This is a genomic window from Pseudomonas sp. NFIX28, from assembly GCF_900107395.1.
GTDB lineage: Bacteria > Pseudomonadota > Gammaproteobacteria > Pseudomonadales > Pseudomonadaceae > Aquipseudomonas.
Map to the genome: position 1 here is coordinate 517091 of NZ_FNPW01000001.1, position 56735 is coordinate 573825.

General features: G+C 66.3%; 52 protein-coding genes and 1 pseudogene (2 of these 53 running past the window's edge). 32 read left to right on the forward strand and 21 right to left on the reverse strand.

The window, feature by feature from the left end; translation table 11 throughout:
• The 18 genes from BLV20_RS02285 to BLV20_RS02370 all read left to right on the forward strand — a co-directional run.
• On the forward strand, positions 1-703 hold the 3' portion of the coding sequence (locus BLV20_RS02285) for a FecR domain-containing protein (RefSeq protein WP_092296399.1). It extends 272 nt beyond the left edge of the window; only the last 703 of its 975 coding nucleotides appear in the window; its start codon lies beyond the left edge, outside the window; the stop codon is at positions 701-703.
• 68 nt (positions 704-771) lie between these two features.
• Positions 772-3186 carry a TonB-dependent receptor gene (locus BLV20_RS02290; RefSeq protein ID WP_092296402.1) on the forward strand — a complete coding sequence of 805 codons (2415 nt, stop codon included), beginning with the start codon at positions 772-774 and terminating at the stop codon, positions 3184-3186.
• Positions 3187-3541: 355 nt separating this feature from the next.
• A complete protein-coding gene (locus BLV20_RS02295) occupies positions 3542-4918 on the forward strand; it encodes a diaminobutyrate--2-oxoglutarate transaminase (RefSeq protein WP_092296993.1) in 1377 nt (458 codons plus the stop codon).
• A gap of 236 nt (positions 4919-5154) precedes the next feature.
• On the forward strand, positions 5155-6954 hold the full coding sequence (locus BLV20_RS02300; RefSeq protein WP_092296405.1) for an IucA/IucC family protein: 1800 nt from the start codon (positions 5155-5157) through the stop codon (positions 6952-6954).
• Entirely contained in the window at positions 6947-8167 is a 1221-nt protein-coding gene (locus tag BLV20_RS02305) for a type III PLP-dependent enzyme (RefSeq protein ID WP_092296408.1), read from the forward strand. Before BLV20_RS02300 ends, BLV20_RS02305 begins: the two co-directional genes overlap by 8 nt.
• A 2-nt stretch (positions 8168-8169) precedes the next feature.
• Positions 8170-9585: a DHA2 family efflux MFS transporter permease subunit gene (locus tag BLV20_RS02310; RefSeq protein WP_092296996.1), complete on the forward strand. Its 1416-nt coding sequence runs from the start codon at positions 8170-8172 to the stop codon at positions 9583-9585.
• Positions 9586-9609: 24 nt separating this feature from the next.
• Entirely contained in the window at positions 9610-11493 is a 1884-nt protein-coding gene (locus BLV20_RS02315; protein WP_092296999.1) for an IucA/IucC family protein, read from the forward strand.
• The gene (locus BLV20_RS02320) at positions 11487-12260 is read left to right on the forward strand and encodes an HpcH/HpaI aldolase family protein (RefSeq protein WP_175540125.1); all 774 of its coding nucleotides are present in this window, start codon (positions 11487-11489) and stop codon (positions 12258-12260) included. The genes BLV20_RS02315 and BLV20_RS02320 overlap by 7 nt, the downstream gene beginning before the upstream one ends.
• Positions 12261-12264: 4 nt before the next feature.
• Positions 12265-14127, forward strand: coding sequence for an IucA/IucC family protein (locus BLV20_RS02325; protein ID WP_092296414.1), 1863 nt, complete (start codon positions 12265-12267; stop codon positions 14125-14127).
• The gene (locus BLV20_RS02330; protein ID WP_092296417.1) at positions 14124-15014 is read left to right on the forward strand and encodes an ABC transporter substrate-binding protein; all 891 of its coding nucleotides are present in this window, start codon (positions 14124-14126) and stop codon (positions 15012-15014) included. The genes BLV20_RS02325 and BLV20_RS02330 overlap by 4 nt, the downstream gene beginning before the upstream one ends.
• Entirely contained in the window at positions 15011-16000 is a 990-nt protein-coding gene (locus BLV20_RS02335; protein WP_092296420.1) for a FecCD family ABC transporter permease, read from the forward strand. Before BLV20_RS02330 ends, BLV20_RS02335 begins: the two co-directional genes overlap by 4 nt.
• Positions 15993-17024, forward strand: coding sequence for a FecCD family ABC transporter permease (locus BLV20_RS02340; protein WP_092296423.1), 1032 nt, complete (start codon positions 15993-15995; stop codon positions 17022-17024). The genes BLV20_RS02335 and BLV20_RS02340 overlap by 8 nt, the downstream gene beginning before the upstream one ends.
• 10 nt (positions 17025-17034) lie before the next feature.
• Positions 17035-17826: an ABC transporter ATP-binding protein gene (locus tag BLV20_RS02345; protein ID WP_092296426.1), complete on the forward strand. Its 792-nt coding sequence runs from the start codon at positions 17035-17037 to the stop codon at positions 17824-17826.
• Entirely contained in the window at positions 17823-18602 is a 780-nt protein-coding gene (locus BLV20_RS02350) for an IucA/IucC family C-terminal-domain containing protein (RefSeq protein WP_092296429.1), read from the forward strand. The genes BLV20_RS02345 and BLV20_RS02350 overlap by 4 nt, the downstream gene beginning before the upstream one ends.
• Positions 18599-19213 (forward strand): RraA family protein, encoded by a 615-nt coding sequence (locus BLV20_RS02355; RefSeq protein ID WP_092296432.1) that lies wholly within the window; start codon positions 18599-18601, stop codon positions 19211-19213. Before BLV20_RS02350 ends, BLV20_RS02355 begins: the two co-directional genes overlap by 4 nt.
• Positions 19214-19626: 413 nt before the next feature.
• Positions 19627-22188: a nitrite reductase large subunit NirB gene (nirB, locus tag BLV20_RS02360; protein WP_092296435.1), complete on the forward strand. Its 2562-nt coding sequence runs from the start codon at positions 19627-19629 to the stop codon at positions 22186-22188.
• Positions 22188-22577 (forward strand): nitrite reductase small subunit NirD, encoded by a 390-nt coding sequence (nirD, locus tag BLV20_RS02365; RefSeq protein WP_092296438.1) that lies wholly within the window; start codon positions 22188-22190, stop codon positions 22575-22577. The genes nirB and nirD overlap by 1 nt, the downstream gene beginning before the upstream one ends.
• 96 nt (positions 22578-22673) lie before the next feature.
• Complete coding sequence (locus BLV20_RS02370; protein ID WP_092296441.1) at positions 22674-23114, forward strand: CBS domain-containing protein; 441 nt, start codon at positions 22674-22676, stop codon at positions 23112-23114.
• 55 nt (positions 23115-23169) lie between these two features.
• Here the strand turns inward: BLV20_RS02370 and BLV20_RS02375 are convergent, their stop codons facing one another.
• The 3 genes from BLV20_RS02375 to BLV20_RS02390 form a co-directional block, all read right to left on the reverse strand.
• A complete protein-coding gene (locus BLV20_RS02375; protein WP_092297002.1) occupies positions 23170-23640 on the reverse strand; it encodes a DUF6392 family protein in 471 nt (156 codons plus the stop codon).
• Positions 23641-23878: 238 nt separating this feature from the next.
• A complete protein-coding gene (locus BLV20_RS02385) occupies positions 23879-24352 on the reverse strand; it encodes a DUF6392 family protein (protein ID WP_256577636.1) in 474 nt (157 codons plus the stop codon).
• Between the two features lies 1 nt (position 24353).
• On the reverse strand, positions 24354-25745 hold the full coding sequence (locus BLV20_RS02390; RefSeq protein ID WP_092296447.1) for an S-type pyocin domain-containing protein: 1392 nt from the start codon (positions 25743-25745) through the stop codon (positions 24354-24356).
• A gap of 269 nt (positions 25746-26014) precedes the next feature.
• Here BLV20_RS02390 and BLV20_RS02395 point away from each other — a divergent pair, with 269 nt between their 5' ends.
• Positions 26015-26245, forward strand: a complete 231-nt coding sequence (locus BLV20_RS02395; protein WP_092296450.1) for an SPDY domain-containing protein — start codon at positions 26015-26017, stop codon at positions 26243-26245.
• Positions 26246-26250: 5 nt separating this feature from the next.
• Entirely contained in the window at positions 26251-27021 is a 771-nt protein-coding gene (locus BLV20_RS02400; RefSeq protein ID WP_092296453.1) for a phytanoyl-CoA dioxygenase family protein, read from the forward strand.
• 15 nt (positions 27022-27036) lie between these two features.
• Here BLV20_RS02400 and BLV20_RS02405 read toward each other — a convergent pair whose 3' ends face one another.
• Positions 27037-27939 (reverse strand): LysR substrate-binding domain-containing protein, encoded by a 903-nt coding sequence (locus tag BLV20_RS02405; RefSeq protein WP_092296456.1) that lies wholly within the window; start codon positions 27937-27939, stop codon positions 27037-27039.
• Positions 27940-28099: 160 nt separating this feature from the next.
• On the opposite strand from BLV20_RS02405, the gene BLV20_RS02410 reads away from it, so the two are divergent.
• Entirely contained in the window at positions 28100-31168 is a 3069-nt protein-coding gene (locus BLV20_RS02410; RefSeq protein WP_092296459.1) for a D-2-hydroxyglutarate dehydrogenase YdiJ, read from the forward strand.
• 180 nt (positions 31169-31348) lie between these two features.
• Here BLV20_RS02410 and BLV20_RS02415 read toward each other — a convergent pair whose 3' ends face one another.
• The 5 genes from BLV20_RS02415 to BLV20_RS30815 form a co-directional block, all read right to left on the reverse strand.
• A complete protein-coding gene (locus BLV20_RS02415; RefSeq protein WP_092296462.1) occupies positions 31349-31573 on the reverse strand; it encodes a hypothetical protein in 225 nt (74 codons plus the stop codon).
• A 49-nt stretch (positions 31574-31622) separates the two neighbouring features.
• Complete coding sequence (locus BLV20_RS02420; RefSeq protein ID WP_092296465.1) at positions 31623-32054, reverse strand: hypothetical protein; 432 nt, start codon at positions 32052-32054, stop codon at positions 31623-31625.
• Between the two features lie 162 nt (positions 32055-32216).
• Positions 32217-33752: an FAD-dependent oxidoreductase gene (locus BLV20_RS02425; protein WP_092296468.1), complete on the reverse strand. Its 1536-nt coding sequence runs from the start codon at positions 33750-33752 to the stop codon at positions 32217-32219.
• 225 nt (positions 33753-33977) lie between these two features.
• Positions 33978-34436, reverse strand: a complete 459-nt coding sequence (locus tag BLV20_RS02430) for a metallophosphoesterase family protein (protein WP_092296471.1) — start codon at positions 34434-34436, stop codon at positions 33978-33980.
• A gap of 149 nt (positions 34437-34585) precedes the next feature.
• Positions 34586-34831 carry a general stress protein gene (locus BLV20_RS30815; RefSeq protein WP_371914284.1) on the reverse strand — a complete coding sequence of 82 codons (246 nt, stop codon included), beginning with the start codon at positions 34829-34831 and terminating at the stop codon, positions 34586-34588.
• A gap of 265 nt (positions 34832-35096) precedes the next feature.
• Here BLV20_RS30815 and BLV20_RS02435 point away from each other — a divergent pair, with 265 nt between their 5' ends.
• Both BLV20_RS02435 and BLV20_RS02440 read left to right on the forward strand, forming a co-directional pair.
• Entirely contained in the window at positions 35097-37073 is a 1977-nt protein-coding gene (locus BLV20_RS02435) for a hybrid sensor histidine kinase/response regulator (protein ID WP_092296474.1), read from the forward strand.
• Between the two features lie 20 nt (positions 37074-37093).
• A complete protein-coding gene (locus BLV20_RS02440) occupies positions 37094-37891 on the forward strand; it encodes an exodeoxyribonuclease III (RefSeq protein WP_092296477.1) in 798 nt (265 codons plus the stop codon).
• An 86-nt stretch (positions 37892-37977) separates the two neighbouring features.
• On the opposite strand, the pseudogene BLV20_RS02445 reads toward BLV20_RS02440, so the two are convergent.
• Positions 37978-38208: pseudogene (locus BLV20_RS02445) on the reverse strand (hemerythrin domain-containing protein); the annotation flags it as partial.
• A gap of 239 nt (positions 38209-38447) precedes the next feature.
• Complete coding sequence (locus BLV20_RS02450) at positions 38448-39815, reverse strand: cation:proton antiporter (RefSeq protein WP_092296480.1); 1368 nt, start codon at positions 39813-39815, stop codon at positions 38448-38450.
• A 317-nt stretch (positions 39816-40132) separates the two neighbouring features.
• Here BLV20_RS02450 and BLV20_RS02455 point away from each other — a divergent pair, with 317 nt between their 5' ends.
• The gene (locus BLV20_RS02455; RefSeq protein ID WP_092296483.1) at positions 40133-40375 is read left to right on the forward strand and encodes a hypothetical protein; all 243 of its coding nucleotides are present in this window, start codon (positions 40133-40135) and stop codon (positions 40373-40375) included.
• A gap of 50 nt (positions 40376-40425) precedes the next feature.
• Here the strand turns inward: BLV20_RS02455 and BLV20_RS02460 are convergent, their stop codons facing one another.
• Together BLV20_RS02460 and BLV20_RS02465 are read right to left on the reverse strand one after the other, a co-directional pair.
• The gene (locus tag BLV20_RS02460; RefSeq protein WP_092296486.1) at positions 40426-40983 is read right to left on the reverse strand and encodes an ATP-dependent Clp protease proteolytic subunit; all 558 of its coding nucleotides are present in this window, start codon (positions 40981-40983) and stop codon (positions 40426-40428) included.
• Positions 40984-41133: 150 nt separating this feature from the next.
• Positions 41134-41430: a hypothetical protein gene (locus BLV20_RS02465; RefSeq protein ID WP_092296489.1), complete on the reverse strand. Its 297-nt coding sequence runs from the start codon at positions 41428-41430 to the stop codon at positions 41134-41136.
• Between the two features lie 315 nt (positions 41431-41745).
• On the opposite strand from BLV20_RS02465, the gene BLV20_RS02470 reads away from it, so the two are divergent.
• The 4 genes from BLV20_RS02470 to BLV20_RS02485 all read left to right on the forward strand — a co-directional run bounded on the left by BLV20_RS02470 (position 41746) and on the right by BLV20_RS02485 (position 43559).
• Positions 41746-41949, forward strand: coding sequence for a hypothetical protein (locus BLV20_RS02470; protein ID WP_092296492.1), 204 nt, complete (start codon positions 41746-41748; stop codon positions 41947-41949).
• Positions 41950-42081: 132 nt separating this feature from the next.
• Positions 42082-42582 (forward strand): CinA family protein, encoded by a 501-nt coding sequence (locus BLV20_RS02475; protein WP_092296495.1) that lies wholly within the window; start codon positions 42082-42084, stop codon positions 42580-42582.
• Between the two features lie 9 nt (positions 42583-42591).
• Positions 42592-43107: a hypothetical protein gene (locus BLV20_RS02480; protein WP_256577637.1), complete on the forward strand. Its 516-nt coding sequence runs from the start codon at positions 42592-42594 to the stop codon at positions 43105-43107.
• A gap of 8 nt (positions 43108-43115) precedes the next feature.
• Positions 43116-43559 (forward strand): DUF421 domain-containing protein, encoded by a 444-nt coding sequence (locus tag BLV20_RS02485; protein ID WP_092296498.1) that lies wholly within the window; start codon positions 43116-43118, stop codon positions 43557-43559.
• Between the two features lie 83 nt (positions 43560-43642).
• Here BLV20_RS02485 and BLV20_RS02490 read toward each other — a convergent pair whose 3' ends face one another.
• A complete protein-coding gene (locus BLV20_RS02490) occupies positions 43643-44500 on the reverse strand; it encodes an SDR family oxidoreductase (RefSeq protein ID WP_092296500.1) in 858 nt (285 codons plus the stop codon).
• A 249-nt stretch (positions 44501-44749) separates the two neighbouring features.
• Positions 44750-46141, reverse strand: coding sequence for an aldehyde dehydrogenase family protein (locus BLV20_RS02495; RefSeq protein WP_092296503.1), 1392 nt, complete (start codon positions 46139-46141; stop codon positions 44750-44752).
• A gap of 101 nt (positions 46142-46242) precedes the next feature.
• On the opposite strand from BLV20_RS02495, the gene BLV20_RS02500 reads away from it, so the two are divergent.
• Positions 46243-47121 (forward strand): putrescine utilization regulator PtrR, encoded by an 879-nt coding sequence (locus BLV20_RS02500; RefSeq protein ID WP_092296506.1) that lies wholly within the window; start codon positions 46243-46245, stop codon positions 47119-47121.
• Here BLV20_RS02500 and BLV20_RS02505 read toward each other — a convergent pair.
• The 3 genes from BLV20_RS02505 to BLV20_RS02515 form a co-directional block, all read right to left on the reverse strand.
• The gene (locus tag BLV20_RS02505; RefSeq protein ID WP_092296509.1) at positions 47118-48641 is read right to left on the reverse strand and encodes a sensor domain-containing diguanylate cyclase; all 1524 of its coding nucleotides are present in this window, start codon (positions 48639-48641) and stop codon (positions 47118-47120) included. The genes BLV20_RS02500 and BLV20_RS02505 overlap by 4 nt on opposite strands.
• A 217-nt stretch (positions 48642-48858) precedes the next feature.
• Positions 48859-51276 (reverse strand): DUF3772 domain-containing protein, encoded by a 2418-nt coding sequence (locus BLV20_RS02510; protein WP_092296512.1) that lies wholly within the window; start codon positions 51274-51276, stop codon positions 48859-48861.
• A 219-nt stretch (positions 51277-51495) separates the two neighbouring features.
• A complete protein-coding gene (locus BLV20_RS02515; protein WP_092296515.1) occupies positions 51496-52515 on the reverse strand; it encodes a helix-turn-helix domain-containing protein in 1020 nt (339 codons plus the stop codon).
• Between the two features lie 79 nt (positions 52516-52594).
• Here BLV20_RS02515 and BLV20_RS02520 point away from each other — a divergent pair, with 79 nt between their 5' ends.
• A complete protein-coding gene (locus tag BLV20_RS02520) occupies positions 52595-53461 on the forward strand; it encodes a phytanoyl-CoA dioxygenase family protein (protein ID WP_092296518.1) in 867 nt (288 codons plus the stop codon).
• Here BLV20_RS02520 and BLV20_RS02525 read toward each other — a convergent pair whose 3' ends face one another.
• The 3 genes from BLV20_RS02525 to BLV20_RS02535 all read right to left on the reverse strand — a co-directional run bounded on the left by BLV20_RS02525 (position 53462) and on the right by BLV20_RS02535 (position 55896).
• On the reverse strand, positions 53462-53725 hold the full coding sequence (locus tag BLV20_RS02525; RefSeq protein ID WP_092296521.1) for a hypothetical protein: 264 nt from the start codon (positions 53723-53725) through the stop codon (positions 53462-53464). It abuts the gene before it with no gap.
• A gap of 42 nt (positions 53726-53767) precedes the next feature.
• Positions 53768-55114 (reverse strand): erythromycin esterase family protein, encoded by a 1347-nt coding sequence (locus tag BLV20_RS02530; protein ID WP_092296524.1) that lies wholly within the window; start codon positions 55112-55114, stop codon positions 53768-53770.
• A 104-nt stretch (positions 55115-55218) separates the two neighbouring features.
• Positions 55219-55896: a DUF2238 domain-containing protein gene (locus tag BLV20_RS02535; protein ID WP_092296527.1), complete on the reverse strand. Its 678-nt coding sequence runs from the start codon at positions 55894-55896 to the stop codon at positions 55219-55221.
• A gap of 288 nt (positions 55897-56184) precedes the next feature.
• Between BLV20_RS02535 and BLV20_RS02540 the strand changes: the two genes are divergently transcribed.
• Positions 56185-56418, forward strand: a complete 234-nt coding sequence (locus BLV20_RS02540) for a PLD nuclease N-terminal domain-containing protein (RefSeq protein WP_092296529.1) — start codon at positions 56185-56187, stop codon at positions 56416-56418.
• 116 nt (positions 56419-56534) lie between these two features.
• Positions 56535-56735: the 5' end (the start) of an iron-containing redox enzyme family protein gene (locus BLV20_RS02545; protein ID WP_092296532.1), read on the forward strand. It continues 1119 nt past the right edge of the window; 201 of the gene's 1320 nt are visible here — the first part of the coding sequence; the start codon lies at positions 56535-56537; the stop codon falls past the right edge of the window.

Below are 56735 nucleotides of genomic sequence, written 5' to 3' on the forward strand. Positions count from 1 at the left end.
GGCGCTGGTGCCGACCGCCTGGCTGCTGGGGCGCCAGCTGCCGCTGGACGTGTGGCGCGCCGACCTGCAGACCAGTACCGGCGAACACCGCACCTTGTCCCTGGCCGATGGCAGCTCCTTGCAGCTCAATACCGCCAGCGCGGTCAACGTCGACCTGGGCACCCGGCAAGTGAGCCTGGTGCGCGGGGAAATGGCGCTCAAGGTCACGGGCAGCGCGCCGCTGACCATCCAGGCGCCTTATGGGCGCATCGTCGTCAGTCGCAGCGAAGTCTGCGTGCGCCTCAACGAGCGCGATTGCCGGGTGTCGGTGGTCAGCGGCTCGGTGCAACTGCAACCATTGCACGGCCCGCGGCTGCTGTTGGGCGAAGGCCAGCGGGTGCGTCTGCGGGTGGACGGCGCCGGGCAGATCGATGCCTTCGACGCGCAGCTGCCAGGCTGGCGCGACGGCGTGCTGATGGCGCAGAACCTGCCGCTGGGGGATTTTTTGCGTGAACTCGGCCGTTATCGTCCGGGCCTGTTGCGCTGGGAGCCGGAACTGGAAGCCTTGCGCGTCACCGGCAGTTTCCGTCTCGACAACACCGACCGCGTGCTGTCGCTGCTGGCCGCCAGCCTGCCGCTGGAAGTGCATTCGCGCACGCGTTACTGGGTGACCCTGGTTGCGCAAACTGCGCAGAAAAACGCCGGGCAAAAAAATATTGGCTGAAGCTGTCCCTTTTTTTTTCCTCGCCGGTCATTCCAGGTAAGTGAACAAAAAAACGAGAGCTTCCTCCCATGCCCGTAGTATTGCCATACCGTTTGCGTCCGGTTTCCCCCGGACTGTTGCAGTTGGGCCTCATCCTGACCCTCAGTTCCAGCCCGTTATTCATCCAGGCCAGCTGGGCCGATGACGCCGCACGGCGCAGCTACCAGGTGCCGGCCGGTCCGCTGAGTGCCGCGTTGACCCGTTTCGCCGGCCTGGCGGGCGTCAACCTGTCGGTGGACCCGCAACTGGTCAGCGGCCGCAACAGCAGCGGCCTGTCCGGCGAGTATGGCGTGGAAGAGGGCTTCGCCCGCTTGCTGCAAGGTTCCGGCCTGCAGCTGCAACCGGTGGGCGAACAGGCTTATATCCTGACCCCGGCGCCGCAAGGCAGCAGCCTGCAACTGGCCCCGACCTCGATTCTCGGCGCCAACGGCGCGACCGAGAGCGACGTGTTTGCCGGCGGCCAGGTCGCGCGCCGCGGCTCGCAAGGCCTGCTGGGCTCGAAAGACTTCATGGAAACCCCGTTCAGCATGACCACCTACACCAGCGAGGTGGTGAAGAACCAGCAGGCGCGCACCCTGGGCGACCTGATTGCCAGCGACCCTTCGGTGCGGGCCACCAACCCGGCGGGCGGGCGCTACGAGCAGTTCACCATCCGCGGTTTCAGCCTGTTCAACAGCGATGTCGCCTACAACGGCCTGTACGGCGTGCTGCCGACCTACACCATCGACATGGAAATGGCCGACCGCGTGGACATCCTCAAGGGCCCGACCCAGTTGATCAACGGCATCTCGCCGCGGGGCAGCGTCGGCGGCGGCATCAACGTGGTGCCCAAGCGCGCGACCGACAAGCCCATCACCGAATTCACCGGCAGCTATGCCTCCGACAGCCAGGTCGGCGGCGCGGTGGACATCGGCCGGCGCTTCGGCGAAGACGACAAGTTCGGCGTGCGCCTGAACGCCGTGAAGCAGTCCGGCGACACCGAATGGGACAACCAGAGCGTCGATCGCGAAATGGCCGTGCTGGGCCTGGACTTCCGCGGCGAACGCCTGCGCCTGTCCACCGACATTGGCCACACCGAGCGCGATACCGACGCGCCGCAGGAGCGGGTGCAGGTCGGCCCGAACGCCAAGGTGCCGGACGCCGACGATGTGCGAGACAACTACGCGCAGTCCTGGAGCAAGGCGCGGACCAAGGACACCTTCGGCACGGTGAACGCCGAATACGACGTCAGCGACTCGGTGATGCTGTATGGCGGCGTCGGTGCGCGCAAAAGCAACCACGACTTCCTGCGCCATGCGGTGTCGGTCACCAATGACGCCGGCGACTTCAGCGTGCAGCCGCGCGACTTCACCCGTGACGAAAATGTCCGCACCACCACTGCGGGCGCGCGCAGCTGGTTCCGCACCGGCCCGGTGAGCCATGAGGTCAACCTGGCGGCCAGCTACTTCTACATGGACTTCGAAAATGGCGGCGCGCGCTATGCCGCGTCCCGCAGCAACCTCTACGACCCGGTGCAGACGCCGACGCCGTCCAGGCCGACGCGCATCGACCCCAAGGTCTACACCGAGAACCGCTTCAGCGGCGTGGCGTTGTCCGACACCCTGGGCTTCTTCGATGACCGCCTGCTGCTGACCCTCGGCGCGCGCTGGCAGCGGGTCAAGGTCGACGACTGGAGCGATGGCGTCAAAGGCGACACCGGCTACGACGAGGAAAAGGTCTCGCCTTCGGGCGGCCTGCTGTTCAAGGCCACCGACCAGCTGTCGCTGTACGTCAACTACATGGAAGGCCTGAGCCAGGGCAAGATCGCGCCGTCGACCTCGATCAACGAAGACGAAATCTTCCCGCCGTTCATCAGCCGCCAGATCGAGGCCGGCGCCAAGTATGACGCCGGGGCCTTCGCCCTGACCGCCGCGGTGTTCCGGATCAAGCAGCCGGCCTACGAGACCAACGCCACCACCCGGGTTTTCGGCCCGAACGGCAAGCGCGAAAACACCGGTGTCGAGCTGAGCGTGTTCGGCGAACCGCTCAAAGGCTTCCGCCTGCTGGGCGGCGTCATGTACATCGACAGCGAACTGAAAGACACCACCAACGGCACCTTCGACGGCAACCGGGCACCGGCCACGCCGAAGTACAACGTCAACCTGGGCGCCGAATGGGATGTGCCGCACGTGCAGGGCCTGACCCTGACCAGCCGCGGCATCTATTCCAGCTCGCAGTACCTCGACCAGGCCAACAGCAAGGAAATCGATTCCTGGGAGCGTTTCGACCTCGGGGCGCGCTACGCCTTCAAGGTCGACGAGAAGGACATCACCTTGCGCGCCAACGTCGAGAACATACTGGACAAGCGCTACTGGAGTTCGGCCGGGGCCTCGGACGACAGCGAGCCGGGGTTGACCCTGTCGACCCCTCGGACCCTGTTGCTCTCGGCAACCGTGGGTTTCTAAGAAGCAAAGCGGACAGGCGCCACAGGGAAGGGCGCACCGCCGTGTCATGACCGGTTGCTGGGTCGAGGTAGAAAGTATGTCCGTTATCAGCTAATCAACTTCCGTGCCTCTTGAAAGAGGTGTTGGCCATTTAATGGCAACTAACTAAGTTGTCAGAAAGATGGCAATAACATGGCAGTTTCTTGCGTCATAAATGACGATTTACCAAGTTTATTAACTTGGTTTTTGGCGTGCGCGCGATAATTAACTTATATCCGCAAGTGCTATGTGACTATTCCAAATAAGTTTGAATAAGTAGTTGCGTGCTTTTATTAATGATAATAATTTGCATGTCGAATTTAACGAGGGTGATCAGATGTTGAATGATGGCATATTGCGCACTAGTCCTCTGCAAAAAACCAATGCCGATTATCTGGCCAGACAGAGCAAGTTCGAATCCAATGTGCGCAGTTATCCGCGCAAGTTGCCACTGGCCATCGCCAAGGCGCATGGAGTGTGGGTCACCGACGTCGAAGGCAAGACTTACCTGGACTGCCTGGCCGGCGCCGGCACCCTGGCCCTGGGGCACAACCACCCGGCGATCATGGCCAGCCTCGACAGCTTCCTGGCCTCGGGCCTGCCGATGCATACCCTGGACCTGACCACCGTGGTCAAGGACGCCTTCAGCGAAACCCTGCTCAGCCTGTTGCCGGGCCAGGGCCGCGACTATTGCCTGCAGTTCTGCGGGCCGTCCGGGGCGGACGCGGTGGAGGCGGCGCTGAAGCTGGCCAAGACCTATACCGGCCGGCACAACGTCATCAGTTTTTCCGGCGCCTACCACGGCATGACCCACGGCGCCCTGGCGCTGACCGGCAACACCGCGCCGAAGAATGCGATCGCCGGCCTGATGCCGGGGGTGCAGTTCATGCCGTACCCCCACGAATACCGCTGCCCGCTGGGCATCGGCGGCGAGGCCGGGGTCGAGGCGCTGAGCCATTACTTCACCCAGTTCATCGAAGATGTCGAAAGCGGCGTGTCGCTGCCGGCGGCGGTGATCCTCGAGGCGGTGCAGGGCGAGGGCGGGGTCAACTGCGCGCCGGCCAGCTGGCTGCAGGCGATCCGCGAGGTGACCCGCAAGCACGGCATCGTGCTGATCCTCGACGAAGTGCAGGCCGGCTTTGCCCGCACCGGCAAGATGTTCGCCTTCGAACACGCCGGCATCGAGCCGGACATGATCGTCATGTCCAAGGCGGTGGGCGGCGGCCTGCCCATGGCGGTGCTGGGCATCAAGCGCGAGTTCGATGCCTGGGAGCCGGGCAACCACGCCGGCACCTTCCGCGGCAACCAGATGGCCATGGCCGCGGGCCTGGCGACCCTGCAAGTGCTGCGCGACCAGAACATCGCGGGCCTGGCCGAGCGCCGCGGCCAGTGGCTCAAGGAGCAATTGAACGCGCTGAGCGTGGATTACCCGGCCCTGGGCCAGGTGCGCGGGCGCGGCCTGATGCTGGGCATCGAGATTGTCGACGAGCGCCAGCCGGCCGACCGCCACGGGCATTTCCCGGCGGACCCGACCCTGGCCGTGGCCATCCAGCAGCACTGTTTCAAACAAGGCCTGCTGCTCGAGCGTGGCGGGCGCCGGGGCAATGTGATCCGGCTGCTGCCGCCCCTGGTGATCGACGACGAACAATGCCAGCAAGTGGTCCTGCGTTTCAGCCGCGCCGTGGCGGACGCCTTGTTGCAGTTACGTTCTTGAAGTGCCACTTCGGGAGCGGGTTTGAAGTAATAAGAGTGTGTCGGGCTTCACACTTTTAAGTCTTGATCGAACAACTGCCTGGCGACAGGTTTCGCTGTTTCAAAGTTGCAGGAAAGTGCAAGCGGACGATGGCGTTCGACGGGTGCCTGTCGGCTTTTCAGTGTGGCCGAAGAGCAACTAACTATTTGCCGCGACAGTACGTAACCCGTGACCGCGCGGGCTACTGTGGAGCATGTATGAATTATTCAGATCGCGATGTTTTATCAAAGCATGTTTTATCGAATATGGTCAGTGAGTTGGCGACCACGCGCGCCTTGCTCAATTGCCTGATCAAAGAGTTCGCTTTGCCGGAAAACTGCCTCAGTTACAACTGGCCGGCACAGATGCAAGGCATACCGCCCGGCAGTTACCTGGATGGCCTGGAATGGAAGGGCATCCCGCTGACCATCGACCTGCCCAACCAGCAACAGTTTTTCGTCATGGTCGACCGCCGTGACCGCCTGGGCAGCCACCGTTACCTATCGGATGTGTATGCCCGGCGCGAGGGCGGGAGCTGGCGTTGCCTGGCGTTTGCCGAGTTCGTCGAGCAGTTGCTCGGCGCCTGCGAGCACATGACCCGGGCCAGCAACGACGAGCTGCTGGAGCAGGTGCTGCAAAGCCAGCTGCTGACCGCCGCCATCGTCGCCCATAACATGGATGGCCAGGGCCCGGCGCCGCTGAGCGGCTACCTGGCCAGCGAGCAGGGGCTGTGGTTCGGCCACCCCAACCATCCGGCGCCCAAGGCGCGGCTGTGGCCCGCGCACCTGGCGCAGGAAACCTACGCCCCGGAATTTCAGGCCGAGACCGCGCTGCACCTGTTCGAAGTGCCACGCCAGGGCTTGCGCGTGACCGCGAGCGGCCTCAGCGAAGAGCAGGTCATGGCCGGTTTTGCCGACCAGGGCCGGGCACGCCCCGGGCACGCGATGATCTGCATGCACCCGGTGCAGGCCGAGCTGTTCATGCAGGACCGCCGCGTGCAGCGCCTGCTGGAGCTGGGCGAGGTGGTCGACCATGGGGCCACCGGGCCCGTTGCCAGCCCGACGGCGTCGATGCGCACCTGGTACATCGAGGACCACGACTTTTTCATCAAGGGTTCGCTGAACGTGCGCATCACCAATTGCGTGCGCAAGAACGCCTGGTACGAACTGGAAAGCACGCTGATCATCGACCAGCTGTTCCAGCGCCTGCAGCAGACCCAGCCAGAAACCCTCGGCGGGCTGTCGGCGGTGGCCGAGCCAGGCTCCATGAGCTGGGCCCCGGCCCAGGCCAGCGAGGCCGATGCCCATTGGTTCCGCGAACAGACCGGGGCGATCCTGCGGGAGAACTTCTGCCGCCGCGCCGGTGCCGAGCGCAGCGTGATGGCCGGCACGTTGTTTGCCCGCGACATTCATTCGCGGCCGCTGGTGCATGACTTCCTGCAAGGCTTCAACGCCGGCGAACTGGAGGACGAGCAACTGGTGGACTGGTTCGACCAGTACCAGACGCTGCTGCTGCGGCCGGTGCTGGCGCTGTTCTTCAACCACGGCGTGGTGATGGAGCCGCACCTGCAGAACAGCGTGCTGATCCACGACCAGGGCCGCCCGCAGCAATTGCTGCTGCGGGATTTCGAAGGGGTCAAGCTCACCGACGAGCTGGGCATGGCGCAGATCGAGGTCGGCCTGCACCCGCGGGTGCGCCAGTCGCTGCTGTATTCCCGCGAGCAGGGCTGGAGCCGCATCACCTATTGCCTGCTGATCAACAACCTGTCGGAAGCGGTGCTGGCCCTGAGCTGGGAACGCCCGCACCTGGCGCCGCTGATGTGGCAACGGGTCGAGCAGCAGCTGCGGCGCATCCGCGACGAGCTGGTCCGCCCGGCGCCCGAGCTGGACGCGCTGATCGCCGGCCAGCCGATTGCCTGCAAGACCAACCTCAAGGTGCGCCTGGCCGCCAAGGCCGACCGCCAGGCCGGCTACGTCAGCCTGGGTTCGCCGTGGAGCGAGGAGGCCCGTTATGGCTGAGTTGTCCCAAGCGGTGCTGCGCGCCATCGACCAGGCCCGGGCCGGCAGTGCCGACCCGCTGGCGGCCTTTATCTACGACCTGGACGCCTTGCAGGCCCATGTACGCCAGGTAATGGCGGCGTTGCCGGCCGGGGTCGAGCTGTATTACGCGATCAAGGCCAACAGCGAGGCGCCGGTGCTGGAGGCGCTGGCCCCGCTGGTCAGCGGCTTCGAGATTTCCTCGGGGGGCGAGATCGAGCGCGTGGTGGCCTGTCCGACCCGCAAGCCTTATGTGTTTTCCGGTCCCGGCAAACTCGACTCCGACCTGCGCGCGGCCCTGGCCCACCAGGTGGAAGCGGTGCACCTGGAAAGCCTCAACGAGATCGAGCGCCTGCAACGCCTGGCGGCCGAAGCCGGGCGGGTGCAGCCGGTGTTTATCCGCATCAACCCGCAGTTGCCGCAGAACCAGTCGAGCCGGCTGGCCATGGCCGGCACCGCCACGCCGTTCGGCATCGACGAGGCGGAACTGGCCGAGGCGGTGCAGCGGGTCGACCGCGCCAACCATTTGCGCCTCAAGGGTTTCCATGTGCATGCCATGTCGCACCAGCAGTCGGTGGAGCGCCATGAGCAGTTGCTGGACTTCTACCTGCAGCGCTGGTCGCACTGGAGGGCCCTGGCGGCGCACCCCGAGCAACTGACCCACCTGAATGTCGGCGGCGGCATCGGCGTCGACTACCTCAGCGGCCGGCAGTTCGACTGGCAGCGCCTGTGTCGCCACCTGGAACGCCGGCTGGCGGAGCAGGGCAGCGCGGCGCCGGTGCTGCGCTTCGAGCCCGGGCGGTTTATCAGCGCCTTCTGCGGTTACTACGTGATCGAGGTGCTGGACACCAAGACCAGCCATGGCGAGCACTTCCTGGTGTGCCGCGGCGGCACCCACCAGTTCCGCCTGCCCGCGGCGCAGAGCCATGACCACCCGCTGATTCACCTGCCGCGCGTGCCGCAGCCGGTGCACGCGCCGGAACAGGCCTGGACCGTGGTCGGCCAGCTGTGCACGCCCAAGGACGTGCTCAGCCGGGCCCAGCCGCTCAAGGGCGTGAGCGTCGGCGACCTGCTGGTGCTGCCGATGGCTGGGGCCTATGGCTACAACATTTCCCACGCCGACTTCCTTTGCCATCCACGGCCGGCGCAGCACTTTGTGCGCCAGGGCGAGTTGCTCGAAGGAGCCGGCTTGTGAGTGTGAGCTTCAAGGCGCCGCGCAGCTGGGTGGTGGTCAACGTGCTGCTCGGCACTATAACCGTCAGCCTCAACAACAGCTCGCTGAACCCGGCGCTGCCGGCGTTCATGCAGGCGTTCGCCATCGGCCCGCTGATGGCCACCTGGATAGTCGCGGCGTTCATGACCAGCATGGGCATGACCATGCCGCTGACCAGCTTCCTCAGCCAGCGCCTGGGCCGGCGGCGCCTGTACCTGTGGGGCGTGGCGCTGTTCATCGGCGGCTCGTTGCTCGGCGCCCTGGCCGATTCCATCGCCCTGGTGATCGCCGCGCGGGTGGTCCAGGGGATCGCCAGCGGGCTGATGATCCCGCTGTCCCTGGCGATCATTTTCGCGGTGTACGCCAAGGACGAGCGCGGCCGGGTCACCGGCCTGTGGGGCGCGGCGGTGATGCTCGCGCCGGCGGCGGGCCCGCTGTGCGGCAGCCTGCTGCTGGAGTGGTTCAGCTGGCGTTCGCTGTTTTTGATGAACGTGCCGATCGGTCTCGTCGCGCTGCTGATGGGCCTCGCGGTCCTGCCGGCCTCCGAGCCGGCCGAGCGCAAGCCATTCGACCTGGCCGGCTACCTGCTGATCGCCTCGGGCATCGGCCTGCTGATGGTCGCCATCAGCCGCCTGCACCATGCCGCCGGGTTGCTGGACCCGTTGAACCTGGGGATGCTGCTGGTGGCGGTGCTGTGCCTGGTGGCCTTTGTCCGCCTGGAACTGCGCCGCGAGGCGCCGCTGCTCAACCTGCGGATCTTCGCCCTGCGCGGTTATCGCCTGAGCGTGATCATCGCCGTGGTGCAATCGGTGGGCATGTTCGAGTGCCTGGTGCTGCTGCCGTTGCTGGTGCAGACGGTGCTCGGCTACAGCGCCATCTGGACCGGCCTGGCGCTGCTGTGCACGGCGGTGTTCGCCAGCCTGTTCGGACGCATGGGCGGCAGCGCCCTGGATCGCCACGGGCCGCGCCGGGTGGTGTCCATCGGCCTGCTGCTGACCGGGCTCTCGACCCTGGCCCTGGGCCTGCTCCCGGCCAATGCGGCGATCGGCCTGGTGTTCGCGCTGATGATGCTGCGCGGCGCCGGCCTGGGCCTGTCGTACATGCCGGTGACCACCGCCGGGCTGAACGCCTTGCCCGAGCCGATGGTCACCCAGGGCGCGGCGATGAACAACATTTCGCGGCGCCTGGTGTCGTCCCTGGGCATTGTCATCGCCTCGCTGTGGCTGGAGTTCCGCCTGGTCGAAGGCGGCGTGCAGGCCCAGGCGGGCATGTCATCGGCCATCAGCGAAGTGTTCGTGGCCACCGGCCTGCTGATCCTTTTGGCACTGCCCTGCGCCTGGCGTTTTCCCCTTTCCGACGAGACCGCCGAGGCTGTGCCCGGCGCGCTCGAACACCGTTAACCCTTCTTTGCACAAGGTATGAACATGGCGACTGCAATCTCGACAACCTCAAGCCAGCCCACCGGCCCCGGCGCCTGGCTGGCCACGGTGGATGCGCGTATCGACGAAAAAGTGCAGCAGCGGGTGGTCGGCCAGCTGTTGCAGACCCTGCTGTACGAAGGCGTGCTGGCGTTCGACAGCCAGCCGCTGGACGGCGCCTCGCAGGGCCATGACAGCGGCCAGCGACGTTTCGTGGTGGCCGGCATCGATGGCCAGCAGGCGCGGGTGGAATACCACTGCAACGGCCTGCTCAGCGCCAGCTTCGAGCTGATCCGCCTCGATTCCGCCAGCCTCGAACGCCTCGACAGCCGTGGCCAGCGCAGCGTGCCGGACCTGCACCAGGCCCTGGCCGAGCTGCTCGGCGACTATCAGGACAGCCCGCACCTGGGGCGTTTCACCCAGGAGCTGGAGCAGACCCAGCTCAAGGATCTGCAAGCGCGCAGCCAGGGCTACCAGGCCGAAAAGCCGGCCCACGAGCTGGACGTGGACGCCCTGGAGCAGCACTTCATGGACGCCCACAGCTACCACCCGTGCTACAAGTCGCGCATCGGCTTTTCCCTGGCGGACAACCAGGCCTACGGCCCGGAGTTCGCCACGCCGATCGCCGTGGTGTGGCTGGCGATCGCCCGCGACCGGGCCTCGCTCAACCATTCGCGCAAACTCGACTTCCCGGCCTTTATCCAGCAGGAACTGGGCGCCGCGCGCTGGCAGCAGATCGAGCAGCAACTGGCCAGCCAGGGCAGGGCGCTGGACGATTACCAACTGCTGCCGGTGCACCCGTGGCAGTGGGAAAACGTGATTGTCTCGACCTTCTACTCGGAGCTGCTCAGCGGCGAGCTGATCTACCTCGGCATTTCGGATGACCGCTACAAGGCCCAGCAGTCGATCCGCACCCTGGCCAACGCCACGGCCAAGGAACGGCCTTACGTCAAGCTGGCCATGAGCATGACCAACACCTCCAGCACGCGCATCCTGGCGCGGCACACGGTGCTGAACGGGCCGATCATCACCGACTGGCTGCAACAGCTGATCGCCAGCGACAGCACCGCGCGCCAGCTGGATTTCGTGATCCTCGGCGAGGTGGCCGGGGTCAGCTTCGACTACCAGCACCTGCCGCAATCCCGCGGGCCCCAGGCCTACGGCACGCTGGGGGCGATCTGGCGCGAAAGCATCCATTCCTACCTCAAGGCCGACGAGCAGGCGGTGCCGTTCAACGGCCTGAGCCATGTCGAGAACCGCTACGGTACCGGGTCGCAGCAGCCGTTCATCGACGCCTGGTTCCGCCAGTACGGCCTGCAGGCCTGGACCCGCCAGCTGTTGCAGGTCACGGTGCCGCCGATCATCCACATGCTCTACGCCGAAGGCATCGGCATGGAATCCCACGGCCAGAACATCGTGCTGATCGTCAAGCAGGGCTGGCCGCAGCGCATCGCCCTGAAGGACTTCCACGACGGCGTGCGCTATTCGCCGGCGCACCTGGCGCGCCCCGAACTGTGCCCGGAACTGGTGCCGCTGCCGGCCAGCCACGCCAAGCTCAACCGCAACTCCTTCATCCTTACCGATGACGTCAACGCGGTGCGCGATTTCTCCTGCGACTGTTTCTTCTTCATCTGCCTGGCGGAAATGGCGATCTTCCTGCGCCAGCACTACCAGCTCGACGAAGGCCAGTTCTGGCAGATGACCGCCGAAGTGATCCTCGGCTACCAGGACGCCCATCCGCAGCACCGCGACCGCTTTGGCCTGTTCGACGTGTTCGCGCCGAGCTACGAGGTGGAGGAGCTGACCAAGCGCCGCCTGCTGGGCGACGGCGAGCGGCGCTTCAAGTCGGTGCCCAACCCGCTGCATGCCTACAGGCCGCAATCATGCTGAGAACCAACCAGCTCAAACGCAAACTCGCGGCCGGGCAAACGGTGTACGGGCTGATCAGTTCGATCCCGGCGCCGGCGGCCATCGAGCTGATCGCCGAGGCCGGGTTCGACTTCGTGATCATCGACATGGAACACGTGCTGATCAACCCGGAAACCGTCGAGCACATGATCCGCACGGCCGAGGCCTACGAGCTGACGCCGCTGGTGCGGGTCGCCGACCTCAACCCCAAGACCCTGCTGCGCCTGCTCGACGGCGGCGCCCAGGGCATCGTGCTGCCGATGATCGAATCCGCCGAGCAGCTGGCGGCGGCGGTCGCCGCCTGCAAATACCACCCCCTGGGCCAGCGCAGCCTCAACGCCGGGCGCCCCGGCAGTTTCGGCAAGCACAGCCTGGCGCAGTACGTGGCCCTGGCCAATGAACAAACCATGCTGGTGGCGATGATCGAAAGCGCCGCCGGCGTGCGCAACGCCGCGCAGATCGCCGCGGTGCCGGGCCTGGACATGATCCTCGAAGGCGCGGCCGACCTGTCGCAATCCCTCGGCATGCCCTGGCAGATCGACCAGCCGCTGGTCCAGCAGGCGCTGCTCGACAGCTGGCAGGCGGCGGACCATGCCGGCGTGCCGTATTGCGCCATTCCCCGGCAGCAGGGCGACCTGGGCCGCTGGCGCGAGCGCGGGGTCCGGGCCTTTGTCCTTGGCGACGAACGCGGCATTGCCTTTCGTGCTCTTCAGGCCAGGTTGGCCACCCTTTCTCTAGAAGGAAAATAATCCGATGAATTTCACCTCCATGGCCGCCGAACTGGTGATGCAGGACCTGATCGATTGCCTGCTCGCCGAAGACTTCTTTGGTCGCGAACCCTCGCCGTTGCTCAGCGCCAGCCAATGGCGCCAGGACCATCCGCAAGCGCCCGCCCTTGAAGGCAGCGATGCGCAACAGCGGATCTGGGAATGGTGCTGCGACGCCCAGGAACAGCACTTCATCAGCATCGCCCTGCGCCCGGGCATCACCCAGCAATGGGAAAAAGTCCCGGGCACGCCGGTGTTGGTCCGCCAGGAGCAGCGCTGGACCACCTTGACCCCGGTGGAGTTCATGCGCCGGGTGTTCACCGGCATGGGCCCGCGCTTCCAGGACAACGAAAAGGGCCTGACGCTGTTCCTCGAAGTGCTGCACATCAGCGTCTGGCAGACCGCCTTGTCGCTGGAGCACCGGGTCGACCACCAGGGCCTGATGGCCCAGGACGGCGCCACCTTCTTCCGCACCATGGAGCAGTGGGCCTCGCTGCGCGACCGCCCGTACCACCCGCTGGCCAAGGCCAAGCAGGGTTTGTTGCAGGCCGAATACCAGCAATACCAGGCTGAATTCGCCCGGCCGGTGGCGCTGAACTGGGTGGCGGTGCACAAGAGCCTGCTGCAATGCGGCGCGGGTGTGGCGGACCTGGAACAGGTCTACCCGGCGCGCTACCTGTTGCCTGAAACCTTGCAGGAACGCCTGGCCGCGGAGTTGCGCGAGCGCGGTATCGGCGACAGCCATGTGGCCCTGCCGGTGCACCCGTGGCAGTTCGAGCATGTGTTGCAGGCGCAGCTGGGCGATGCCTTCGCCCGTGGCGACTGCCAGCGCCTGGACTTCAGCGAGGCCACGGTGTTCGCCACCTCGTCGCTGCGTTCGATGACCCCGTGTTTCGCCAGCGCCGACTACCTCAAGCTGCCGATGGCCATCTATTCCCTGGGCGCCTCGCGCTACCTGCCGGCGGTGAAGATGATCAACGGCGGCCTCAGCGAGGCGCTGCTGCATCAGGTGCGCCGCCTCGACCCGGTGCTGGAACAGAGCCTGCACCTGTGCGACGAGAGCAAATGGTGGGCCTTCATGCCGCCCCAGGCGACCTTGTTCGACGAGGCGCCGCGGCACCTGTCGGCGATGGTCCGCGGTTACCCGCAAGCCTTGCTCGACGACCCGGATTGCCGCCTGCTGCCGATGGCCGCCCTGGGCACGCCGTTGCCCGGCAGCAACCGGCACTTCTTCGACGAGTGGATGCAGTACCGCGAACTGCCGGTGACCCAGGCGTCGGTGCTGACCCTGTTCGGCGAGCTGTGCCAGCGTTTCTTCGACGTCAACCTGCGGATGTTCCGCCTGGGCATGCTCGGCGAGGTGCACGGGCAGAACGCGGTGCTGGTGTGGAAGGCCGGCCAGGCCCAGGGCCTGCTGCTGCGCGACCACGATTCGCTGCGCATTTTCGTGCCGTGGCTGGAGCGCAACGGCATGGCCGACCCGGAGTACCGGATCAAGAAAGGCCACGCCAATACCCTGTACCACCAGCGCCCCGAAGACCTGCTGTTCTGGCTGCAGACCCTGGCGATCCAGGTCAACGTGCGGGCGATCATCGACACCCTGGCCCAGGTCTACGCGCTGCCGGCGACCGAGCTGTGGAGCACCCTGCGCGAAGTGCTGGACGGCTTGCTGGACAGCATCGACTTCGACGACGAGGCGCGGGCGATGATCAAGCACCAGCTGTTCGACGCCCCGCGCTGGCCACAGAAGCTGCTGCTGACGCCGATGATCGAACGCGCCGGCGGCCCGGGCAGCATGCCGTTCGGCAAGGGCGAAGTGGTCAACCCGTTCCAGCGCCTGGCCCCGTGAAGCCGGACCCGCTGCTCCATCCCGGCAGGCGCACGCTGTTGCGCCTGTCCCTGGGATTGCTGGCCTTGCCGCAGATCGCCCGCGCCGAGCCGCTGCGCCTGGTCACCCTGTTCCAGGGTGCCACCGACAGCGCCGTGGCGTTGGGCGTGACGCCCTGCGGCATCGTCGACTCCTGGAGCGAGAAGCCCATGTACCGCTACCTGCGCCCGGCCGTGCAGGGGGTGCCCCATGTCGGCCTGGAAACCCAGCCGAGCCTGGAGGACATCGCCTTGCTGCGCCCGGACCTGATCGTCGCCTCGCGTTTTCGCCACCAGCGCATCGCGCCCTTGCTGGAACAGATGGGCAAGGTGGTGATGCTCGACGAAGTGTTCGAGTTCAAGCGCACCCTGGCGCTGATGGGCGCGGCGCTCGGTCGGCAACGGCAGGCCATGGACCTGTTGGCCCAGTGGCGGCAACGCCTGGACCAGCTGCGCGAGCAGCTGCAGGCGCGCTTTGCCGGGCGCTGGCCGCTGACCGTCGCGGTGCTGGATATTCGCGAGGACCACATTCGCAGCTACCTGCCGGCAAGCTTTGCCGGCTCGGTGCTCAGCGAGCTGGGCTTCGCCTGGACGCCAGCGGCCCGCGAGGCCCATGGCGTGTCCCTCAAACTCACCAGTAAGGAGAGCCTGCCGGTGGTCAACGCCGATCTGTTCTTCGTCTTCCAGCGCAGCGACAGCCCGGCCGCGCAACGCCATTACCAGAACCTGGTGCACCATCCGCTGTGGCAGCAATTGCAGGCACCGCGGGACGGGCTGGTGTGGCGCGTCGACAGCGTGGCCTGGAGCCTGTCCGGGGGCATCCTGGGCGCCAACCTGATGCTCGACGAAATCGCCCGGGCGGCGACATGAGCCCGGCCCTGAAACTTTCGGCCCTGGCGCTGCTGCTGTTGCTGTGCATGCTGCTGAGCCTGTCGAGCGGCGCCAGCTGGATCGCCCCGCAGCAGATCGTCGGCACCTTGCTGCACCCCGATGCCTTGAGCCCGGCCCATGGCCTGGTGGTGACGACGCGGCTGTCGCGGACCCTGATGGCGGTGGCCGTCGGCGCCAGCCTGGCGGTGGCCGGCGCCTTGATGCAGGCGCTGACCCGCAACCCCCTGGCTTCGCCGGGGCTGTTCGGGGTCAATGCCGGCGCGACTTTCGCCATCATCCTCGGCTCGTCGCTGCTGGCATTGCACGACCCGCAGCAGTGGCTGTGGTGTGCCTTTATCGGCGCGGCGGTGGCCGGCAGCCTGGTGTGGCTGATCGGCAACCGCGGGCTGGGCAGCCTCAGCCCGCTGCGCATCGTGCTCGCCGGCGCGGCGATGACCGCGCTGTTTTCCGCCTTCAGCCAGGCGCTGCTGGTGGTCAACCAGGAGGGGCTGGACACCGTGCTGTTCTGGCTGGCCGGGTCCTTGACCGAGCGCGACCTGGCCCTGACCGCGCCCTTGCTGGTCGGCGTGCTGCTGGCCTTGCTCGGCGCCTTGTTGCTGGCCGGGCAGGTCAATGTGCTCAACGCCGGCGATGCGATCGCCATCGGCCTGGGCCAGCGCACCGGGCTGATCCGCCTGCTGATGAGCGTGTTGATCATCGGCCTGGCGGGCAGTGCCGTGGCCCTGGCCGGGAGCATCGGCTTTATCGGCCTGCTGGTGCCGCACATGGTGCGCAAGGGCCTGTCCATCGATCATCGCTGGCTGTTGCCCGGTTGCGCCTTGGCCGGCGCGTGCCTGTTGCTGCTGGCCGATACCCTGGCGCGGGTGGTGATCCTGCCGCAGGAGGTGCCGGTGGGGGTGATGACCGCGCTGTTCGGCGCGCCGTTCTTCATCTTGCTGGCGCGCCGTGGAGGCCGTTATGAATGACACTCTGACCCTGCGCACCGCCGGCTTTTCGCGGCGTATCGACCTGGCCACCCTGTGGCGGCTGCTGCTGGCCGTGGCGGCGACGGCGCTGGTGATGCTCGGCGCCTTGTCCCTGGGCAAGCTCAACCTGTCGCCACTGGCCGTGCTGGAGCTGCTGTGGCGCGGCGGCGACGAGCGCCTGCTGTTCATCGTCGAGCAACTGCGCCTGCCGCGCCTACTGCTGGCGGCCCTGGTCGGCGCGGCGCTGGCGGTCTCCGGGCTGATTCTGCAGAGCATCATCCGCAACCCGCTGGCGTCTCCCGACCTGCTGGGCATCACCAGCGGCGCCAGTGCCGCGGCGGTGCTGTACCTGTCGTTCTTCTCGCTATTGCTGGGCCCACGGTTCCTGCCGCTGGCGGCGATGCTCGGCGCCGGGCTGGCGGCCCTGGCCATTTACCTGCTGGCCTGGAAGCAGGGCACTTCGCCGCTGCGCCTGGTGCTGATCGGCGTCGGCGTGTCGGCGCTGCTGACGGCGGTCACCACCTTCACCTTGGTGTTCAGCCCGCTGACCACGACCTTGTCGGCCTATGTCTGGCTCACCGGCAGCGTCTATGGCGCCAGCTGGCCGGAGCCGCGTGCCCTGGCCGGCTGGCTGCTGGCGATCCTGCCGCTGCTGGTGTGGCTGGCCCGCCAGGTGCGGGTGCAACAACTGGACGATGCCTTGGCCCAAGGCATCGGGGTGCGGGTACAGTGGCTGCGCGCCGGCCTGTTGCTGGTCAGCGTGGCGCTGGCCGGGGCGGCGGTGGCCTGGGGCGGGGCGATTGCCTTTGTCGGCCTGATCGCCCCGCATATCGCCAAGCGCCTGGTGGCCCCGGGCTTTGCCGGGCAGGCGGTGATGGCGGCGCTGGTCGGCGCCAACCTGGTGATAGTGGCCGACCTGATCGGCCGTACCCTGTTCCTGCCGCTGGACTTGCCCGCGGGAATTTTCGTCGCGGTGCTGGGCACGCCGTTCTTTCTTTATCTTTTGATCAACCAGCGGCATTAAGGAAACCTCGATGGCCTCGATGGCGACCCATCAACTGACCCTGGGCTATCAGCGCCAGGTGATTATCGACGGGCTGGACCTGCAACTGCCGGCGGGCAAGGTGTCGGTGCTGATCGGCAGCAACGGCTGCGGCAAAAGCACCTTGCTCAAGTCCCTGGCGCGGCTGCTCAAGCCGCAGCAGGGCTCGGTGATCCTCAATGGCGAGGATATCCAGCGCAAATCCACCGCGGCGGTGGCCCGCGAGCTGGCGATCCTGCCGCAGATGCCCAGCGCCCCCGAAGGCATCACCGTGCGCCAGCTGGTGGCGCTGGGGCGCTATCCCTACCAGAACTGGATGCAGCAATGGTCGGCGCAGGACGAAGCCATGGTCGAGCGCGCGCTCTTGCAAACCGGCGTGCAGGCCCTGGCGGAGCGGCCGGTGGACGCCTTGTCCGGCGGCCAGCGCCAGCGTGTGTGGATCGCCATGACCCTGGCCCAGGACACCGAGATCGTGCTGCTCGACGAGCCCACCACCTTTCTCGACCTGGCGCATCAGATCGAGGTGCTGGACCTGCTGCGCGAACTCAATCGCCAGGAGAACAAGACCATCGTCATGGTCCTGCACGACCTCAACCTGGCCTGCCGCTACGCCGACCACATGGTGGCGGTGCACCAGCGCACCGCGTTCGCCCAGGGCCAGCCGGCGCAGATCCTGACCGAGGCCCTGGTCAAGCAGGTGTTCGACCTCAATTGCCGGATCATCGAAGACCCGTTCTTCGGCACGCCGCTGTGCATTCCCTTTGGCCGGGAACTGCCGCAATGAGCCTGCAAACCGCGTTCAACCCGCAAGACTGGGACGTGCTCTGCGGGCCGCTGCGCCTCAAGCCCATGGCGCAACGCGACCGCCAGCGCTCGCTGAGCGCCCGGGCGCTGCTGGACGATGACACCTGCATCGCGCTGCTCGACCAACTGGGGCCGGTGATCGGTTCGCCGACCCGGGCGATCACCGCTTCGCTGCTGGCCAAGCGGTTTTCCTTCCTGGCGACCGGCGCCTGCCTGTACGCCATGTCGGTGTGCGACCAGGGCCTGCTGCTGTCGCTGGACGATTGCGTGATCGAGTACGGCCACGACGACGGGCTCTGGACTTCGTCGATGCCGCTGGCGGACCGCGCGCCCCAGGCCTATGCCGCGGGCGAGCGCGAGGCCTGGCGCGCGGCGATTGTCGAGTCGCTGTTTGCCGGGCTGCTGGCGCCGCTGTGGCAGACCTTCAACCGGGTCAGCGGGATTTCCCGGCGCATCCTCTGGGAAAACACCGCGGTGCGGGTCTATTCGCTGTATGAAAAACGCATGGGCAAGGTCGCGGACCCGCTGATCCGCCTGCGCCACGAGGCGGACTTCGACTGGCTGCTGCAAGAGGCCGCGCCGCAGCTGTTCGGCCTCGACTACAACCCGCTGCGGCACTTCCGCCGCCCGCCGACGCAGCTGGAGGAGGGCAAGAGCATCCGCTTTCGCCGCACCTGCTGCTTTTATTACGAAGCCACCGAGCCGGCCGAATACTGCTCGACCTGCCCGCTGCTGCGCCCGAGGAAATGCCGATGATCGCTCCCCACCCAGCCCTGGCCAGCGCCGCCTTGCTCGAGCAATACCGCAACATCGCGGCCTCGACCGTCGGCCACTTCGGCGACGACGGCTACCTGCGCGGCATCCGCCCGCTGTTCGACGGGCTGCGCATGCTCGGCAACGTGGTCACGGCCAGGGTCTTCCCACCAGATGGCAGCATCCTGCGCGAGGCGCTGCTGCTCAGCGAACCGGGGGATGTGCTGGTGATCCAGTGCGTGGGCGATCAGGAATGCGCCTGCTGGGGCGAGTTGCGCACCCTGGCCGGGTTGATCAAGGGCCTTTCCGGGGTGGTGGTGGGCGGCGCGGTCACCGATGTCGCCGCCCTGCGCGAGCATCGCCTGCCGGTGTTCAGTCGCGGCGTGAGCGCCTACACCACCCGCGGCATCGGCGAGCAAGGGCAGGTCAACCAGCCGATCGAGGTCGCCGGGGTGCAGGTCAAGCCGGGGGACATCGCCATTGGCGACGACGATGGCGTGTTCATTCTCGACCGGCGGCGGGCCGAGGCGCTGTTGCCGCAGCTGCTGGCCAAGGAAGAGCAGGACCGCGAGCGGCGCGCGGCATTCCTGCAGCGCCTGGCGTCCATCGGCTGAGGGCGCGCGGGGTGCCTGGGGCGTTGTCGAATCGGCCGGGCCTGCACTTTTATAAGGCGCGCCAGCCCCGGCCTTGCACCAGGCTAAGGCGAATCCCGCTGGTGGAATGCGCGCCCGGCAACCTCGCGCAAACACCGCGAACGCCCGCCAGCCGGGCGTTTCAAGGCCAACAACGGAGCCTGGCACAAAGGCTGCAAGACAGCCGCTAACGCCCCACCGCGCATGTCGCGGGCGGGCCGCCCCCTCGGTCAACGCAGATCGAGCGGCCAACCGGCCATGGGCACTCGGTGAGTCAGGCACAGCAGCCCGAACGCACACCGCAAATAACAGGCAAAGGCGCCTGGAACCGTAAGGTTTCAGGCGCTTTTTTTTGCTTTAAAAAAACCGTGATTGGCTTGGGTCGGGTGCTATTTATGAATGCCATTGTTGCCCCTTTGAACACACACAAAACCCTGATCGTGATCGGCAACGGCATGGTCGGGCATCATTGCGTCGAACAGCTGGTGGCGCACGGCGCGCTTGAGCAGTACCGCCTGCATGTCTTCAGCGAAGAGCCGATGCGCGCCTACGACCGGGTGCACCTGTCCGAGTATTTCACCGGTCGCGACGCCGAATCCCTGGCCTTGGGCGATGCCGCGCTGTACCAGACCCCCGGCCTGACCCTGCACCTGGGCGTGGCGGTGCTGCGCATCGACCGCGAGCACCGCCAGGTCATCACCGCCGCCGGCCCGGTGCATTACGACAAGCTGGTGCTGGCCACCGGCTCTTATCCGTTCGTGCCGCCGATCGAGGGCGCCGCAGGTGACTCGCGCCTGGTCTACCGCACCCTGCAAGACCTCGACGGGATTCGCGCCGCGGCCGCCAATGCCCGGCGCGGCGTAGTGGTGGGCGGCGGGCTGCTCGGCCTGGAGGCGGCTAACGCCTTGAAGAGCCTGGGCCTGGAAGCCCATGTGGTGGAGTTTGCGCCGCGACTGATGCCGGTGCAGCTGGACGAGCAGGGCGGTCGCGCCTTGAAGGCACGGATCGAAGCCCTGGGCGTCGGCGTGCACCTGGGCAAGGGCACCCAGTCGATCGGCGCCGGTGAGCAGTACCGCTACCGGATGAACTTTGGCGGCGACGACTTCCTGGAAACCGACCTGATCGTGTTCTCCGCGGGCATTCGCGCCCAGGACGCCCTGGCCCGTGAGTGCGCCCTGGAAATCGGCCCGCGCGGCGGCGTGGTGGTGGACAACCAATGCCTGAGTGCCGACCCGCATATCTACGCGATCGGTGAGTGCGCCAGCTGGAACGGCAGCATCTTCGGCCTGGTGGCGCCGGGTTACCAGATGGCGCGCAGCGTCGCCGCGCAGCTGTGCGGCGAGCCTGCCGAGCCTTTCATGGGCGCGGACATGTCGACCAAGCTCAAGCTGCTGGGGGTCGATGTCGGCTCCATCGGCGACGCCCAGGGCCTGACCCCGGGCGCGCGCAGCTATCAATTCATCGACGAGGCCACGGCCAGCTACCGGCGCCTGGTGGTCGATGCCAGCGGCAAGCAGGTGCTCGGTGCCGTGCTGGTGGGCGACAACAGCTACTACGACACCTTGCTGCAGTACATGCAGAACGGCATCGTCTTGCCCGCCGAGCCGGCCGCCCTGATCCTGCCGTCCAGCGCCGGCGCGCCGACCCTCGGCCCGGGCGCCTTGCCCGAGTCGGCCACGGTCTGTTCCTGCCATAACGTGACCAAGGGCGCGATCTGCTCGGCCATCGACGGCGGCTGTTCCGAGCTCGGCCAGCTCAAGGCCCGGACCAAGGCCTGCACCGGCTGCGGCGGTTGCGCCGGCCTGCTCAAGCAGGTCTTCGAGCACGAACTGATCGCCCGTGGCGTCAGCGTCGACAAGAGCCTGTGCGAACACTTTGCCTATACCCGCCAGGAGCTGTACGCGCTGGTGCGGGTCGAGGGCATCCTCAGTTTCGACGAGATGCTCGCCAAGCATGGCCGTGGCCACGTCGGCTGCGATATCTGCAAGCCGGCGGTGGGCTCGATCCTCGCTTCGTGCTGGAACCAGCCGATCATGGACCGCTCCCTGGTGCCGCTGCAGGACACCAACGACACCTTCATGGCCAACATGCAGAAAAACGGCACCTATTCGGTGGTGCCGCGCATCGCCGGTGGCGAAATCACCGCCGACAAGCTGATCGTGATCGGCCAGGTGGCGAAGAAATACGACCTCTACACCAAGATCACCGGCGGCCAGCGCATCGACCTGTTCGGCGCCCAGCTGCACCAGCTACCGGATATCTGGGCCGAGCTGATCGCCGCCGGCTTCGAGACCGGGCACGCCTACGGCAAGTCGACCCGCACCGTGAAGTCTTGTGTCGGCAGCACCTGGTGCCGCTACGGCGTGCAGGACAGCGTGCGCATGGCCCTGGAGATCGAGGACCGCTACAAGGGCCTGCGCTCGCCGCACAAGCTCAAGTTCGCGGTGTCCGGCTGCACCCGCGAATGCGCCGAGGCGCAGAGCAAGGACGTCGGCGTGATCGCCACCGAGAAGGGCTGGAACCTCTACGTCTGCGGCAACGGCGGCATGCGTCCGCGCCACGCCGAGCTGTTCGCCACCGACTTGGACGACCAGACGCTGATCCGCTACATCGACCGCTTCCTGATGTTCTACATCCGCACCGCCGACCGCCTGCAACGCACCTCGGTGTGGCGCGAGAGCCTGGAGGGCGGCCTGGACTACCTCAAGGCGGTGGTGATCGACGACAGCCTGGGCCTGGGCGCCGAGCTGGAAGCGCAGATGCAACTGGTGGTGGACCGCTACGAATGCGAATGGGCCAACGCCCTCAAGGACCCGGAAAAACTCAAGCGCTTCCGCACCTTCGTCAACGACCAGCGCCCGGACCCGGACATCCATTTTGTCCAGGAACGCGGCCAGCGCCGGCCGATCATGGCCGCCGAACTCAACCTGATCCCTGTCACCGAGGAGGTGCTCTGATGAGCCAGTCGCCAAGCCTGCAACCTATCGCAAGCGCATTCGCCGAGCAGCCCGGCCTGCAGTGGCAGGCGGTGTGCAGCCGCCAGGACCTGGTCAGCCACAGCGGCGTGGTGGTGTGGCACGACGGCGCCCAGGTGGCGCTGATCTACCTGCCGGATGCGCCACAGCAGACCCTCTACGCCATCGACAACCATGACCCGCAGTCCGGCGCCAACGTGATCGGCCGTGGCCTGGTGGGCTGCATCAAGGATGAGCTGGTAATCGCCTCGCCCTTGTACAAGCAGCACTTTCGCCTGGCCGACGGCAGCTGCCTGGAATACCCGGAGCAACGCCTGCGCACCTGGCCGGCGCGGCTGCGCGGCGACGTGGTGGAAATCGGCGTGCAGTAGGCCGCACGCGCTTCCTTCAATACACATCCATGCCTGACCCCGCGCCGCCCGGCGCGGGGCCGGAATTCCTGTTGCTTGAAAGTCTCGGAGACGCCCATGAAAACCGCTGCTCAGTTGCTGAAGTTGAAGGCCGTGGAGAACCGCCAGGTGCACAGCATCGGCCCGGACCAGATGGTGCTCGAAGCGCTGCAGATGATGGCGCAGAAAAATGTCGGCGCGCTGCCGGTGATGGAAGCCGGGCAGGTGGTCGGCGTCATCAGCGAGCGCGACTATGCGCGCAAGGTGGTGCTGCAAGGCCGCTCATCGGTGGGCACCCCGGTCCGCGCGATCATGAGTGCACCGGTCATCACCGCCGACAGCCAGCACAGCATCGAACGCTGCATGGCCGTGATGACCGACAGCCACCTGCGGCACCTGCCGGTGCTCGAGGGCGAACAACTGATTGGCTTGCTGTCGATTGGCGACCTGGTGAAGGAAGCGATCGTCGAGCAGGCGGACCTGATTCGGCAGTTGGAGGGGTATATTCGGGGGGATTGAAGGGAGCAGCACCTTGTGCTGCTTCATTCCGCTTGGGGGAGCACGGGCTGTCTTCCTATAGATGCTGTGCTTGGGATTTTTCGTTCAGCCTGAAGACGATGCCTTCCACTTCCATGTCGACGGTGTACTTGAACAACACGTGGATGCTCTTGGACATGCCTGGTAAACGATAGGTATCCCAGCCGCCCGTCATGCCGGAGATAGGCACTCTATAAGGCGCTCCTGACTCCAGCGGCTCGCCATATTGAGATTTAACCCAGGTCTGATTCATCTTGGTTTTGAGCTGGTAGGGAATACTCCCTCGGTATATGGGCTCTCCTTCAAAACCCTCAAGAAAGGTAATGAACAGGTTTTCAAAACGTTGAATGCTGGCCCAAAAACCCAATTCAATCCCTGGCTCCAGCGACACTGTCATCCTGTCGCTGTCATCAAAGATGCCCTTTGGTGGTCCTCCTGGGAGATACATTCCTGAGGCGATTATTTCGGGATAAGTGCGCCCGAGGTTTTTGAGCAAGTCATCGATCATTACGGCGTTCATACCAATACAAGCCTTATCCACACAGAGCTAAATGTTGGGCTGCCCAAATCTATTCCGGCTGCAGGTGACATGAACGAGCTCTCATCGCCCTCGAACATACCTTTAGGTGGCCCGCCAGGGAGATACATTCCAGATGCGATCAACTCGGGATAGGTCCTCCCCATATTTTTAATCAGGTCATCGATCATTGCGGCGTTCATATTCGTGCCAGCTGTGCCTCGTAAAACTAAGGGGGGGATTTTTCGTTCAGCCTGAACACTATCCCTTCCACTTCCATCTCAACGGTGTACTTGAACAACACATTGATGTTTTTGGACATGCCTGGAAAACGATAGGTTTCCCATCCGCCTACCAGCCCACGCACTGGGATTTTGTAAGGACCTTTTGATTCCAAGGGCTCGCCGTATTGGGATCTAACCCAGCTCTGGTTCATTTTTGTTTTGAGTTGATAGGGAAGCCATCCTTTGTAGGTGGGCCTTCCGGGAAAGGTTTCCAGGAAAGTAATGAACAGATCTTCAAACCGCTGATTGCTGGCCCAGAATCCCAGCTCAATACCCGGTTCAGGCGACATAGATAAAGTGTCGCTGTCCTCGAAAATACCTGTTGGCGGACCGCCAGGAAGATACATTCCAGAGGCGATCAATTCAGGGTAAGTACGTCCGAGACTTTTAACAAAGTCATCAATCATTGCGGCGTTCATATCAGTACCAGTTTTGTTCCTGATGGAGGTTGTGCAGGTTCGTGCGTGCCATTTCGATCTGCTCTTCGGTAAAACCCTCTTCCAAAAGGTAAGGCTTGATGGCATCGAGATTAGTATCTACGGCTGTCCGTAGGTCAGCCGCATCCTTGGCCTGCTGGGTCTTGGTGTTTCTACCACCATACGTCTCACTGTACTTCTGATGCACCTTGCGAGGTATCGCGACACTTGGGGCTTTTCGTAGATGATCTTTGACTTCAGGTTGGGAAATGCCCGGGACGTTTGCTTTCAAAAAAGTCTCCAACGCCTTCTGCGACGGTATGTGATCAATATCCAACCCATCCTTGACGCTTCTATTGGAAAGATCATTCGCCGGGCCGACTTCCAGTGGGTTGACCAGGGGCTTGGCGAAGACCAGGTACAGCGAGCGCAGGCCGCTGCCGATCGGGAAGGTGATGATGCAGTCTTCGACCTTGAGCTCGTCGAGGGGCGCGCCCTGGAGTTGGCTGTCGCCGCCTTCGGCGATGGGGTGGACCATGAGGTTGGCCAGTTCGTCGGTCACCCCCGGGTAGGGTGTCGGGGCGGTGACCACTGGGCCGTTGTGCGGTGTCCAGGTGATGGTGAGCGTGCCGAGGTGGGCCTGCATGGCGTTTTTGTCGGCGTTCCAGTGGGCCTTGATCACCGGGACGCTGTCCTGGCCCGACTGGGCGCTGGTGTGGATGCCATGGATTTGCAGCACACCCTGGCTGTCGCGGCGGAACTGGAAGCGCACCCGGGTGGTGGCGGCGCGCAGTTCGCGCAGTTGTTCTTCGCTGTAGAAGGTGTCGTCGCCGAGCTGGGTCGGAGTCATGGCCAGGAGCAGCACCTGTCCCGCCGGGCCGCCGAGGGTCCTGGCCGCGGTGCCGGCCATCTGCACTGACCAGGCGAAGCTCCTGAGGAGCCGTTCGCCGGCGACCCTGCCGAGCCCGACCTCGGTCGCCGAGGAGGCCATGAGCATGGTCTTGCCGAAGTTGCCCGCGGGCTCGTTGGCGCTGCCGGCCTGGGTGGTGCCCCAGGGCGCGCTGCTGATGGACTTGGCGAAGACCAGGTCGGTGCGAGGAACGGGATCGGGCCACGGGTCTGGCCGCAGGTAGACCGGCTCCGGTTCGGGCGCGGGGCAGACCAGGCTGCCGCTCGCTGTTGCGGCGGAACTGTCGGTGACCAACACCCAGTCGCCGTTGCTGACGGCGGCCAGAATGTCCCGATCGCTATTGATCGTGTAGTGCTCGCGCAACAGCTCGTCCAACCCTTCAAGGCTTGACCTGTTGCGTTGCAGCGCCATGCGCACCTGGGTTTCGGCGAAATACGGATCGTGCGCGTTCCGTGCCTGCCGGTCGGAGGCCTTCAATAAACGCATGTCAGTAAGCGCATGAGCGGCCCCGGCTTCTGGATAAGCCACGCATGCTAGGGGGCCGATCGGGCGCGGCGCTTTAGGCCCTTTCTGAAACGTTCGAAGGAAAACTCGTTGATGGACAGGCGATAAAACCGCGATCCGTTTCTAGCGTTAAAGCTGCCGTTCGTCTTGGCGTACGGAGCGGGATTCAACTTTTGCCCACAATGTTTTCACAGCTGTTGTAAGGGCCACCCAGGCCCGGAGGGGCTGCTAGCCGTTGGAGGTTGAGCCAGATGAACGACTATTCCCTGGACGAAACGCTCGAGGAACGTCGCCAGCGCCGGGTGGCGCAGGCGCTGAGCCTGAACCCCGACGAGGTGGCACGTTGGGTGATCGCCATGGAAGAGGACGGCAGCGGCATGGGTTATGTCATCGAGTTTTCCGCCGCCACGCCGGTCGAGGTGCTGGCCAGGGTGCCGGGGCTGGGCAGCGACCGGCTGATCAATATCGGCCCCATCGACTAGCGGCCATGAACGGCCTTTCGATCCCGCCGGCACTGACCGACGAACGTCTGCGGGCCTTGCACCGCGAGGGTTTCGTGCTGCTGCCCGGGGTGCTCGACGCAGCGCAGATCAAGCTGCTGCGCCACGCGATCGACAGCCTGAAACCGCAACATTGGGACTACAGCGGCTCGCTCGAACACTACAAATGTGTGTTCAACCGCGACCCGTTGTGGCTGCCGTTTCTCGACCTGCCGGGCGTCATCGAACTGGCCGAAGCGGCCCTGGGCGACGATTGCCATGTCATCGGCCAGACCGCCTGGCGCTGCCATCCGGGCTTCCAGGGAATGGGGCTGCACCTGGATTACCTGGCGATGCAACTGCCGCGCAGCCTGCTCGGCGATCCGGCGTTCGAGCTGCCGATGCAGGTCTGCACCTGCCACCTGTACCTGGACGACATCGACCCGGACCTGTGCCCGACGCTGGTGCTGCCGGGCAGCCATCGCGCCGGGCGAGCGCCGCGGGCCGGCGAGGAGCATTGGCATGGGCAAGTGGCGCAGCCGGTCCTGTGCCGCGCCGGCGACGCGCTGATGTTTCGCAGCGAGCTGTGGCATGCCGGCAGCGAGAACAGCAGCGCCGGACGCATCCGCTACCTGCTACAGGTGCATTACGGCCGGCGCATGGTGGCGCAGAAGTTTTCGCCCTACCTGCACTGGCGCTTCAACCCCGAGGTGCTAGCGGCGGCGTCGGCGCGTCAGCGGCGCCTGCTCGGCGAGCATGCGGAGGCCGAGTACGACTGAGTCACGCCAGGGTGCTCAGCTGTCGGGAAAGGGAATCGACAACAGCCAGCGGCTGAACGCCTGCAACGACGGCAAGTGCTGATAGCGGGTCGGGTAGGCCAGGTAATAGCCGCGGCCGCTGTCCACCGGCTCGAACAGCGCCACCAGCTCGCCGCTGTGGATTTCGTCCTGCACCAGGATGCGCGGCACCAGGCCGATGCCGATGCCGGCGACCACCGCCTGGATCAGGTGCGCGGTCAGCTCGAAGCCCGGCCCCATGCGCATCGCCCGCTGATGCAGGCCGTTCTGCTCGAACCACTCGGGCCAGGCGTCGGGGCGCGAGACCACGTTCAGCAGCAATTGCCCGGCCACCTCGGCGACGGACATCGAGCCATGCTCGGGCAGCGCCTTGGGGCTGGCCACCACGGTGAGCTTTTCCGACAGCAGGCGATGGGCCTCGTAGCCGGGCCAGTGGCCGGTGCCGGCGCAGATGATCGCATGCATGTCGGCGGTGTCTTTCGACAGGTCGCTGGTGACGATGCGCGAATGGATATGCACCAGGGTGCCCGGATGGCTGGCGTAAAAGTCATGCATGCGCGGCAATAGCCATTTCGAGCCGAAGGTCGGCAACACCGCCAGGTGCAGCGGGCCGCCGCCGGCCTTGTGGGCGATGGTCTGCAAGGTGGCATTGCGGATGCGCGCCAGGGCCGCCGCCAGTTCGTGGTGATACAGCGCGCCGGCGGCGGTCAGCTCGATATGCCGACCGTCACGGCTGAATAACGGTACTTCGAGCAGCGACTCCAGGGCCTGGACCTGGCGGCTGACGGCGCTTTGGGTCAGGGCCAGTTCTTCGGCGGCCTTGGTGAAGCTGCCATGCCGCGCGGCGGCCTCGAAGGCCACCAGCACCGACATCGATGGGGTAAGTCGTCTCGGGTTCATTCATAAAACTCATGAAAAAAGCACATCAAATACGTTTGCCCAAGGGGTTTGGCTTCAGCAAAATAGGCACTTTCGACTGGCCGCCGACCTTTTGGCTGTGTGCAAGCATACGTGTTTTGCATGCAGCACCGCGCCTTTTCTCTGCCTGGGATTCTTCTTGATGATTGCTCTGCTTGCCCCCGAACGCGACCCGCTGGCCCATTACCAGGGTTTTCTCGATGCCTTGGGCGCGAGCGGTTTTCGTGGCGAGATCGCCCGTGACCTGGGCCTGCGCACGGTGCTGGCCACCGACAACTCGATTTACCAGCGCCTGCCGCAAGCCGCGGTCTTTCCCCGGGATGCGGCGGACGTCGAACGGCTGGCCCGGCTGGCCGCGCAGCCCGAATACCGCAGCGTGGTGCTCACCCCTCGCGGCGGCGGCACCGGCACCAACGGCCAGTCGCTGACCGACGGCATCGTCGTCGACCTGTCGCGGCACATGAACCAGATCCTCGAGATCAACGTCGAGGAGCGCTGGGTGCGGGTGCAGAGCGGGGTGGTCAAGGACCAGCTCAACGCCGCCCTCAAGCCCCACGGCCTGTTCTTCGCCCCGGAGCTGTCGACCTCCAACCGCGCCACCGTCGGCGGCATGATCAACACCGACGCCAGCGGCCAGGGCAGTTGCACCTACGGCAAGACCCGCGACCACGTACTGGCCCTGAGCACCGTGCTGCTGGGCGGCAGCCGCCTGGACAGCGCGCCGATCGACAACCGCCAATTGAGCGAGGAGGCCGCGCAGCCCGGACGCATCGGCGAGGTCTACCGCTGCGCCCAGGACATCGCCGAGCACCAGGCCGAGCTGATCGAGGCGATCTTCCCCAAGCTCAACCGCTGCCTGACCGGCTATGACCTGGCGCACCTGCGCGAGAGCCCGGAGCGCTTCAACCTCAACAGCGTGCTCTGCGGTTCCGAAGGCTCGCTGGGCTTTATCGTCGAGGCGCGGCTCAATGTATTGCCGATTCCCCGGCACTCGATCCTGGTCAACGTGCGCTACGCCGGCTTCATGGATGCGCTGCGCGATGCCAAGGCCTTGATGGCGCTGAAACCGCTGTCGATCGAGACGGTGGATTCCAAGGTGCTGATGCTGGCCATGCAGGACATCGTCTGGCATGGCGTGGCGCGGTATTTCCCCGAGCAGGCGGACACCCCGACCCTGGGCATCAACCTGATCGAGTTCAGCGGCGACGACCAGGAGGAGCTGGAGCAGCGGGTCGACGTCTTCGTCCGCCACCTGCAGCAGGACAGCTCGGTGGTGCGCCTGGGCCATACCCTGGCCATCGGCGCCCAGGCGGTGAACCAGGTGTACGCCATGCGCAAGCGCGCGGTCGGCCTGTTGGGCAACGTCCAGGGCGAGGCGCGGCCGCAGCCCTTTGTCGAAGACACCGCGGTGCCGCCGGAAAACCTGGCGGACTACATCCTTGAATTCCGCGCCTTGCTCGATGGCTATGGCCTGCAATACGGCATGTTCGGCCATGTCGACGCCGGCGTATTGCACGTGCGGCCGATCCTCGACATGAAGGACCCCGCGCAGGCGGCGTTGATCCGGCCGATCTCCGATGCGGTGGCGGCGCTGACCCACAAGCACGGCGGCCTGCTGTGGGGCGAGCATGGCAAGGGCCTGCGCTCGCAGTACGTACCCGATTACTTCGGCGAACTCTACCCGGCGTTGCAGGCCTTGAAGGCCGCGTTCGACCCGTTCAACCAGCTCAACCCCGGCAAGATCGCCACCCCGGCCACGGTGCCGGAAGCGCGCCTGACCCGAGTCGACGAGGTGGTGTTGCGCGGCGAACTGGACCGCACCATCGACGAGCGGGTCTGGCAGAGCTATGACAGCGCCCTGCATTGCAACGGCAACGGCGCCTGCTACAACTTCGACCCGGACGACGCCATGTGCCCGTCGTGGAAGGCCACCCGCAACCGCATTCATTCGCCCAAGGGCCGCGCCTCGCTGATCCGCGAGTGGCTGCGCCTGCAAGGCGAGCAGGGGGTGGATGTGCTGAACGGCGGTGGCGCGCGGCTTTCCAACCTGGCCCAGCGCATCTACAACAGCCTGGCCCGGCTGCGCGGGCGCGAGGACTTCTCCCACGAGGTGTACGACGCCATGGCCGGCTGCCTGGCGTGCAAGTCCTGCGCGGGGCAGTGCCCGGTCAAGGTCAACGTGCCGGAGTTCCGTTCGCGTTTCCTCGAGCTGTACCACGGCCGTTACCTGCGCCCGCTGAAGGATTACCTGATCGGTTCCCTGGAGTTCAGCGTGCCTTATCTGGCGCGCCTGCCACGGCTGTACAACGCGCTGATCGGCGCGGCGCCGGTCAGCCGGGCGCTCCAGCACCTGGCGGGGATGGTCGATAGCCCGTTGCTCAGCACCCTGGATTTCCAGGCGGTGTGCCGCCGGCGCAACGTGCGCATGGCCAACGCCGCGCAACTGGCGGCGTTGTCCGCCGAACAGCGCGAGCGCAGCGTGATCCTGGTGCAGGACGCCTTTACCCGCTTCTTCGAGACGCCGCTGGCGGCGGAATGGCTGGAGCTGATCGAGCGCCTGGGGTTCCAGATCTACCTCGCGCCGTTCGCGCCTAACGGCAAGCCGTTGCAGGTCCAGGGTTTCCTCGGCGCCTTTGCCCGGGCCGCGCGCTACAACGCGCAATCGCTGTTGCAATTGCAGGCCAGCGGCGTGCCCCTGGTCGGGCTCGACCCGGCGATGACCCTGGTTTACCGCCAGGAATACCGCAAGACCCTGGGCGCGGCCCAGGCGCCCGAAGTGCTGTTGCCCCAGGAATGGCTGGCCCGGGTGCTGCCTGCAGTACCTAGTGAGGCATCGGCTGAAGCGAACCCGACCGCCGAGCCCGAGCTGTATCAGTTCCTGCCGCATTGCACCGAAAAGACCAACGAGCCGGGCAGCATCGGCCTGTGGCAGCAGGTGTTCGCGCGCATGGGGTTGAAATTGCAGGTGCTGGCCAGCGGCTGCTGCGGCATGTCCGGCACCTATGGCCACGAAGCCCGCAACCTGGCCACGTCGCAGGTGATCTATCAGCAGTCCTGGCAGCCGCTGGTGGCGCGGCACGGGCAGAGCGGGCGGTTGCTGGCCGACGGTTATTCCTGCCGCAGCCAGGTCAAGCGCCAGGAAGGCCAGGGCCTGCAGCACCCCCTCCAGGCCCTGTTGGAACAAGTGCGTAAACACCCGCTCAAGGTCTGACATAACACCAGCGTGGCGGCGGTTTGCGAGCGCTACGCCCGAACGCGGACCGGCCCAATCGCAGCGCCTGGGATGCGGCAGCGGCTATGGGTGTAGCCGCTGCCGAGCCTGCGAGGCTGCGATCGGTTGCGCAGCGACCGTAAACCCTGCCTCCCGGATCCTGCCGCCGCCACGGTGGCTTCAGTCGGTGCTGTCCATCAGTTGCTGGATGCGCAGCCAGTCGTTGCGCGCTTCCAGGTATTTCTCGTTGGCCAACTGCTTGGCGCTGCTGAACCGCGCCAGGCGGTCCTCGTCGACATGATCGGTGTTGAGCAGCTCATAGGCCTGGGTATCCAGGCGGTCGGCTTCGGCAAACAGCCGGGCGTTGTTCGCCAATTCCCGGTTGAATCGTTCGGTCCTGCTCATGGTGACATCGTCCTCGTCTGAATCCTGGGGCCGGCCACGAAAGCCGTGCCTATTTCCACTGCCATCGGCCGCCAGCCCCCTCACAATCGGTCCTCGCTTGCTTGAGGTTTGCCGCTCGGTAATAAAAGGTCACCACCTGGGCGTCGTCGGGGATGTTCAGGGACGACCCCTGCGGGTCCTTGGCGGTCGAGCGCGGGTTGGACAGCGCTTCCTGGGTCAGGCGCGCGCGGCACACGGCCAGGTAGGACGGGTCGCAACGGTCGACTTTGCGCTTCTCGTGGGCCAGCGTGCCCTTGCTCTCATTGCTGCACGACCAGCCGATGGCGTCGGCCGGCATGCCTTCGAAGAGGTAGCAGGTATGAGTGTCGACATTGGCAATCTCGGCGCTCTGCGAACGGGTGACGACGTCGCAGCCCTGGGCGAAGGCGCCGCCGCTGCCCAGGGCAACCACGGCAAGACAGACAAACGTACGGATATTCATGGCGATCCCTCTTCCTGGCTCGGGGGCCTGGGCGGCGTGCCCTTGGTCGCTGGCCGCGATAGCCCAACCCCTGCCTGAATTTGGAAAATCGCCCTTTACCCAGGGTTCCGTGGCGCTGCCGAGCGGTTGTCGACCGCCGGCGGATGGCTGGCATGCCGGGTTTCATTCCGGCGTGGCATGGATCAGTTCCAGGGCCTCGCTGCGCGACAGCGGCCGTTGCATGCGCTGCGACAACAGCGCCATGGCCCGCGGGTACTCGCAGGCGACCACCGACTCCACCTCCTCGTGAAAGCACAGCAGGGCGATAAAGCGGTACTGCTCCGGCTCGCCCTCGAAGACAATCCGGTCCCACCGCCGGGCATGGCCGAGCACCTCGAAGGTCTGGTCGTAGAAGTAAGTCCAGAAGAACGGCACGTCGGCAAACCTCAGGTGTTCGCCCAGCAGGTTGCGCGCGGCGAGCCGGCCCTGCTGTTGGGCCACGCGCCAGTGCTCGATGCGCTGCGAGCGGCCGTCGCAGGGGTAGCTCACCATGTCGCCGGCCGCCCACAGGCCGTCGGCCACCGCCAGGCCGCTATCGGCGATCAGCGAACCGTCCTCGGCGCGTTGCAGGCCTTCGACAAAGGCCGTGGCGGGGCGCACGCCAACGCCGAACAGCACCAGGTCGACGGCGATGCGCTGATCGTTGTCGAGAATCACCTGCTGCACCTGGCCTTCGCCGACCAGGGCCCGGGCTTCGCAGCCGGGGTGGTAGATCACCCCGTGCTGTTCGTGCAGGGCCCGCACGGCACTGCCGATGCGGTCACCCAGCTGCTTTTGCAGCGGCACCGCGTGCCGGCCGATCAGGTGCACCATCAGGCCACGCTTGCGCAGAGCCGAGGCGCTCTCCAGGCCGATGAAGCTGTCGCCGACCACTGCCACGCGCTTGCCGGGCCGGGCCAGCTCCAGCAGGCGCACGGCGTCCTGGCGCGAACGCAGCATGAACACGCCCGCCAGGTCGGCGCCTTCGATGGCCGGCATGCGCGGCTCGGCGCCGGTGGCCAGGAGCGCGGCGTCGTAGTTCAACCGTTGGCCATCGGCCAGGAGGACCTGCCGGCGCTCGGGGTCGAGGCGGCGGACCTCGGCCTGCAATAGGCGAATCGGCGGCGCGCGGTAAACCTCCGGCTCGAGCAGGGCGGGCACCTCCGTCGGCGGCATCTCGCCGGCCAGCACGTATTTGCTCAGGGCGGTGCGGTCGTAGGCGGGCTGCGCTTCCTTGTCGATCCAGGTCAGGTTCTTGCCGTAGCCCTTGGCTTTCAGGGTCGCCACTGCCGCGGCCCCGGCGGCGCCAGCGCCGATGACCAGGATGCGGCGCGAATCGGGCACGCGTGGGGCCACGGCCGGCGCCATCGGTTCGTCGGCCACCCAGACCCGGTCGTCATGGCGGATGTCCACCCGGTAGCGCTTGAGGTTCGTCAGCGCAGGTGGCTCGCAGAGCTGCCCGCTGTCGCAGGCGAAGGCGCCCTTGTGCCAGGGGCAGATCAATTGCCCCTGATGGACCACGCCCTGTTCCAGCGGCGCCCCGGCATGCGGGCAATCGGCCTGGTAGGCCCGGACCTGATTGCCCGTGCGAATCAGCAGCACGGTTTCGGCGCCGACCCGGACCCGGGTGCCGCGGTCTTCGGGCAACTGGTCGAGGCGGGCCACGACAAAAAAAGTCATCGCTTTTCTCCTGCGCGTTCCGCGCCCTCGGCCATCCTTGGGCATCACCTGTTCAGGTGAGGCCGGGTCCGCAATCTTCTGCTCGAGGGCGCAACGCGGCCCGGCCAGGTGGCTTCGCTCGGCTTTCCTCATGAACGCCGCAAGTCGCTGGATTAAGTGTGGACCCTGGGACGCCCGCCCGATGGCCGCGCCCCGATGACCGGTCATGCCCGAGCGGGTCGGGCGCTAGACCGCCAACTCGATCAGCCGGCCTTCGACCCGGCCGGCCTCGATGTCCAGGCAGCCCAGGCTGACCGGCAGCTTGAAGCGCCTGGGGCCGGCGCTGCCCGGGTTGATGTAGAGCACGCCGTCTTGCTGGAACTGCCGCGGCTGATGGGAATGGCCGGTGACCACCACCCGCACGCCGGCCGGCAGTGGCTCGGGCACTTCGGCCAGGACATGGCAGAGCAGCAGGTCGAGGCCGGCGAGCCGCACGGTGACGTGATGGGGCAGGGCCCGGGCCCAGTCGCGGGGCTGGTCGATATTGCCGAACACCGCCGTCACCGGCGCCAGGCGCCCGAGGGCGACGAGTATCTGCGGGTCGCCGATATCGCCGGCGTGGAGGATATGCGCGCAGCCCTCCAGCGCCGCCAGCGCGGTGGGACGGAGCAAGCCGTGGGTGTCGGAGATCAGGCCGATTTTCATCCGTGGTGTTCGTCCGCTGCCGGGGCTATTTACAAGGGCTATTTACAGGGTTTGCGCGAGTGCCGCCGGGTTCGATGATAGCCGGCGGCGGGGCGAATTCTTCAGGTGCAGGCCGGAGCGCGTCAGGGACGACGCTCCGGCGCTGCGGTTCAGGATTTGCGGGTGCCGCCACCAGGGCCCTGGCCACTGCCTCGCTTGTTGGCATCAGGGTTTTTCTGCCGGTCGTCGGGCATGTTGCCGCCCGAACCTTGGCCTCCGGGTTTCTTGCCGGTCTGGGAAGGTTTCTGCGTGTCTTTATTGCTGCCCATGGATGGGTTTTTTCCGCTGGTAACCATATTCCAATCCTCGAAATAAGCGATTTGATACCTCGCAAGATTGGGAAACGAAACGGTCAACGAAAGTTTGAAAAAGTTTCCCGCGAGACGACCAACGGCGGGGGATCGATTGGCTTTGGCCAGTTGTCCAAATTAAGTCGGTTTATAGGGGCCGCCGGATCGAATCGTATTTTTAATTGGAGCACGTGGATCCGATCGGTCTAACTGAACCCTGCGCAGTGTTTGCCTGCTTGCCGGGCTTGCGCCATGCGCATGTCGACGGCCAGGCGACCGACCCTCTGGCCCCTGCAGAAGAATGCCGAGAAATAGCCTGGCGGAGACCGATATGGCTGAGCAACTGCGCAGAGTTCTGGACGAGGACCGTTTTCGCCTGCTGGTCGAGGCGGTGGCTGACTACGCAATCTACATGATCGACCCCCAGGGCATCGTCACCAGCTGGAATGCCGGCGCCCGGCGTTTCAAGGGATACCAGGAGGCGGAAATCCTCGGCGCGCACTTTTCCTGTTTCTACACCGCCGAAGACCGGCAGGCCGGCTTGCCCGGACGCGCATTGGACACCGCGCTCGCCGAAGGGCGGTTCGAGAGCGAGGGCTGGCAGGTGCACAAGGACGGCTCGCGCCTGTGGTGCCATGTGGTGATCGACCCGATCCGCGACGCCGGTGGGCAGTTGCTGGGTTTTGCCAAGATCATCCGCGACCTGACCGAGCGCAAGGTCGCCGAAGAAACCCTCAAGCAGAGCGAGCAGCAATTTCGCCTGCTGGTGCAGAGCGTCACCGACTACGCCATCTACATGCTCGACCCCGAGGGCCGGGTCAGCAGCTGGAACCTCGGCGCGCAGCGGATCAAGGGCTACATGCCGCAGGAAATCATCGGCGAGCATTTTTCGCGCTTCTACACCGAGCAGGACCGCCTCGACGGCGAACCCCAGCGGGCGCTGGACATCGCCACTTGCGAGGGGCGTTTCGAGAAGCAGGCCTGGCGGGTACGCAAGGACGGCACGCAGTTCCTCGCCCACGTCATCATCGACCCGATCCGCAGCGATGCCGGGGAGTTGCTGGGGTTCGCCAAGGTCACCCGCGATATCAGCGAGGCGGTCGAGGCACAGAAAGCCCTGGAAAGTGCCCGCGAAGCGCTGTTCCAGGCGCAGAAAATGCAAGCCATCGGCCAGCTCAGCGGCGGCATCGCCCATGACTTCAACAACCTGCTGACGGTGATCCTGGGCAACCTGGAACTGGCGCGCAAACGCATCGGCGGCGACCCGAAACTCGCGCGCCTGCTGGACAATGCGGTGATCGGCGCCGAGCGCGGGGTGTCGCTGACCCAGCGCATGCTGGCCTTTGCCCGGCGCCAGGAACTGAAGACCGAGCCGGTGGCGCTGACGCAACTGGTGACCAACCTCAGTGGCTTGCTCGGCAGCTCGCTGGGGCCCCAGGTGACTATCCTCACCGAGCTGCCCGAATCCCTGCCGACGGTGCTCGCCGACGTCAACCAGCTGGAATTGGCATTGCTCAACCTGGCGACCAATGCCCGCGATGCGATGCCCGGCGGCGGCACGCTCCTGTTCAAGGCCGACCTGTGCGACAGCAGCCAGGCCGCCGGCGTCAACCTGCCCCATGAGCGTTATGTGCGCCTGTGCGTGATCGACAGCGGCGAAGGCATGGACGAGCAGACCCTGGCCTTGGCGGCCGATCCGTTTTTCACCACCAAGGGCCTGGGCAAGGGCACGGGCCTGGGCTTGTCGATGGTGCATGGCCTGGCCGAGCAGCTGGGCGGCCGGCTGATCCTCAAGAGCCGCAAGGGGCAGGGCACCACGGCCGAGCTGTGGCTGCCGCTGGCGACCCAGGCGATCCAGGCCGCCGCGGCCCGGGCGCCGAGCGCCGGCGCGGCGCAGCAGCCCTTGTGCGTGCTGGTGGTCGACGATGACAGCCTGGTCCTGACCAGCACCACGCTGCTGCTCGAAGACCTTGGCCACCAGGTGCTCTGCGCGATGTCCGGCGCCCAGGCGCTGCAACGCTTCGCGGAATGCCCGGCGATCGATCTGATGATCACCGACCTGGCGATGCCGGTCATGGACGGTGGGCAGTTGGCGAGCGCCGTGCGCCAGCTGCGCCCGGACCTGCCGATCATCCTCGCCAGCGGCTACGCCCAACGCCTGGAGGGTTTGGCGGCCGCCTTGCCACGGGTGCCCAAGCCCTACACCCAACTGCAATTGATCGAGGCGCTGGCCCAGGCGGTGGCGCAAACGCCAGCCCGGCGCAACGAAGCGCCGCCGGACGCCGGGCTTCCCGCGACGGCCGGTTGAGCCGAGCCGGGACCGCACCGATGAAAGCGCTGAAAATCGCCACCTTCAACCTCAACGGCATTCGGGCCCGGCTGCCGAACCTGCTGGCCTGGCTTGAGCGCGAGCGTCCCGACATCGTCTGCCTGCAGGAGCTCAAGGCGGCGGACCGCGAATTCCCCAGCGCAACCCTGGAAGCCGCGGGTTACGGCAGCCTGCACCACGGCCAGGCGTCCTGGAATGGCGTGGCGATCCTGGCTCGCGACAGCCAGCCGCTGGAAATCCGCCGCGCCGTGCCGGGCACCGAGGAGGACGGGCAGAGCCGCTACCTGGAAGCAGCGGTCCATGGCCTGCTGGTGGGTTGCCTGTACCTGCCCAACGGCAACCCGCAGCCGGGGCCGAAGTTCGACTACAAGCTGGCCTGGTTCGAACGCCTGATCGAGCATGCGGCGATCCTGCAAGGCAGCGAGCACCCGGTATTGCTGGCGGGCGACTACAACGTGGTGCCGACGGATTTCGATATCTATAACCCGCGTTCCTGGCTCAAGGACGCGCTGCTGCAACCGCAGAGCCGCGAGTGTTACCAGCGCCTGTTGGCCCACGGCTGGACCGACGCCCTGCGCGAGCTGTACCCGGACCAGCGGGTCTATACCTTCTGGGATTATTTCCGCCAGCACTGGCCCAGGAATGCCGGCCTGCGCATCGACCACCTGCTGCTCAACCGGGCCCTGGCCCCTTACCTGAAAAACGCCGGGGTCGATGCCTGGGTGCGCAACGAACCCCGCGCCAGCGACCATGCGCCGGCCTGGATCACCCTTGGCCCGCGCAAGCGGCGCCGCTAGCGCCGGGCCCCTGGCGGCAGATACAAAAAGCCCGGCGCCAGGGCCGGGCCTGCGAGCAATAGCGCTCGCCAGGGTGAGGAAAGGGCTCAGGCGGCATGGCTCGATGCACCCATGGCCTTCTTGTATTCGCTCTTGAGCATTTCCATTTCGCTGCCCAGTTGTTCCAGGGTCGCCTCGTCCAGCAGCTTGCGGGCCTGGGGAAACATCTGGGTTTCTTCCTCTTCGATGTGATGTTCGAGCAGATCCTTGATCACCTTGACCCGCCCGGCGAATTCGGGCGTCGACGGATCGGTGGCCTTCAGGTTCGGCAGCACCAGTGGTCGCTTAGCAGCAGGTCGATGGCATTCATGATGTCTCCTCCGTCTCCTCTGTCTTCACGGTTTCGTCACGGACTCGGGACGTTCTTTGGCCGTCCTGGTAAGGCGAAGGCTGCATTGGCCGTGCCAGTTTGGCCAACGGGCGCGCCCCCGGTCGTCCGAGGGGTTGCGCCCAGCGCAGCGCCAAGGGCTTCGTGCAAGCTGCTTGGCGCAGGCCATCGCGCCTTGCATTCTGCGGCTTATGCCGTGGGCCGCTCGGGGTGGCGCCGGCGTTGCTTATGACGCTCGTAGCGGGCGAGCAGCGGCTGGGTGCTGAGGCCGTGGACCAGGATGCTCAGCGCCACCACCGACAGGGTGAGGTTGCTGCTGGCCTCGGCCAGCGCCGGGTCGAGGTCGTGGTTGAGGGCGTAGAACAGGTAATAGAAGCTACCGATACCGCGGATCCCGAACCAGCCGAGCAACAGGCGCTGGCGGCCGTCGAGCAGGCGGCCCCAGGGGATCAGCAACACGCTCAGCGGGCGGATCAGCAGGAACAGCACGGCCCCGACCACCAGCGCATGCCATTCCCAGTGAGCCACCAGCACCACGCCGAGCAGGGTCACCAGGAACACCTCCATGGCCCGTTCCACCAGGCCGCCGAAGGCCAGCATGTCGCCGAGCATGATGCCCGCCGCGACCTGGCTTTGCGGCAAGGTGTCGACGTCGCCGTGCACCGCCTGCGCCGGATCGACATGCTGGTGGCCGACCACCGGTTGCACCAGGTGCTCGGCCGGGGCGCGGGCATGGTCGCTGGAGTGCACTTCGGCCTGGCGCAGGCCCAGGCCGGCGGCGAACACCGCGAGAAAGCCGTAGCCATGGATCAGCTCGGCGAGCACGTAGGCCAAGGCGATCAGGGCAAAGCTCAGGTAGTCGTTCGGCGACACCGTGCTGTCGGCATATTTGATGCGCAGGTGCAGGGTCAGGTGGCCGAGGCCGCGCCCCATCCAGTAGCCGCTGAGCAGCCCCGCGGGAACCGCCCACAGCAGGCTGAACAAGGCCCAGTCGTCGAGCCAGCTGGCGATGTCGTCGCCCTGGCGGGTCAGCAGCAGGCCGAGAATCACGAAGGGGAACGCCACGCCGTCGTTGAGCCCGGCCTCGCCGGACAGGCCAAAACGCACCCGGTCGTAGTCCCGGGCGTCGTTGACCTGCACCAGCGTCGCCAGCACCGGGTCGGTCGGCGCAAGGATCGCCCCGATCAGCAGCGCCGGCCCCCAGGGCATGTGCAAACCGTAGTGCAGCAGCAGGCCGACCCCGGCGATCGACAGCAGCATCACCGGCCCGGCCAGGCCGAACGCGATACGCCAGCTGCGGGCATGGAACGGCAATCTGAGCTTGAGGCCGCTGACGAACAGCGAGAACAGCACCGCCACTTCGGTCAGGTGTTCCATCCACCCCGAGGCCTGGTGCAGGTCCAGGCGCAGCAGGCCGACGCCGGCGGGGCCGATGGCGATGCCCAGCGCCAGGCAGACCACCGAAGTGGTCACCGGCATCCAGCGCAGGTAGGAGGAGGTCAGCGCGAGGATCAACAGCACCGCGCCCAGGACCGCGACCCAGGCAATGAAGGTCATGACCGTCTCATGCCTGGGGTGGTGCGGGCGGATCCAGCAACGGCGGCGATCATCGACGGGCTCGGGACGATAGGCATGGACAGTTCCTCATGAGCGCGGGCGTACAGGGGCGGGCACGCTCGCCGGTCGAAATGGCGCGGCCTCAAGCTGAAGACGCCTGCCAGGCCCGGACGTTCCGCCGGGCGGCCGTACGGCGGGTGGCCAGAACCGCCGCCATGAACGGCGCCATGGCCATTCGTCCGTTGCCTCGCACCCGGCGCGCAGCGCGGAATCGAACGAGGACAGGCAATACCGCCCGAACCGATGCAGAGGTCCCCATGACTCGCCAACCCAAAGACCCGCGCGACGATCGACAGAACGACCCGCAAAACGATCGCACTCGCGCCCCCGAACCGTTGGAGCCACAGGACGCCCATGGGTTGCCCGGCTATCCCGGGCGAGCCACGTCCGCTCGCGAAAAGAAACCCGGCAGGACCTCGGCCAACCGCCCCGAGCCCGACCCAGGCACCACCGAACCGGGCAGCGAAATCCCGGACCATGGCAACCACAAGCAAGAGTGAGGCGCCGTGTTGCGCCCGGGTGTTCGGCCCCCGTGCCGGGAGCAAAGCGCTCAGCCGCCCGACACCTTCCAGTGCTTGACGTCGTCGGCGAAGATCACCTGGCGCACCTCATGGGCGATGCCGTAGGCCAGCGACTCGTGGGCGGCAATGACCTTTTCCTCGGCCGACAGGCATTTGAAGATGTCCAGCTTGGTGGCGGCCTCGGCGGTTTCCAGCTCGTAGATTTTCACGTAGCGCGCCAGGTCGTTGTCCAGGCTGGAGAGGTATTCGCGCAGGCGCTGGTGGTCCACCGAGCTCTGGCTGAAGTACCAGTTCATCGGGTGGATCAAAAAGCGTGAGTGCGGCGTGGTGATGCGCCGGTTGGCGGCCAGGAACATGATGATGCCCATGGATTCGATGTTGCCGGCGTTGATCGCGCACAGCGGCACCGGCAGCGACTTGAGAAAGGTGTAGAGGGTGAAGCCGAAGTTGGTGCTGCCGCCGGTGGTGGACAGGTTCAGCAGCAGCGAGGTAGCGCCTTGCTCGATCGCCTCCAGGCAACTGTCGCGAAAGCGCTCGGTGGTGCCCTGGTCGATCTGGCAATGAAAATGCACGATGTGCTCGGTCATCGGACGGCCTCCCAGTGTGGGCCACAGCGCGTGGCCAGGCTCTACGATTGAGCACGGGAAGCGGCGAAAGTTTCTCGTCGATTGCCGCTGGCCGGGCCTGTCGATCCGCGCTGGCGGGCGGGCCCGGCGGCAGCGGGGCGGGCCGGCGAATCAGCGGCCGGTCCGGTGCAGGACGGGGCGCGGTTCCTGAGGGCTCGCTTCGCTGCGCGGCTCGGCGAAATCCCGGTTCACCAGGCACAGGTGCTCGATCGCTTCGCGGTACTTGGCCTCGGCCTTGCGGCGCAGGCCGCGGTACTGCTCGAACGTCTCGCTGTCCAGCTGCGGGCTCTCCAGGAGCTCATAGGCCCGGGCGTTGAGCGCACGAGCCTGGTTGAACAGCCGCTGGTTCTGCTCCAGGGCGAACTTGCGGCAGGCGCGCAGCTGGAAGCGCTGGTGGGTGGTGTCCATGACATTCTCCGTATTCTGCGAAATCGGTCGCCACGCCCAATGGCCAGTGGCAAGGTCCGGGCCCGGGTATCCCCAATGCGCGGGCCGTGCATCGGTAATCATTCGACCGGGGCCTGTCTCGCGGGACTGCAAAAATAATCAGCAGAAAAATCGTTGGATCGGAGGCGTTCCAGCGCCTCGAAAAATCAGGTTTTTCAATAGGTAACGGCCGCGGCAAAAAACCGCGACCGCCTATCCACTGCCTCGCACGCCGTGGCACTGCCCCTGCCTAAGCGAATAAGGCCCGGATTCACCGGACCTGCTGTGAGGTGCATCATGACCCCTTCAAAACCTGGTCCCAACGATCCACGTTCCCCTGAAACCGATCCTCAGCAACCCATGCGCAAGCACGACCCGGTGACCGATCCCAATGTCGACGACGATGCCGAACGCAATGAATGGCAAGACGATATGGAGCGGCCAGACCCCGACCTGCCGGCAGCGGACGAGCCGACCCCGCTGTCCGACGATCGCCGCTGAGCGCTCGCCCCGCAGACAAGCCCGCCCGCGTTGCGGGCTTGTTTTTTTACCGCCGTCGCCACGCATGGCACGCCGATAGAACGGGCGCGAAGGCGGGTGGTCAACCCAGAACAACCCTTGCGGACAAACGATATGAACGGCGTCGAACGAGTGGTCGAGTACCTGCGCCAGCAGCACCTGCGGCTGACCACCGCCGAATCGTGCACGGCGGGCGGCATGGTGACCCTGCTGGCCCAGGTGCCGGGCAGCGGCGAACTGATCGAAAGCGGCTACGTGGTGTATTCGGCCGAGGCCAAGCAGCGCCTGCTCAATGTCAGCCGCCAGACCATCGACACCTTCAACCTCACCAGTTGCGAGGTCGCCGGGGAAATGGCCGTGGGCGCCTTGCGCGCCAGCCCGGCGACCGTGGCCGTTGCCACCACCGGGCTGCTGGGGCCGGAGGATGTCGATGGCATCCCGGCGGGCACGGTGTGTTTTGCCTGGGCCTTTTCGCTCGCCGGGCAATTGGCCCTGTTCACTCGCAAGGAGCGGTTTTTCGGCTCCCGCGAAAAGGTCCAGGAACTGGCATCGCTGCACGGCCTGTTGCAGTTGCCGCATTTTCACCGGGCCGCGCTCAACGGCGAACGGGGTTAGGAGGGCGCCGTGGACGAATCGGCCGAGGACGAGCTGCTTTCCCGCAACCAGCCGGTCCAGGAGGACATGGCGTTGCAGCGCAAGGTCTGGCATTTCGAGCGGGTCGGCTGGTACGCCCTGGTCGTGATCGTGCTGCTGACCCTGGCCGGGCTGTTTTCCAAGGGCCCGTTGAGCACGCGTGACATCAGCAATGCCGACGACACGCTGCGCGTCGAATACCAGCGGTTTTTGCGCAACGGCGCGACGGACTCGCTGACCCTGCATCTGCGCGGCGGCGCGTGGCAACTGCTCGAGGTGGAAATCAGCGGCGAGCTGCTGCAAGGCTTCAGTGTGCAGGCGCTGCAACCCGCGCCGGTCAGGGCGGGGGCCGCCGGCCCCGGCATCAGGCTCTGGGTGCAGGCCGACGCCAATGGCCAGGCCCGGGTCTACCTGACGCTACTCAGCACCGGGCTGGGCGGCCATGCCAGCCGGATCCGCCTTGCCGACAGGCCGCCGCTGGCCATTTTCCAGTTCATTTATCCCTAGGTGATGCCATGGATTCGGTCCTGCGTGCGGCGTTTATCTACCTGGTGCTGATGGTGCTGTTCAAGGTCGCCGGGCGGCGGTCGCTGGCCGAGCTGACCACCTTCGACCTGGTGCTGCTGATGGTGATCGGCGAGGCCACCCAGCAGGCCCTGGTGGGCCAGGACTTTTCCCTGACCAACGCGCTGCTGGTGATCGTCACGCTGATTGCCATCGATGTCGGCCTGTCGCTGCTCAAGCTGCGTTTCGACGGTTTTTCACGGCTGGTCGACGGCGGCCCGACCGTGATCGTCGAGCATGGCCGGCTGCTGCACAAGCGCATGCGGCATGCGCGGCTGATAGAGGCCGACATCCTCGAAGCCGCGCGCGCCAGCCACGGGCTGGAGAGCCTGGAGCAGATCAAGTACGCGGTGATCGAGCGCAACGGCAAGATATCGATCATTGCCTACGAATAAAGCGGCCGACGGGCGCACCTCGAGGCGTTGCAGCCGCAAAGGCGCGCCGCGAGCGAAGGGCGGCAGCGGTCGGGCCATCGCCGCTAGAGGATCGGCCTGCCACCCGTCACGCCATAGCGCGAGCCGGAGATGTAGCTGGCTTCATCCGAGGCCAGCAGCACATAAATCGGCGCCACCTCCACCGGTTGCCCAGGGCGCCCCATGGGCGTCTGTTCGCCAAAGCGGCTGGCGTCTTCCTCGGGGATGGTCGAGACAATCAAGGGGGTCCAGATCGGCCCCGGCGCCACGCTATTGACCCGGATGCCACGCTTGCCCAACAGCTGCGCCAGGCCGGCGGTGAAGTTGGCGATCGCGCCCTTGGTGGTGGCGTAGGCCAGCAGGGTGGGCTTGGGCATGTCGGAGTTGATCGAGCTGGTGTTGATGATCGAGCTGCCTTCAGCCATGTGCGTCAGGGCCGCCTTGCACAGGCGAAACATCGCGGTGATGTTGATATCGAAGGTCTTCAGCCATTCGTCGTCGGAAATGTCCTCGAGTTCGTGGTGGGTCATCTGGTAGGCCGCGTTGTTCACCAGCACATCGATGCGGCCGAACTGCGCGACCGTGCGCTCGACCACGGCGTCGCACACGGCTTTCTGCGCCAGGTCGCCGGGCAGCAGCAGGCACTGGCGGCCCGCCTGTTCGACCCAGCGCGCGGTTTCGCGGGCGTCTTCGTGTTCGTTCAGGTAGGCGATGGCGATATCCGCGCCTTCGCGGGCAAAGGCGATGGCCACCGCGCGGCCGATGCCGCTGTCGGCGCCGGTGATCAGGGCGATTTTGTTCGCCAGCCGGCCCGAGCCGACATAGCTCTGTTCGCCGCAATCGGGCTGCGGCTGCATTTTCCACTGGCTGCCGGGAACCGGCTGGGGTTGGGGCGGGAAGGGGGGCTTGGGGTAGGTTTTCATCGGTGAGTCTCCTGTCGATATCGGGTATGGACAGAGGCCGGTTTTCACCAGGCCGGACATCTATTGGGAGAACCGCCGAAGCTGAAAGTTGAAACGCAATGGCCCGCGGCACGACGGGTGGTTGAAAGCCCGTAGGAGCGAGGCTTGCCCGCGAAAATCACGGGCACCGCGTTTACCCAGGCGCTATGGGTAATCGTTGAGGTCCATCGCGGGCAAGCCTCGCTCCTACGGGATGGGGGGGCTGGAGGTTCAGTTGCGGTCCAGCCATACCGTTTGGGCGTTGCAGAACTCGCGGACGCCAAAGTGCGACAGTTCGCGGCCGAAGCCGCTTTTCTTCACGCCGCCGAAGGTTACCCGCGGGTCGCTGGCGCAATAGCCGTTGATGAACACGCCGCCGGTTTCCAGCTCGGCGCCCAGGCGCTCGGCCAGGGCGACATCCTGGGTGTAGATGGTCGAGGCCAGGCCGAACTCGCTGTCGTTGGCCAGTTCCAGGGCGTGTCGGGCATCCCGGGCCGTAATGATCGAGGCCACGGGGCCGAACAGCTCCTGCCTGAACGAGGTCATCCGGTCGGTGACGCCGGCCAGCACCGTGGGCTGGTAGAAGTTGCCCGGGCCCTCGGCCTTGGCGCCGCCCAGCAGCAGGGTCGCGCCTTCGCCCAGGGTGGCCTGCACTTGCTCGTCCAGCTCGTCGCGCAGGTCGAAGCGCGCCATGGGGCCGATGTAGGTGGCGTCGGCCAGCGGATCGCCGACCACCAGCTGGCGCGTGGCGGCGACGAACTTCTCGGTGAAGGCCTCGACCACCCCTTGCTCGACGATCAGGCGCTTGGCGGCGGCGCAGACCTGCCCGGTGTTCTGGTAGCGGCCGATGACCGCGGCCTGCACGGCGGCGTCCAGGTCGGCGTCGTTGAGCACGATAAAGGGGTCGGAACCGCCGAGTTCCAGCACGCATTTCTTCAGCGCCGCGCCGGCCTGGGCACCGATGGCGATCCCGGCGCGCACGCTGCCGGTCAGGGTCACGGCGGCGATCCGCGGGTCGGCAATCGCCTGGGAGACGCCGTCCGCGGTGACGTTGATCACCTCGAACACGCCCTGGGGGAAACCGGCGCGCTGGAAGGTTTCCAGCAGCAGGTAGGCGCTGCCCATGACGTTCGGCGCGTGCTTGAGCACGTAGGTGTTGCCGGCGAGCAGCGCCGGCACCGCGCCGCGCAGCACCTGCCAGATCGGGAAATTCCACGGCATCACCGCGAGGATCGGGCCCAGCGGCCGGTATTCGATGCGCGCCTTGCCGTTGGGCACCGGGGCCGGCTCGGGAGCGAGCATCGCCGGGCCTTCGGCGGCGTACCACTGGCACAGCTGCGCGCATTTCTCGATCTCGCCGCGGGCCTGGGCGATCGGCTTGCCCATTTCCAGAGTGATGCTGCGGGCCAGGGTTTCGCCGTTGTCGCGCAGGGCCTTGGCCAGGGCCAGCAGCAACGCCGAGCGCTGGTCGAGGCTGCTGCGGCGCCACTGGGCGGCCGCCGCCGCGGCCCGGGCGAGGGCGGCGTCCAGCTGCGCGGCGCTTTCATAGCGGTAGTGGGCAATCTGCTCGCCCGTGGTCGGGTTGATCGAAAGGGCGTGGGTCTGGCTGGAAACGGTGGTCATGGCAGCGTCCTGTGAGCTGGGGAATGGCTGCAGGTTAGGCTGGCGGCAGACTTATGAAAACTGAATAATAAAGAGCATGTCTTTCACGTTTGGAGAATGAATTGGATCTGGTGCAGCTGGAAATATTCAAGGCGGTGGCCGAGCAAGGCAGCATCAGCGCGGCGGCCCAGCTCATCCACCGCGTGCCTTCCAACCTGACCACGCGGATCAAGCAGCTGGAGCAGGATTTGGGGGTGGAGCTGTTTATCCGCGAAAAGAGCCGCCTGCGCCTGTCGCCGGCCGGCTGGAGTTTTCTCGACTACGCCCGGCGGATTCTCGACCTGGTGCAGGAGGCGCGGCTGACGGTCGCCGGCGAAGAGCCGCAGGGGCCGTTTTCCCTCGGTTCCCTGGAAAGCACGGCGGCGGTGCGGATTCCGGCCTTGCTGGCGGCCTACAACCAGCAACACGTCAAGGTCGAGCTGGACCTGTCCACCGGGCCCTCCGGGACCATGATCGACGGCGTGCTGGCCGGGCGCCTGACCGCGGCCTTCGTCGATGGCCCGGTGCTGCACCCGAGCCTGGAAGGCGTGCCGGTGTTCGACGAGGAAATGCTCATCATCGCGCCGCTGGGGCATGCGCCCATCACCCGCGGGCGCGACGTCAACGGCGAGAGCATCTATGCCTTTCGCGCCAACTGCTCCTACCGCCATCACTTCGAGCGCTGGTTCAGCGAGGATGCCGCGGTGCCCGGCAAGATCCACGAAATGGAGTCCTACCACGGCATGCTGGCCTGCGTCAGTGCCGGTGCCGGCCTGGCGCTGATGCCGCGCAGCATGCTGGAAAGCATGCCCGGTTGCGGCACGGTGAGCATCTGGCAACTGGCGCAGCCGTTCCGCTTCCTGCAGACCTGGCTGATCTGGCGCCGCGGTACGGTATCGCGCAGCCTCACCCACTTCGTGCGGTTGCTGGAGGAGCGCGGGGCGGTAGCGGCCAGCTCCTAGGAGGTCGGCACGGTCTGATTGCGCCCCGCGCGCTTGGCCATGTACAGCGCCGAGTCGGCCTGCATCAGTAGGGTCTTGAAGTCGGACGTGGAGGGCACGCAGCTGTAGACCCCGAGGCTGACGGTAACCACGCCGGCGGGGTTCTCCGTGTGGGCTATCGCCAGCTCCTGCACCGCCAGCCGGATGCTCTCGGCCAGCACATAGGCGCCGCCGGGCTCGGTGTCCGGCAACAGCACCGCGAACTCCTCGCCGCCATAACGCACGGCGAGGTCCGAGGGGCGGCGCACGCATTGGTCGATGGCCTGGGCGACGGCGCTGATGCAATGGTCACCCGCCACATGGCCGTACTGGTCGTTGAAGCTCTTGAAATGGTCGATGTCGAGCATGATCAGGCTGATCGACGAGCGCTGGCGCGCGGCGCGCAACCATTCCAGCTCCAGGCTGCGCTCCAGGTGGCGCCGATTGGCCAGGCCGGTCAGGCCGTCCTGCAGCACCAGCGCCTGCAGCTCCGAGCGCGCCTTCTTCAAATGGCTTTCCACCCGCAGGCCCTTGCGCACCTGCTTGTACAGCAGGACGCCGACCAGCAGGTTGACCAGCAGCACCAGCGCGATCATGCCCGTCATCTTGTAGGTGTCGGCGCGCCAGCTGCTGAGGATGGCGTCCCGCGAGTTGGCCGCCGCCACCACCAGCGGGTATTTCTGCAGCATGCGGTAGCCGAACAGGCGGTCGACGCCATCGATGATGGAATTGACCATCACCGTGTCGGCGGGAGCATTGGGCAGGTGGATGGAGAAGATTTCGCCCTTGGCCAGGGAGCTGCCGATGAGGTTTTCGTCGAATGGCCGCCTGGCGATGATCGTGCCCTGGGGCAGGGCGAGGAAGATCGCGCCCTTGTCGTCGATGTTGAAACGGGCGAAGAAGCTGTCGAAGTAGGACATCTTGATAGTCGCCAGCACCACGCCCTTGAAGTTGCCGTGGGCGTCGTTGACCCGGCGCGAAAAGGGAATGACCCATTCGCCGGTGGTCCGGCTGCGCAGGGCCGGGCCGATGCGCGGGGACAGGGTGACGTTTTGCTGGTGGAACTTGAAGTAGTCGCGGTCCGAGTTGTTCGCCGCCACCGGCTGGTAGTCGAAGGAGGTGAGGACCCAGCGGCCGTGCGTGTCGTAGAAGAACAGGCCATGCAGCTGTTCGGTGGTGAAGACGCGTTTCTTCAGCAGCTTCTGGGTCTTTTCCAGGGCCGCGGGCGACAGGTCGCCGAGGCGCTCGATCAACTCCTCGAGAATCAGGTTGGCTTCATCGAAGGTGTCGGTGGCCTGTTGCTCGATGGACCATGCCAGGTTGCCGGAGGTCAGCCGCGCCTGCTCCAGTTCATGGGCCTTGCTGTTGGTGACCTGGATGGCATGGATGCTCAGGATCGAAACCGCCACCACCATCAGGAAGGCGATGGTGACGGCCAGTACGGGAAGCCGTTTCGACTCCAGGGCGCTGTCCTCGGTGCTGCTGTCGGGTTGTGCGTCCACGATTGTCCTTGTCTTGCCTGGAATCAAACAGGGCTGTCGTCAGGCTCCTCGATGACAGCTGCCGCTCGGGTTGAAAAAAGTTGCCAGGGTATCAGCCACGATAGCTCAGGGCTTGTGGCTGCAAGATAAAAAAACAAGGATTTGGCGCCGCGAGGCGGCGGTGCCAGCGGGCACCGCCTGGTTTTTTGCGAGCAAGCTCGCTGCCACAGGGGCCGGGTCAGGCGCTGGGCTGGGCCGGTGCCTCGCCCGGCGCTTTCTCCTGCTGGCCGTTGATCAGCATCATGTTCTGCGGCGACGACAGGGCGATGCCCAGTTCGCGCAGGCGCCCGAGGATGGTGAACAGCAGGTCGCTGCGGGTGCCGGACACCGAGCGCGGGCTGTTGACGTAGCCGCTGACGTTGATGATCAGGCCGTTGCTGGTCAGGTCCTTGAACGACACCGAGATCGCCGGCGTCTTGAGAATGGCCTCGTGCTCGGCGAAGGCCCGCAGCAGCAGCTCGCGGACTTTCAGCACATCGGTTTCCAGCGGCAGGGTCAGGGTGATGCCGACCACGCCCAGTGCGTTGTCCATGGTCACGTTGCGCACGTTCTGCGAAATGAACTGCGAGTTCGGCACGATCACCGTGGAGCGGTCGGACATCTGGATTTCCGTGGCGCGCACGTTGATCCGGCGGATATCGCCCTCGACGCCGGCCAGGCTGACCCAGTCGCCGACCTTTACCGGCCGCTCGGTGAGCAGGATCAAGCCGGAGATGAAGTTCTGCACGATGGCCTGCAAGCCGAAGCCGATACCCACCGACAGGGCGCTGACCACCCAGGTCAGGTTGGTCAGGTTGATCCGCAGGATCGACATCACCACGATCGCCAGCAGGACAAAACCGATATAGCCGACCAGGGTCACCAGCGAGGCGCGCATGCCGGCGTCCATATTGGTTTCCGGCAGCAGCCGCTCGCTCAGCCAGCGCTTGAGGATGCGCACGGCCACCATGCCGCCGACCAGCAGCACGATGGCCAGGAGCATGTCCTCGGGCACGATGTTCAGGTTGCCCAGCGACCGGCGGCCGACATCCAGCTGGCTGAAGCTTTCGAATAGTTCCGCCGGGCTCGACCCGGACGGTATGAAGGCCAGCAGCAGGGCGAGGAACAGCAGCAGGGTTCGGCCAATACCGGCCAGCACCGTGGCGGCCTGGGCCTGGTGCCGAGGCGACAGCCCGAGGGCCGACGCCAGTGCCAGCCCGCCGGGCTGCTTGGGCGACAGCAGGGTTTCGCAGATATCGCCAAAGCAGGAAATCAGCAGGTAGGCGCTGGTCGTCACCACGCTGATCCACAACAGCTTCACGGTGAGGAAATACGCCAGGGTCAGGTAGCCGCTCAGCAGCGAGAGCAGGATGGCCGCGACCCACACCGACACGATGAAGGGCAGCAGCCCGGCAATGCCGCTGGGACGCTCCAGCCCGGCACGCCGGCGGGTGCGGTGGTAGCGCGCCAGGGCAAAGAGAAAGATCAGCGCCGTGACCAGCGCCGTGAGGCCATTGACCGCCACGGTCAGGGCCAGGCTGCTGGCGATCACGCTGTTGATCCGCTCTTCGCCGGCGATGAACAGCAGCGCCAGGGCCAATATCACCGGGAACGGCCCCAGGGCCGTGGCGATCGGGTCGGGAATCGGCGGCAGGCGCCAGGACGGGCGGCGCAGCATCAGCATGGCCCGGCCCAGGCCGAGCACGAAGGAGCAGAAAATCAGCAGCGTCAGCCACTGGTCGAACAGGTTGAGCACGTCGGCGCTCAGCGTGGCGCTGCTGACCAGCCCCCAGCGCACCAGCGACGCGGCGACATTGATGGTGAGAATGGTCGTCAGCCCGACCGTCAGCGCCAGGGTGCTGCGGCGCAGCCGGCCTTCGGGGAACCAGCGGATCATCGACCAGATCAGCAGGTGCTCCAGCAGGCGGCGCCCGGCGAACCAGATCAGCGCCGCGACGATCAGCGTGGCGATGAACAGCCCGCGGTTGCCAGGGGCCAGCGCGGTCTCGAACGCATTGAGGATTTCCTGCTTCAGGCCGTTCAGGCGCCCCAGGTCGTCCTCGGTGGGGCGTACCAGCGTCGACCAGAAGGCCGGGCTCAGGGGGCTGGCCGAACGGGTGCTGATCTGCGAATTGAACAGGCTGCGGCGCAGGTTGATGATCTGGGCGGCGAGGTCGCTGGCGGACTGGCTGAGCAGGTTGGCCTGGCGCTCCTGCTCGAGCAGCGCATTCTTCTGCGCGCTCAGCACCTGGCGCTGGCTGGCCAGGCTGGGCGCCTCGTCGGGCAGGGGCGGCCCCAGGACCTTGAGCTGGTCGTCGAGGCGCTCGATGTCGGCGACGCGCAGGGCGACCAGGCTGTCGGCCTGTTTCTGCACTTGCAGCGCGGCCTGGCGTAAATCCGAGAGCAGGTCATCGTTGGCGCTCGCCGACACGCTCTGGCGGATCAGCTCGAGGCGGTCGTTGAGCTGTTCGAGGCCGGCGCCCTCGGCCAGCAGCGGCAACTGGTTGCGGGCCACGGCCTGCGGCGCGGACGCCGGGGCCGCGAAGGCCGGTAGCGCAATACACAGCAGCAGGGCCAGCAGCCCCATCCCCCAGCGGTTCTGTCTCACTCGCCGCATTTGTCATGTCCTCTTTTTGCTTGGCACCGGCCCAAACGAGCATAGACCGCTCCATCCCGGCAGAAATTCCCCCCTGGGCGGCCTGCTACCGCGTGGATTGGGGTGGCGCAGCATGACCGGTTGCGCCGCGTTCGAGAACGCCCGGGCGATGAAAAAAAGCGCGTGGGCCGCCGGCGATGATCCCAGCGCGAGGTCCCGGACCGGCGCCCTTTGCCATGCTCAGCGCCGGCCGCCGCGATAGGCCCCCGGTGGCAGTCCGGTCCATTGCTTGAAGGCGCGCTGGAAGGCGCTGGGTTCCGAATAGCCCAGGCGTTCGGCCAGCCTGGCGACGCTCACCGAGCCGCGGGCGAGCAGGGTGCAGGCCAGGTCCCGGCGCAACTCGTCGCGCACCCCGAGGAAGCTGATGCCGAGCGCCGCCAGCCGCCGGGCCAGGGTCTGGCGGGAGATGCCCAGGGCCTTGGCGGCTTCAAGTTCGGACAGCCCGGCAAAGGGTTCGGCGGCGCACAGCAAACCGCGCAGGCGCGCCTCGAAACTGGCCAGCGGGCCGGGGGCGATCACCGCCGGCAACAGACGCCGGGCGAAACGCGCGGCCTCCGCCGGCCGGCGCATCAGCGGCGCCTGCAGGTTCGCCGCCGGCAGTTCGAGCAAGGCCTGCGTGCCGAAGCCGGGCTGGCGGCCGAACAGAAAACGGGTCTGCGCGGTAAAGCTGCTCAAGGCCTGCGGCAGGACGATCCGCCGCAACGGCAAGGTTTCGCCAACGAGCCAGCTGCCGCTATGCCAGAGCGCCAACAGCAGCATATGCGGCCAGAGCACCGAGTCGGTTTGCGCCCCGGGGCGCGGGGTCAGCAACAGGCGGGCGGTCTTGGCGCCCCGTTCCAGGCGCCAGGGCGGCGCATCGTCGAACAGCTTGTAGAAGCGCGCGGCCTCGTCGAAGGCATCGGCCAGGGTCGGCAGGTGCACCAGCAGGCGCAGCAGTTGCTCGAAGCTGCCCGGCGGCACCGGGCGGGCGAAGAAACCGAAGGCTTCGTCGGCGCCGACGCCCACCGCCAGGCGACTCAAGGCGCGGTAGTTCAGCGGAGCCACGCGATAGCCGTCGCGCAGCGCTTCCCTGGGCAGGTCGCAGCGCCCGAGCAGCGTGGCGCGGGCGCCGTTGTCGAGGCGCAACTGCGCGAGCATCTCGCGCACAAAGCGCGCGGGAATGGTTGGCGCGACGATCCAGTGCGGGTAGGGGCGGGTCATGTCACTTGAGGCAAAGCGTCATTGGCGATCACTCCGAAGTTCTGCAGATTGATGCGACCAACTCCCGGGGAGCCAGTCGATGACAACCACCACCTTGCCCGAGCGGCGCGATTACATGAGCAGCGGCGGCGCCCGGACCTACCTGTCGACCGCCGGCAGCCAGCCCGTGGTGCCGGCCGCGCAACTCGACGAACTGCTGGCGCGCCTGCAACGCGACGGCTTCGTGGTGCTCGAGCGGCTGTTCGATGAGCAGCAGGTTAGCCGCATGCGCGAGGACCTGCTCGGACGTTTCTGCCACACCGGGCGCAACTCGTTCGAGGGCGCATGCACCCAGCGCCTGTACGCGGTGATTGCCAAGACCCGGGTCTGCGATGCGCTGGTCGAGCACCCGCTGATCCTCGGTCTGCTCGACCGGCTGCTGGCGCCCAACTATCTGCTGTCGCAGTTGCAGGCGATCAATATCCTCCCGGGCGAGTGCGCCCAGCACCTGCATTACGACGATGCCTTCTACCCCATGGCGCGCCCGCGGCCGCCCTATGGCGCGGCGACGATCATGGCCCTGGACGACTTCACCTGCGACAACGGCGCCACCGTGGTGATTCCCGGCAGCCACCTGTGGGACGGGCGCCTGCCCACCCAGGCCGAGCAGGCGGCGGTACAGCCGGTGCTCATGCCCAAGGGCTCGGTGGTGTTTTTCCTCGGCACCCTGTGGCACGGCGGTGGCGCCAATCACAGCGGCGCGCCACGCCTGGCGCTGACGGCGCAATACTGCGAACCCTGGGCGCGGCAGCAGGAGAACTTCATCCTGTCGACCCCGCGCCACGTCGCCCGACAATGCAGCGAACACATCCAGCGCATGCTCGGCTACTCGATCCACGCGCCGTTCATGGGCATGGTCAACGGCATGCACCCCAGGCGAGTGCTGGAAGAGCCGGACGCCCAGTGATCAGTTGCCGTCTGCGACCTTGCGCTCTATCTCGGCGATTTTCCGCGCGATGTCCTCGGCCTCCTGCTCGCTGCGCCTGACGGATTCGGGCGTGGCGGGTTCAGCGGCGTCCTGGTTGAGTTCGTCTTCTTCGCGCGGACGGTTTTGCGGATTTTCCAGATTCTCCAGGTCTTGCGGGTTTTCGGCCGGTGGCTCGGGGCGATCTTCGCCGGCGCTGCCGGCGGTTGGCCCGGCGGCGTTCGGATCGTGCAGGTCATGGCTCATGTCGCGGTCCTCGCTGGGGTGGTCGGGGCCAAGGGCAAGTGCCTAGACCCCGAAAGGAAAGGTGTCTTCTTCATGGCTGAGGCCGCCGGCCACCGGCAACGGGGTAACGGCAGAGGTCGTTTCATGCCATATCAGCGCATCGAACTGATCGCCCAGCAGCGCCTGGAAATAATGGCTCTGGCGCTCCGTCGCGGGCCGGTAGATGACGCCGATCGCGCGCTCCAGCAACGGCTCCGATAGCGCCTCGTGCAGCTCTTCGCGCTCGGGGGCGCGCCAGTCGGTCAGCGAGGCGGGAATGCCCGCCTGGAGAAACTGCTGCTCCCAACTGTCCGCAAGGGAAGGCCGCACATCCTTGATCCCCATGTCACCGTCCCAGTTATCAGCGGCCACCACCTGGCCGCGGTCGGTGCTCATGCCGATCAGCACGGCGTCGTCGCCGTAGGCCATGCGGCACAACTGGCCGATGTTGAATTCGCCGCGCCAGCCCATGTCGGTCGCCGCCGCGTTGCCGATGTGCGAGTTGTGCGCCCAGACCAGCGCCTTGGCGCCGGCGCCGCGATGGGCGAGCAAGGCTTGCAGGGTGTCGAACATGTGCCGGTCGCGCAGGTTCCAGGAGGCGGCCGAGCTTCGGTACATGGCGCGGTAGTACTGCTCGGCGGAGCGGATCACCCGGGCATTCTGGGTGGCACTGAAAAGCGCTTCGTGGTTGTTGGCGAGGCGCTCGTTCAACAGCGTGTTCAACTGCTGGACCACCGCCTCTTCGCAGGAGGCCTCGTGGCCGCGCTCGACAAAATGGCCATACAGCGCCGGGTCGTCCTGCCAGGGCGTCAGGCAGCCGTAGCGCTGGCGCGCGTCGTGCGCCAGGCGGGCGTCGGTGCGATCGAGGTAGGCCAGCACTTCGCTGATGGAATTGCGCAGGCTGTAGACATCCAGGCCACGGAACTCGACGCGCTGGTCCGCGGCCAGGGTGCGGTTGTAGCGGTGCAGCCAGCGGGTGAATTCGCAGACCTCGATGTTGCGCCACATCCAGCTCGGAAAGCGGCTGAACGCCCGTTGCCGGGTGGTCGAAGGGCCGAGGTCGCGCACGTGCCGGTCGATTTCCCCGGCATCGGGCCAGTCGGCCTCGAGGGCGACGATGCTGAAGCCGTGGTGGGTGATCAGCCGTTGGCTGATGGCCGCGCGGGTCCGATAGAACTCCCGGGTGCCGTGGGTGGCTTCGCCGATCAGCACCACCCTGGCGTCTGCGTAGCGGTCGAACAGCTCGCCGAAAGCTGCGGATTCGAGGACCGGCAGCGGCTCGGCATATCGGCGCAGCAGGGCCGGCAGGCCATGGTCGCTCTGCGGGCCGGTTCCGCGAGCCCGCCGCGGCTCCTTGGCACGTGAATTCATGGCGCTGCCTCCTCCGGGGTCGCGGATGCCAATTGTCAGGGTCGATACACAGCAGACGTTGCCGCGCCGGCGGTGTTCCCGCCCGCGGACCGAAGGTCGGGCGATCAGCGGCGCAATGCCGCGAGGACGCGGATGAGCTCGCTGACACAGGCGCCCGCCATGCCCAGCGCCATGTCTTTCTGCGCGTCCCAGGTGTCGCGCTGGGTGGCGAGGAACGCCTTGGCCTGGTCGTCTCCCAGGTATTGGCCACCGATCCATTCGATCAGTTCGTACAGCGCCGACGTGGCGAGTATCAGGCTGACCACCAGGCCGGCCAGCCAGGGGCCGCGCAACGGCGTGTGGCGCGCCAGCAGTTCGCGCGTCGGCAGGTAGAACAGCAGGCCGTAGCTCAAGTGAACCAGGCGGTCGTACTGGTTGCGCTGCCAGCCGAGGATGTCGTTCAGCGAGCGGTCGGTGAGCTGGCGCACCCATTCGTCATAAGGCACCTTGGCGTAGGTGTAATGGGCGCCGAGTTCGTGAATGGCCAGCAACAGGACGATCGAGCCATAAGCCAGCGGCGACAGCCGCAAGGAGCGCCAACCCGCCAGCAGCCCCAGCAGCAGGGCGACGGGCAGGGCGTTTTCGAGCAGCCAGTCCACCCGATTGTGCGGCGCAATGCCGGAGGCGATCACCAGGGCGGCGCCCAGGGCCAGGGCCATGGCCACCTGGGCGGGGGAAGCAGGCGCAGCCGTCGACTTGTCCCTGGGCGCCGCTACCGGCAAGGGTGAGCGCTCAGCCCGCATGGCGCGCACCTGCCGCCGGCACGCCTTGCCTCCCAGGCGCCTTGGCACCCGGGCGGGCAGGGACGCCGATACGATCGAGCGTTTTCATGAGCGCTCCCGCGAACTTTCGAAACTACCTGTGTATTTGGGTCTTCGCCGCGCCTGGACGTTCGTTGCAAGGCGCCCCCGGGAGACGAGCGGCAACCTGGGGCGATTCCCGGTGGCCAGGCCCAGCCGCTCGGAAAAAAGGTTGAACCCGGCGAATGGCCGCGAAACCTAAGCTTTATCAACCCAAAGGGAGTCGCCGTCATGACAGACCTTGCCAGCTATTTCTGGATCGCCGTCGCCGTGCTGATCATCCTTGTCGACCTGTGGGCAATCATCAGCGTCTTTCGCAGTGACAAGTCCCCCGGGGTCAAGGTCATGTGGTTCCTGGGCATTGTGATCTTCCCGGTCCTGGGCCTGATCGTCTGGGGCATCGCCGGCCCCCGTGGCATCAAGCGCGGTACCGGGCCGACGTCGCCCGAGCACAGCAAAGGCTAGTGTCCGGGGCTTGCCATGCCAGCGTGGTCCGATCGCGTCCTGCCGAGCGCACCCGGCCTGTGTCGGCCGCTCGCCGGGCGGGCGTGCCCGTGCCTGCCGCGCACCAGGTGCCGGCCATGAGCCTGTTGCTGCCGCTGCATGGCGCAACCAGCCCCCTGGAGGGCGCGCCGCTGCGCAATCTGTACCAGCGCCTGCTGGCGGATTCCGGCGCGCACGCCAGGCAGGCGGCCGAGGACTTTCTGCGCCAGCAACTGCAACGCCTGGACGACGGCCCGAGCCCGCTGCCCGACGACCCCGGGCAGTTGCCGGGCTGGGTC

Coding starts and splice junctions, on each gene's coding strand:
- BLV20_RS02470 (WP_092296492.1), top strand. CDS start 41,746: ATGACCCCTTCAAAACCTGGTCCCAACGATCCACGTTCCCCTGAAACC.
- BLV20_RS02465 (WP_092296489.1), bottom strand. CDS start 41,430: ATGGACACCACCCACCAGCGCTTCCAGCTGCGCGCCTGCCGCAAGTTC.
- BLV20_RS02410 (WP_092296459.1), top strand. CDS start 28,100: ATGATTGCTCTGCTTGCCCCCGAACGCGACCCGCTGGCCCATTACCAG.
- BLV20_RS02320 (WP_175540125.1), top strand. CDS start 11,487: ATGCTGAGAACCAACCAGCTCAAACGCAAACTCGCGGCCGGGCAAACG.
- BLV20_RS02490 (WP_092296500.1), bottom strand. CDS start 44,500: ATGAAAACCTACCCCAAGCCCCCCTTCCCGCCCCAACCCCAGCCGGTT.
- BLV20_RS02485 (WP_092296498.1), top strand. CDS start 43,116: ATGGATTCGGTCCTGCGTGCGGCGTTTATCTACCTGGTGCTGATGGTG.
- BLV20_RS02345 (WP_092296426.1), top strand. CDS start 17,035: ATGGCCTCGATGGCGACCCATCAACTGACCCTGGGCTATCAGCGCCAG.
- BLV20_RS02425 (WP_092296468.1), bottom strand. CDS start 33,752: ATGACTTTTTTTGTCGTGGCCCGCCTCGACCAGTTGCCCGAAGACCGC.
- nirB (WP_092296435.1), top strand. CDS start 19,627: ATGAATGCCATTGTTGCCCCTTTGAACACACACAAAACCCTGATCGTG.
- BLV20_RS02475 (WP_092296495.1), top strand. CDS start 42,082: ATGAACGGCGTCGAACGAGTGGTCGAGTACCTGCGCCAGCAGCACCTG.
- BLV20_RS02540 (WP_092296529.1), top strand. CDS start 56,185: ATGACAGACCTTGCCAGCTATTTCTGGATCGCCGTCGCCGTGCTGATC.
- BLV20_RS02525 (WP_092296521.1), bottom strand. CDS start 53,725: ATGAGCCATGACCTGCACGATCCGAACGCCGCCGGGCCAACCGCCGGC.
- BLV20_RS02440 (WP_092296477.1), top strand. CDS start 37,094: ATGAAAGCGCTGAAAATCGCCACCTTCAACCTCAACGGCATTCGGGCC.
- BLV20_RS02450 (WP_092296480.1), bottom strand. CDS start 39,815: ATGACCTTCATTGCCTGGGTCGCGGTCCTGGGCGCGGTGCTGTTGATC.
- BLV20_RS02520 (WP_092296518.1), top strand. CDS start 52,595: ATGACAACCACCACCTTGCCCGAGCGGCGCGATTACATGAGCAGCGGC.
- BLV20_RS02405 (WP_092296456.1), bottom strand. CDS start 27,939: ATGAACCCGAGACGACTTACCCCATCGATGTCGGTGCTGGTGGCCTTC.
- BLV20_RS02315 (WP_092296999.1), top strand. CDS start 9,610: ATGGCGACTGCAATCTCGACAACCTCAAGCCAGCCCACCGGCCCCGGC.
- BLV20_RS02510 (WP_092296512.1), bottom strand. CDS start 51,276: ATGCGGCGAGTGAGACAGAACCGCTGGGGGATGGGGCTGCTGGCCCTG.
- BLV20_RS02390 (WP_092296447.1), bottom strand. CDS start 25,745: ATGCGTTTATTGAAGGCCTCCGACCGGCAGGCACGGAACGCGCACGAT.
- BLV20_RS02420 (WP_092296465.1), bottom strand. CDS start 32,054: ATGAATATCCGTACGTTTGTCTGTCTTGCCGTGGTTGCCCTGGGCAGC.
- BLV20_RS02340 (WP_092296423.1), top strand. CDS start 15,993: ATGAATGACACTCTGACCCTGCGCACCGCCGGCTTTTCGCGGCGTATC.
- BLV20_RS02350 (WP_092296429.1), top strand. CDS start 17,823: ATGAGCCTGCAAACCGCGTTCAACCCGCAAGACTGGGACGTGCTCTGC.
- BLV20_RS02370 (WP_092296441.1), top strand. CDS start 22,674: ATGAAAACCGCTGCTCAGTTGCTGAAGTTGAAGGCCGTGGAGAACCGC.
- BLV20_RS02335 (WP_092296420.1), top strand. CDS start 15,011: ATGAGCCCGGCCCTGAAACTTTCGGCCCTGGCGCTGCTGCTGTTGCTG.
- BLV20_RS02305 (WP_092296408.1), top strand. CDS start 6,947: ATGGCTGAGTTGTCCCAAGCGGTGCTGCGCGCCATCGACCAGGCCCGG.
- BLV20_RS02455 (WP_092296483.1), top strand. CDS start 40,133: ATGACTCGCCAACCCAAAGACCCGCGCGACGATCGACAGAACGACCCG.
- BLV20_RS02325 (WP_092296414.1), top strand. CDS start 12,265: ATGAATTTCACCTCCATGGCCGCCGAACTGGTGATGCAGGACCTGATC.
- BLV20_RS02460 (WP_092296486.1), bottom strand. CDS start 40,983: ATGACCGAGCACATCGTGCATTTTCATTGCCAGATCGACCAGGGCACC.
- BLV20_RS02435 (WP_092296474.1), top strand. CDS start 35,097: ATGGCTGAGCAACTGCGCAGAGTTCTGGACGAGGACCGTTTTCGCCTG.
- BLV20_RS02290 (WP_092296402.1), top strand. CDS start 772: ATGCCCGTAGTATTGCCATACCGTTTGCGTCCGGTTTCCCCCGGACTG.
- BLV20_RS02415 (WP_092296462.1), bottom strand. CDS start 31,573: ATGAGCAGGACCGAACGATTCAACCGGGAATTGGCGAACAACGCCCGG.
- BLV20_RS02395 (WP_092296450.1), top strand. CDS start 26,015: ATGAACGACTATTCCCTGGACGAAACGCTCGAGGAACGTCGCCAGCGC.
- nirD (WP_092296438.1), top strand. CDS start 22,188: ATGAGCCAGTCGCCAAGCCTGCAACCTATCGCAAGCGCATTCGCCGAG.
- BLV20_RS02495 (WP_092296503.1), bottom strand. CDS start 46,141: ATGACCACCGTTTCCAGCCAGACCCACGCCCTTTCGATCAACCCGACC.
- BLV20_RS02515 (WP_092296515.1), bottom strand. CDS start 52,515: ATGACCCGCCCCTACCCGCACTGGATCGTCGCGCCAACCATTCCCGCG.
- BLV20_RS02430 (WP_092296471.1), bottom strand. CDS start 34,436: ATGAAAATCGGCCTGATCTCCGACACCCACGGCTTGCTCCGTCCCACC.
- BLV20_RS02530 (WP_092296524.1), bottom strand. CDS start 55,114: ATGAATTCACGTGCCAAGGAGCCGCGGCGGGCTCGCGGAACCGGCCCG.
- BLV20_RS02295 (WP_092296993.1), top strand. CDS start 3,542: ATGTTGAATGATGGCATATTGCGCACTAGTCCTCTGCAAAAAACCAAT.
- BLV20_RS02355 (WP_092296432.1), top strand. CDS start 18,599: ATGATCGCTCCCCACCCAGCCCTGGCCAGCGCCGCCTTGCTCGAGCAA.
- BLV20_RS02535 (WP_092296527.1), bottom strand. CDS start 55,896: ATGCGGGCTGAGCGCTCACCCTTGCCGGTAGCGGCGCCCAGGGACAAG.
- BLV20_RS02375 (WP_092297002.1), bottom strand. CDS start 23,640: ATGATCGATGACTTGCTCAAAAACCTCGGGCGCACTTATCCCGAAATA.
- BLV20_RS02400 (WP_092296453.1), top strand. CDS start 26,251: ATGAACGGCCTTTCGATCCCGCCGGCACTGACCGACGAACGTCTGCGG.
- BLV20_RS02385 (WP_256577636.1), bottom strand. CDS start 24,352: ATGAACGCCGCAATGATTGATGACTTTGTTAAAAGTCTCGGACGTACT.
- BLV20_RS02300 (WP_092296405.1), top strand. CDS start 5,155: ATGAATTATTCAGATCGCGATGTTTTATCAAAGCATGTTTTATCGAAT.